Genomic DNA, 45,394 nt, shown 5'->3' on the forward strand with positions numbered 1-45,394 from the left:
AAGTCCAATGATTCTACGAATACACCTAACTTTTTCAACTAACTACAAATGTGTCGCACTTGAGATTTGAATCTGCGTTTTTTATAAAATATATGCCGAAAATTTGATTCATTTTAGGATATGACTGTCGATTCGTTGTTTTTAGTCATTTCGATTCAATTCCAATATTTCAAATTAAAACTCAAATGACCTTCTAATCTTGATCAGCATGGGCATTCAGAATACTGAAACTCTTATTCATAAATTATTTTTGAAGTTGTGCATGGAATGCAGAATACAACACAGCATAAATAACAACAGCTTTACTAAATTTCAGGCAATAAAAAAGCAAGGCACTCGCCTTGCTTTAATATGATGGTGGGGATAGAGAGCATATCGCCATTAAATTGAAACCCTTATTCTGTAAGGGTTTTTCTTTTAACTATTGATTTTTAATAAATTAATGTTGTATTAGAATGTATTGTAATGTGATTTAATACATCATCCAAACATCTAATTTGCACCAAATCTGCACCACGACATTATGAAGATACCAAAGGCTATTCAGCGCGGTGATAGTTGGCGTATTTGCGTCAATCATCAAAACAAGCGCCACACCTCTACCCATGATACAGAAAAAGAAGCATTAGAGTGGGCAGCTCGTAAAATTATTGAACTCAAGGATGCGGCCAAGGCGTCAAAAGGTGATTTGCCTAAACACACCTATCAAGAAGCTATTGAGTATTATCTTAAGAATGTCACACCTAAAAAGAAAGGTGCACGCTGGGAAACTCTACGCTTAAGAAAGTTGATTCGTGATAATGAGCAGTTAGTGTCAAAAAACCTTACAGATCTCAAGTCATTTGATTTTGTGAAATACCGTGATGCCAGAATCAAGGATGTGACTGCGACAACTGTTTCAAGAGAAATGGAATTGCTTAGTGCTGTACTGCATTGTTGTATCCGTGAATTGGGCTGGCTGCACGCCTCTCCCCTCACTACGGTATCAAGACCGAAGTTGCCGCCACCGCGAAATAGACGTGCAGCAGATCATGAGATTGAAGCTATTTTAAATGCCTGCTCTTATGTTGAAGGTGAGCCGATTAAAACTAAAGGTCAGGAAGTGGCATGGGCAATGTTGTTTGCACTTGAGACTGCAATGCGACTTGGTGAAATCACAGCAATGACCTGGAAGAATGTTCATATTGATAAAATGTATGTGCACCTACCAGACACTAAAAACGGCCTAACTAGAAATATTCCACTATCAGAACGTGCTGAAGAATTGCTGCGCCACATGCAAGGTGTAAATAGTCCTCGCGTTTTGAGTATTGATTCGGATTCCCTATCCTCTTTATTTAGGCGATATCGGGATAAGTGCGATATTCAGGATTTAAGATTCCATGACTTGCGGCATGAAGCCACTACTCGCATGGCCCAGATTATTCAAAACCCTGCCGATCTAGCCAAGATTACCGGACATACGGATATTAATATTCTGGTGAATACCTACTACAATCCAACTGCTACCGAGGTTGCACAACGATTAAGAAATGGGCTTAGAGGATAATAATGAAAACATGGACCTACTTTTACATAGAGCACACGATAAGAATGGGGAGATTTTTAGGAAGGAGTCTGGGTGGGGATTGAGGAATTATTTATTAAAGTAAAAAACAAAGCCCTCAGTTGAGGGCATTTATCTATTTTATCAAACAAGTGCTCTTAATTTTAATAAGTGCGCCTTACGATCCGCAAGACCATTGGTGCCGCCATTGATCCGGCGAGTAATAGTCAGCACATCATCCTTGTCAGCTAAAGCATTCAAGCCATTATCAGACCAAAACTTGCAGGCAACCATTAAGCCGATACTTGGAATTGCCACAACTTCAGGATTGTTTTCAAAGTCGATGCCGAGCTGCTGGCTATACTTGCGATAATTGGCACGTCCAGTCAATTGAATTGGGCCACGGCCTTTAAATCGCTTGCCATCCCCTGGCTGTGTATTGCCTAAATCCTTTCGACCTTCATAAGCTGCACCTGACGCGATTTCTTCCATGTATCGGAAGTTGCCCGACTCATGTGCAAGTTGTGCAAGGAAGTGAATAAAGCGAAGCGAGTTATCCAGGATGCCAAAGGTTCGTAGATGAACATTGGCAGCAAGACCGAGTTCTTCAGCTCGCGACTGACTGGCACCTAGTTTTTTAAATACCGCAGTCAGGGTGCCACGCCCGATGATACCATCGTCATGCACACCTACTGCCTTTTGTAGCTTCTTGATATTCATGAGCCACCCTTAATTTTAGGCTGTGCAATCTTACGGCCAATGTATGCCAATGCAGGTAATACAATTGAAAGCAATAGAGCATGGTATTCAGTAGGGATGAGCTGTGTATTAATGCCCTCTTGAATTAAAACAGGAAGCACCCCCAATAAAAAAGCTCCGATAATTGGGAGCTTTACAGATAAATATTTCCAGACATTTTCAGGGATTAATTTCATTTTTCCTCTCTCATATTTCGTTCATAAAGTTTGTTGCGGATTTCTTCAACCGTTCTTAAAAGTTGGTCGGATTGTTTTTCAAGAACTTGGATGGACTGGCTGTTGGTCATGGTTTGAGTATTTACCGTGTCTGTTTTGCTCGTCTGCGTATTCCAAGCAACAACAAATAGGCCAGCTAAAAAAATACCACCAAAGCGTACAAGACTTGTGGTGTTATCAATCTTGGTTTTACTCTCATGTAGCACCCTGATCTGCATATCCATTTCTTTGAACTTCGGATCAATCTCATTTCGGACTTGCTTGATCTCGCTTTTGAAGTTTGACTTAGCTCGATCCAGATCATCTTGCAGATTGTCACGAGTCTGAGTTAAGTCATTCCGAGTCTGCTGATGCTCTTTATTGAGCTGCTCTAACTGCATATTCATGCGGTCAAGTTTTTGGGGCATTTCAGCCAACTTATCCATACTTTTTCCAAGATCGTTAATCTTGTCTGAGATGGCAAGAAGCTGCCCTGCTGTTGCTACTGGTGGATCAGATGAATAGTCATTGGACATTGTGCCCCCTAAATTTTGGTAATAAAAAAGCACCTAAAAAAGGTGCTGTTGTTTGGTTAAGTTTAGACTTCTATTTCTGAATGTGACCCACTTGGCGCAGGTCGCAAAATAACTTGATTGGATACAAACACCCTGGCACCCAAGTTATAAGCTGTGCCGGATGTGCATAATACTGGACCGGATCCACCATCGATCTGTACCCGATACTCTGGATGCTTCACCGAAGTGATGGTACCGATGTATTCAGCATGGGTTGGATTTAAAAGCTTTCGCAGTTCAAATAGAGGATTAGTCACGGCTGATACGCTCCACAGTAATGGTTTCATTAACCTTCTCATGCGAAAAGCTACCTGATACCGAATCAATCACACCCCACCACTGGCCGTTAAAAGCAATGGACTTACCTGGTAGCATCTCACCAATTTCTTGGCTTACCGGAATATCCGAGAAAGTATGCAGTTCCTGAATATTGGCTTTGACTAACTCATTTTTGCCGTAACTGGCACCCGATACCACATTAAATAATGGGCCAGTGACCGTTTCAAGCGGCACATCACCTGATGTTCCTCGTTGCTGTACTTTTAGGCTTTCACCACTGCGGCTATTCACTACGGTGATGGCATTGAAGTCAGCAATGTATTCATCGTTCTTCTTAATGTTTTGCTGCATTACCAGGCTCTCAGATAACAGAATATCGTAATCCTCAACTGTCATCGTATCCCAGTAGCCTTTCTGGTACCGGGGTAAGATAGTCAGCGTGTTGCCCGCTTTCTGGCTATAGATAAAGCCGCCACCTGCATCAACCACCTGCTTGATTGCATCGATGGGTGCAAGTTCTGCATAACTCAGACTCTCAGTCGGTACGATCCAGCCCAATTCATCAATCAGTTTCCAGTCTAAGTTGGTGCCGCTATTTGCTCGATCCAATTCAGCTTGAACGAGTTGTACAGAGGTTCGTTCATTGTCTTGAATAAATGAACGTGAAGCTGCATATTTACCCGAGTTCAAAGCAGTAACACTTCGCCCCGGGTAAGTGTAAAGCACATTGGCAAAGCGCCGAGTTTCCTCTGGATCTTCAAGCAAGATATGATGCTCAAATCCATTGATCGTAACTTTAAGGATAACAGGCTGACCATTGATTGGTTGCAGCTTGCCTTTTTCCGTATGAGCCACGGTAATGGAATAGGTCCAGCACCATTGCGACCGACTGGTGCTATAGGTGCCATCCATGACTTTGATTTTCTCGCCGGTATCCAATCGTTCGGCTGTTAATGTATTCACGATATACCACCAGTTTCTGTTCGGCAGTGCTGGAATACAGTCATCTGCACCAAAATTTAAAACAACATTGTGTGAATCAACGTCATGGCACAGGCATACAAAGTTTAGATCGCCAGTACCTTCGTATTTAGGTATTTCGGGCTTTGGCCAAGGTAAAACCGGATGCTTGCGATAATGGATCGCTTTAGCTTGATCCCAAGGAAAATTCGACTTGGTAACAATCTCCAGGCTTTTATCCCACTCAAATGAAAAGCGATGCTCAAAGACCTGAGCCACTTCATGCGAATAAGTAAAAGTCTTGCGCCGGCGGATCATCTCCTGCCAGACTGTTTCTCGGTTATGACGCAGCTTGACGGTTTCTTCGTGCACATATCGCTGATGAATAAAGCGTTTATCACCCTCTTCCCAAATCACATATGCATCTGAACTTAAACCGGTTGCTTGCTCATGTATCGATCTAACCGCGCGATTCAATGACCCTGCTTGCTCATATTGAATATTTTTCTGATTGGAAATCACCAAACCCTGGTCATAAAAAAGAGCCTCATTTGAGACTCTTACTATAGGCTTGGCCCATGGTATTTCTGTGGTGCTCAAGGCTGCGATGGCTTTCTTATATCGCATATCAAAGCCATAAGACACGCCCACTAGATGATTGATATCGAATAGTGCTTTAACTTCGAATGAAAACCCAGTATCTAAAACCGTATCAATCGTGCACAGGTTTTCACTAAATACCGCTTCGATTTCAAAACTAAAACTGGTGTCTAAGACTGTATCAATATGCCCAATGACATCGGTGTTCTCTTTAAAGACTGCGACAACATCAAAGCTGAACTCAATATCAAGTACCGTGTCTATAACTGCAGTGTTTGCACCACTATCTGCATAGACTGCTGTGACTTCAAGTGAAAACTTAGTATCAAGTACCGTATCAATTACAGCCGAAACATCATCACCAAAATTGAGATTAGTCGCGCCATCGGCCAGATGTTCAAAATTAAGAATGATGTTGTGGCTGTCGGTATTATCGGGCTTAAAATTTAAGTTTAGGTTGTGCGCATCAACGGTGCCGAGCTTATTTTTAAAATCCACATGAGCACCCTTTTAATTTAAGGTCTTAATTTGATGGACTGGATAAACAGCGTGCCGCCCACAACTAAATTGGTATTAGCTAAGCTAATGTCAGTACCCACAGTTAGATCCGCTGCCACTTCACCTGCACCGTTATAAATACGCGCCCATGTTGCTGTGCCTGACTTGATCACGGTCGCTGTATCCGTTGGATGAAGCTCTACATAAGTGGCTGTGACTTCTTTAATACACGGCTCAGGAAATACCAATGTCACCAAAGCATTATTTGAATCTGCTGCGATAGCAGGACTGGCTGGCTGCACACCCTCATAAAAAATAACGGTAGCACTTTGGCTACCGTTATCCATAAAATTGGCAAAGGCTTGAATCATGGCAAGCCGGGCTTTGATAGATGTTTTATTCATTTTGGCACCACATTATCTTGAATGACTGCGTTATATTGACTAACTGGATCGTGTGCAACTATGAAAAACTTCGTTGCAACCAGGTGGTTAAATTTATAGCCACCATCCTGATCTGTTGAAACCTCATCAACCATTTTCCCCGATAGCTTTTCATATAGCCTGACCCGACATGGTATAGATGCTCCTATTTTTTTAACCGTTCCACGTATTAACAACCCATTACCAAAGGTTTGCGATGATGAAACATCATAATTTTTTAAACACTGTATATTTGTTGAAATCATTAAAGCTCACCAATCTTAAGAATGATCTGACCTTGCTGGTACTCTATTGCCACATATAGGGCAATATATAAATTTCCACCTTTTTCAAAAAGCTGATTTCTATTTAATGGTTTATTTTGAAATACCCAGTGTAAATTAGGAATCGCCCCTCTTAAAACCGCACCTTCTTTTATGTATACATCCGCAAAACACACATATCCAGAAGTTGCAACATTCGAAACATAATCACTGTTCCCAGAAGATACCTGCTGCATTGTTGGATTTATAGACGCAGTTCCTGCATTCGATACTGATGCTGCTCCAGCATAGTTTCTTTGTAATACTAATTTGTTTGTTGATGTTGTTGTTAGATTTGATGCTGGCCATGCGCCAGATGATGCCGGTACATACTCAAGCGATGCGCTCAAAAAGCAATTCGCATTATCGGTATTAAGGAAGGATATAAAACTACCAAACCCATAGGGAATAAGGTTTGTATCGCTAGGACTAACACCATTTAAGATGTAGAAGTAATCTGAATTACCGACAATGATCCACGGTCTGTCACCAGATGTCACTGTTGCTGATGCCGCATCCGCTCCTGTACTTAACCCGCTTTTTGCATAATACCATTTCGCCCAGCCATTATAAGCGGATGTGCCAGATCCTGAGCCAACCCAATTTTTATCTGGTGCCGCTGAATCATAGGGAGCTTGCACACCGAGCAGCGTATCAATATCAGCCATATCTTCAACAATACCGACCTTGGCATATTTAGCATACGTTGCTGTATATGCAGGATCAAGCTCATCTACAACGCGTAAAAATGGTCGGCTTGGTAAAAGTAAATTTTTGGATCGATACGCTCCTTTTCCACCTGTTGCGCTTGTACTACTAAATGGCTTTTCCCAGCCCAAGGGGGGTAATGATGCTGTGATTGTACCTGTTGCAGTAGCTGTACTTGGCGCTGCCGCAAGTTCAAACGTGATACTTTGTGCATTCGGTATAGTTAAAACGCGATGCTCACCATTAAATTCAGGTTGATTGGCACCTGTGATTTTAATCACTTGATATTGCATCAAATTATGGGCAGAGCTAAATAATGCAGTGACTGTTGTGCCTGATGCCGTAAGGGATGACACTGTGCCAATATTGATACCATTTATCAGACAAGCATCCAGCACATTAATCATCGAGCCATAAGCATTTTGTAGTTGTGGTGCATTGCTATTGGTATGCACATAAAATTTAATATCTGTACTTGCGACCATTTTTAATACTCATAAAAAAGACCGCATATAGCGGTCATATTTGATTTAGATTTTAAACAACACGGTCAATGTCACCACGGAGCATGATCTGGAACTGGTCTGAAACTACTGTAGGTTCTGATTGCTTCACGGTACGAATCACCCAGACCGGAAAGTTTGCAGCCACGGTATTGAATCGCAAGACATTACCGTTAGCCCAGCCCGCACCCCAGCCTTCTTTTTTAATCGTGAAGTACGGAACACCAGTGACCGGGTTGATCGGTGCATAGTCTGCATTGGTGGTACCGGTACCAATCTGGCCAGAGTATTCACCAATACAACGAAATGATTGTGCATCGGTAAAGATTAATGCCCAGCGTTCCTGAATCGCACCTTTGTTGGTGACCTGAAGTGGATAGAGCGAATCATTGTAGTTCGCCAAAATGCTTGAGCTTGGTTCATCTGCCCAAGCATTACTCCACGAACCTTGCACAAACTTTCGGGTGTAACGCGCCTGCATATCACCAATGACTAAAGCAGATCCGACAATAGTATCTACTGCATCATAGTTATGGGTTAAAGGCTTGGTAAAAGTCAGCTGACCATTGATCTGTACATCCCGGATCAAGCCCATGTCCTGATAGCGATATTTCACTGTCAGCGGTGCAACCAGGTTACCCAGTACAAAATCACCACCCAACGTCACACGGCCATAATCATAATCAACTGTGTATAAATCGAAAGCTACTTTCGTTCCGTTAGCATCTTCAAGTTCAGCCCATGAAATACGCTGATCGTTCAGGTCATATGTGGTACCTGCAATCGCACTTGGTAATTCTTGAGACTTACTTGAGCTAACAATGCCGATGCCACCGACGCGGAAGATCGGCACCCGACCGTCAATTGGTAATCGGGTGGCAGACAGACCTAAGATTTCAGAATCCAAAGGAATATAGGTATAAGCCACTGCGTTATAGCGCACTGATGAAGCATCTACCCAGACCGGAACATTGATATAGGTATCCACTCCTTCCTGGTATTCCAGCAGCGGGTCATACCAATCGTGTTCCTCAATCTCAGCCCGGTTGGCTTCAGTAATCTTGGTTTTGGTGTAAAAGTAAATCGTGACAAACCCATTTTCCCAATTGACCTGCCCATGCGCCCGGCTGGTTTCGATCACCCCATTTTCATCAGCGGTCAGTGTCAGTTGACCATATTCAAGCGTTCCCACCACCACAGTTAAGGATTGTGGCCGGATCGGCATGATCGGGGTTCTAAAGCTGATCTTGTTAACCGGTAACAGGTCGGTGGTGGTGGTTAAGGATTCCAGACTAATGGTGTTATCTGCATTCGGAGTCCAGGAATCAATTTCAACAATACCGGTACCATACTGAATGACACCGGATTGAATGCCTGAATTGTTTGCTGGATTCACATTGCGATACAGCAAGCCAGTGCGATCTAGAAAAGTGTCCGCACCAACTTTGAATCGGGCTGAGCCTGTCAGAATCTGCTCATCAAAACCAGAGGATAAATCCAGCTTGAGCTTGTTTGCCGTCACCGTATGTGTTGCTGAGTTCGAGCCAGAGGTATCACGGTATTTCACTTGAATATCAACAGCATTAAGGGCTTTTAATTCAACCTGCTGACCTTGAATGTCTGACGTTTGTGGAGAATAAAAAGACATATTTCCTCGCTAGGCAGCCGCATAGGTAGCCATAGGTGTAAAGGTTTGCACAAATCTGCTTGCTGTACTTTTTGGTGTGACTTCAACTGCGCCAGTCGCATAGATAATGGTGCCTTGCACTTGACCACGGCTATTCACTAAATTCCCCATGGTGGCATTCACCGGTACATCTGTCAGGGTTACAGACCCTGAAATCCCCTCACTGCTTTGAAGTGGAATTTTTAACTCAACACTATTTGGCTGAATTGCTGGTCCGGTACCAATGGTAAAGGTCAGCTTTTGATTTGCAGGGGTAATATCTAGTTTGGATTGATTAATTGACGACCCGTAGTTATAGATCACGGAGAAAGCTGTGCCTTTTTGGGGTAGCTTGCTTGGGATGATCTTTCCAACTCCGGTGGCATAGTTGATTTCACCTGTAGCATCACCAGTAAACTTACCCTGCGCATTAGAGGTTGCCGTTTTCTCTTCACCTTCAAGCATCCAGTTAATAGTTATGCCCGGCAACACACCTGGTCGTCCTAAATCAAAATCAAACGCAGCTTTTTCAACAGTTAAATTCGAGCGCACAAAAGTGACAATCGGTGTACCCCAGTTCAGCAGAATCGGTGTGTCTACATCTGGTAATGCGCCAGTGGTTAATAGCCATGAGCCAGTTTCGTAATTGATCATGCCCGAACCAAAAGATGGACTGGCAGCCTTTAACTGGCCTGATCCATCGTCCTTAAGTTCATAGAATTTGCCCTGTGACATATACGAGATCGACAAAGCACCCGGTGCAGGGATTGGAATCAATACTCCGGTCCAGTTGGTACTTTGGTTGTTTTGAGTCACTGGAATGGCATGGCTTTGATAATACTGATTCGGTGCAGCTGCAGGCTTGAACGTGATATTCAAACTTACAGTGCCGGCTGGCGCCGCTGCAGTCCATTGGATTAAGCCGCGCTGATAATCAATCGTGCCAACCTGAGTACCTTGCGTATTCTTAAGCAACCCACCTTGATCGGTAATCTGCTGGCCTTGTAATGTGAAAGCCACACTGGATGGAATCACTGCTGAACCGATATACAGGTTCTGACTCACTCCAATAGTCATGCCGGGATAATTGACGGTGATCGTACCTTCATTACCCGCGACCAGCACCACGCTTTCACCTGCAGCGTTCACATCAATGATCGGTGTTTCGGTCTGGGCAGATGGAATCAGCTGTGCAAAGATACTTTTAGCATTGACTGTGAACTCACCCACGTTTGCATCAGATGCCAGTGCTGTAGATGAGTAATACAGACCGGTATCAGCAACAATCGTATCCCGAATAATGGTTTTTGATGGATTGCCTGCATACCACTGCCGTGCAGACAAGCCTACAAAATCTATTTCCAGTGCATTATTTAATGAGTAAGTAGCAATCTTGTATTCCACGTTTTTGCCATCCACTACCATAATGGCAGTGCGAGTCTCAACTTTTGTGATGCGAACATACTGTTCACGCTCTAAAGCTTTACCTTCATCACTGATCAGGACAATCGTGTCACCTACTGACGACTCAGTTTCTTGCGGAAACATAGCCACCTGTAGTGATGACATACCTTTCCAGTGGGTATCTAGTGGTGTTCCGGCGATCTGACCGCCTTTGGCTAGATAGTTTTCCAACCGGTTCTGGGCAGACTGGCGTTCATCAGTCCAGTTCTTGGTGCTAAAAAGCAATGCCGATACGTTTGGATCTTCTGGTAGTTCAGAGACAAAGACTGTTGCACCCATTAATAAATCGGTGTCTTCAGTGGTCACTGCTGGAAACACCTTGCGCATGGATACATCACCCATGGTTCGATCCATTTCCGATACGTCATTGAACAGGTTATTGCTGATACCATCCTGAACTACAACGCCAGAATATTTACCACCGCCATCAGAGTTATCGGTCAAGCGTTCAGACTTGTAGATCACTAAATCCTTGGTTTCAATCGCCATCGTTCAACTCCGTAAAGCGCAAGGTCACATTAAAATAATCATCCAGTGATACCGCTGGAATTCCTTTCACCGGTGCGGCTTCCAAAGCCCCATCCTGGTGGTTAAATTTGACAGTGAACTCACGGCTGTCATGCGGCTGCTCAAACTGCAATTTGAAATTCTCTCCCTGCAGTTTTGACCACTCCAGAACAGTTCGCAGTTCACGCAGTTTAATCCAGCCCATTTGTGGATCTGCCGGTTGCAAGGTAATTGGTCGGCCCGACTTCTTTTTGCCTTCCTGAATGATCAAGGTGCCATCCATGGTGTAGGCCTGATTCTGTTCAATAGCCTTCCATGAAAATTCATCAGGCCATAAAAAACCGTCCTCTAATGGGACGGTTTCGGATGTTGCTAAGCGAACGAGTTTCATGTTGATTTCGCCTGTACTTTAAGTTGATTGACCAGTTGATTCATCAATGATTCCTGCTCGGCCGTACCGGAAAAGTCCAGTGTTTTTCCATCAAACTGAATCTGATAATTCACTGTTTTACCACCGCCCTGAAGATTGCTGGTTGATGGTGATGATGGGGTGGATGGTGCATAGGAACCGGTTGAAGCCACATTGATATTGCGAAGCAGGTCGTTGATCTTGTTGGTTCCGTGCTGGGTAGTAATGCCATTGGCGGCTGCCCGATCAAATTCAGCATTGATTAATGCTTTCATTGCGACACTGCTCTCTTTACCTAAACCCTGCTCTTTGGCGCTGCGATCCGCTGCCATAGCCTTAGACCAGATTTCACCAGCGAGCTTTTGAGCATCTTTGTCATCGTAACCTTTGCTTTTCAGCTCGGATAAAACATCACTTTTGCTGTATGAGCTGTAATCATAGATTCCTTTGCTCAATGCTTCGCCTTGGCGCTTCATTTCCTTGTTAAAATCACCTTTGGCCTTGTTGACTGCATCAGCCCAAGCTTCGGTAGATGACTTGGCTTCTTCACGTGCAATCTGCCCAGCATGACGATAACCGTCGCCAATCCCACGCGCTGAATCACGGACGCGGTGATTGGATTCAACCCAATCATCATTTGACTTAACCGCGACTTTCCCGGTTTCATCTACCTGAACGGATAGTCCGAGTGACGCGGCTTTGGCATTTGCGGCTGCAATACTTTGAGCATCGCCTGACGCATAGGCCAGTTGAATTGTCTTCTCATAAGCCTTTTGAAGATCCGCTTGAGTAGCCTGGCCACTCTGGCGTACTGTTTCAAAATCAGCCAATGCCATTTGAGCTGACAATCGAAGTTGCTCTTTGGTTTTAATGCCAAGACGTTCAAATGCAGCACCAACTTCATCCAAATCATCCGGTAGTTTTGCTGTTGCTCGCTGAATAGCTTGCATGCCTAATTCAACCTGTTTGGTTGAAAATACGCCTTTGTCCTCAAATTCCTGAAGTTTTGCTTTGGCCATGTCAATTTCAGCAGGAGATTTAGCTTTTTCAAGCCATTTTACCCAGCCTTCGTAAATCAGGTTTGATGCTTCTTTTCCACTAACCCCAAGACCTTTAACGTCATTACTTAGTGTGACGACCTGACCACCAGCCTCTTTAAAACTTTTTGATATCCTATTCAGTGAAACATCAAGATTAATACCAAGTGCTTCAGCAGCGCCTTTTGCGGCACTCTCCGCAGCTTTACTTACACCAACAGCACCGCTAACCGCCTCAGCATTACGCTGTTTTCGGATTTCGTTTAACTCTGCTTCTCTCGTATCAATAGCAGCCAACGAGGTCTTTGCGGAATTTAAGGCTGTTAAATCACCTGTAACTTTTGCTTGTTCAATTTGCTTCTGGAGTTGAATCCTTTCAGCAGCACTAGATTTAATAAATTCCTGATAATCAGTTTCAGCTTGCTTGGCTTTTTCTTGTGCCAATTCGGTTGCTTTAGCGTTTTCCTCTGTGGCTTGCTTGGCTGCCGCCATAGAGGTCACTACGACTTTGCCAGCACTATCTAAAGTGACCATGTAGCCTTTGGACTGTAAATCCAATTGAACTGCGCTATCTAAAACGCCATTGTTGGCCTTAACAGCTTCATCTGCATAATCCTGAACTGCTTTAACCTTATCTTCTTCACTGGATTTTTTACCATCAACTTCGGTTTTTTGATCAGCAAGCAAGCTTTCTAGTTTGGCTTTAGATGATGCGACTGATTCGGCATCTTTTTCTTTTTGAGTTTTGCTAATATCATTTACAGCTTCAATGCCTTTGGATTTAAATTCCATAGCACCGTTTGAAGCTTTTGTGTAGTACTCCTGAGCCTTAGCTGCAAGTTCTTCATATTCTTTTAATGCTTGATCTTTCGCATCACCAAATAGGAGTTTTGACTTCCAGTAAGTGAATGCTCCAGCAACATCATAAACAACACCAGCAAGAAGATTTAAACCAATACTGATTGCGGAAAATCCATCACCAGCAAATCCAATTACGACATTAATCGCCTGTAAGACTTTTGTGAGGCCATTGGTTTTATCGGATGCAGTATCTACGCCGCTGCCAAAGTCAAATACAGCACCAAGAGCTGTATTTAATACGTCTGCTGTAATTTCAAAAGCTGCGCCTACAGACGAAGCAAGTATTTTTAGCGTATCGTAAGCTGACTCAAGAGCTGTTTTAAACGCCTCAATGGTTGCGGTATCTATTTTCTTAAGTTGATCACCTACCCAAACAAAGCCTTCGCCAATATCGTCAAGCAGGACAGTTACAATATCCATGTTGTCAGCAAGAGTAACCAGCCATTGAGCTACTGTTGCCGAAGCCCCGTTCGCCTGATCCATAGTGCCAATCAGAATCTGCCATTGAGTCTGGATACGCTGTAAGGCATTGCCGATGGTGGTTGGGAACTTAGCATAATCGGCTTCAATTGCAGCGGATTGGCTTTGTAGTGCCTTGATGACCTTCTCGGCAGATAGTTCGCCATTCTCAGCCATCTTGCGCAGTTCGCCAGTGGTCACACCCAATGACTGTGCTAAAGCTTTAGAAATGCCCGGTGCTTGCTCCATGATGGAGTTGAATTCATCACCACGTAATACGCCAGATTGTAATGCCTGAGTAAACTGAGTGATTGCGGCTTCACTTGCCTGTGCGGATCCACCACCGGTCTGAATCGCCATATTGATGGTTTTGACCAGATCAAGACTTTGCTCTTGCGTCAGCCCCATCTGCTTACCGACATCATTCACTTTCGTAAATAATCCGGCTGTAGCATCTAGACTGGAATTCGTGGCAAGTGCTACCTGATGGACACCAGCCATTGCAGATGTAAAGTTGCCGCCATCTTTAGTGGCAATATTGATTCGAGCGGACAGGTTTGTGTAGCTATCTGCTGCATCTGCAAGCCCTTTTACAGACACACCAACACCAACCGCAGCCATAGCAGCAACAAGTGCATTGACAGCAAATTTAGCGCCATTCATGCCCTGCTCTAAACCACTGGTATTAGCCAACAGGTTTAATCGAAAGTCTAAATTCCCTGCCATCTGGTTTTCTCCGGGCAATAAAAAACCCGCCGAAGCGGGTTTGGGTAAAATATAAATCTAAATTGTTTTATCTTGTTTAGACTGAGTTAAGCAAAAGTCCTTGATCTTCGAAAATTGCTCACCACTATTGCTTGAATCTATTTCATATGTTTTATAATTATCAGTAGCAGTAGTTATGCGAATCAGAATTCTGGAACTATTTTCTATTTGCGCCCTATGATTTTCACTCAAAACAATAACCTTATTTAATGAAGATAGGTTTGAAGTACCGTCTGACATTGGTTGGTTATCAAATCTAATTTCATAATTGCCAGTGGCACCATCTTTGGTGAAATCTCGAATTTTGATAGGGGTATCTGCGACAAAAACTGCACTTAATCCACCGTAATATGAACAACCTATTGTTAAACCAGCGTCTGTTTGCAATCCTGTTTCAGCATTAATCGCCTTGTTAGACAAATAAAGACCTTCCTTATCTGTCATTTTGTCGATTTCACGCTCTAACTGCCATTTAGTTTCTTTTGGTTTATCATTTTTATCAGGATTGGCTATAGTCTGTACTATCTCCTTATTATCATCAACATTCTTGATTGCAAATGTGTCCCATAAAAAATACCCCAGACCACCTATAATCGCTATTATTGCCACTAGAATTAATGGATTATTTTTATAGTGTGCCCCACATGTTTTACAGTGAGTATCTGCCGGTCTCATTGGTTTTTTACAAGATTTACAGTATTTAATACCCACTATTATCGCTCCCACTCAATCTTATAGATCTGGCCGTCTACAACTGTAATTGTGTATTTCTGCCCATTCACCGTGTAGCGATATGAAGTAGCTTTATGCGGCCAACCTTTACGGTCATGAATCACGTGATGATAAGAAGATTCAGGTTCACCCAATACATCAAACATTTGCCCCAATGTAGAGCCAGGTTTCACATAGCTGGTACTACCACGTACAGAGTTCACTTCTACAGCAAAAGTGAATGAGCTGGCCATTAATGCCATGGCTAATAGTAATTTTTTCACAGTAACCCCCCTAAATTATTATTTCCACATCATAACTTTAGGGTGAATCCCGATCAATCAGAAACCATTTCTTTCTTAAATGATTCAAATCCCTTTTTATCCGTCTGGGCCACACGCGCTGCAATAGCAGCATTGAAGATTCCCTGTTTATACAGCTTATTTGATGCCTTAACGTAGCCCTGAAACGCGCCATAGGTCATCTGCATGATTTCGCTGTGTTGGTGGCCCATTGATACCAAAAACTGGAATGAATCAAACCAGGTGGATTCTGTGGCCTGTTTTACAGACCGCTTTGGCTTCTCGTATTTGAAATAGGCTTGATTGATTAACAGCACCACTTTCAGCAGGTTTTTAAAATACTGCTCATCTTCTGCCAGTTTGATCAGCGCATCACTGCCCAGATCGGTAACACATACAATCATTGAAATGACTTGCGCTGCATGGGCCTTAAATAATTCTGTTAAAATTTCATCTGAATGATTTTGGTCTTTGATGAAGCTCTTTATTGGCTCTGCATGTGCCAGCCACAAATCAAAGTCTTTTATCTGAATCTGACGAACTTCAATATCATCAAATGGAATGCTTCGATTCGTTGCTAGAAAAAAATCATTCATGATGGGTCTCAAGTTAAATTTCAGGCATTAAAAAACCCACCGAAGTGGGCTAAGTTTGACGAGGATCGAACTCGCTTTTTCAGGCGGATAGGATTTACACGTATTTCAGAAACACTATCCAGAACCTGACGTTTTTTCCAAACCAGAGCTATTGCTCCTTAAACTACAAACTCAAAATTAATGTAGCGTATGCTTGATTTTTTTTCAACCAAGAGGCTGGAATGCATTAAAAAGCCACCCGAAGGTGGCTATGTATTTTGCTTTTATCGAGGACACAAAGGGTCACCAACAATGAAAACTTTCTTATCAATCTGACTTACAACTTCATTTAAAAGCTCTTCATCATTTGATTCATATTTTATAAGAGTTTCATCACCTGTACTTTGAACACTTACGTGCACAACAGGTATTTGGTCGATGTCATCAAAATTTGGTTTATCCATCTTCTCACCAATGCTTATAATTCTGCCTAAATTATAACATTGATAAAAAATACAGGCACAAAAAAAGACGCTAATGCGCCTATGGAGTTCTTTGTGCCTGCGTAGGTTAAGGTGCTGTCGCTGCCGGAATCGTTACGATATGGCCGTATAGACCAAGCTGCGCATCCGATTGCTTTGTAATGTCTGCCAAAGCCTGACCGGAAATTGAGTAAGACCCTAATTCCTCATGAATCAACGGGAACGTGGTTTCTGGTGACTTCTTGGTACGCCATAAAGTCACAGCAACAGAATCACCGCTAGCAGTATTCACGCCTTTAAAGAACAGTTTGTATTCTGTATTAAAGTCGGATGCAAAGGTGGTGTTTGTCACAGCGCCAGTGGTGTACGTTGCCAGAATCGGCATGGTCAAACCAGAAACATCGTTGAAAATCACTGTGCCGAACTTAGCGTCCAATGTGTAATCTTCTGGGTCAACTGTTTTGGCTGTGCCGCTGGTCGAGTCTTTGAATGACACGGTTTTCAGGTTATAGCCATCAAGCTTGATTTCTTGACCTGCTACTACTGTGCCTAATGATTCACCCGCTTCTGTTCTGGTAGCAACCTCGTAGTTCATACCTGACAGAATATACTTCAAGTTTTCAGCATCGATTTCTTCAAGCTGTCCCGAGAAGTTCACCGAAGTCGCATTTACCATGGTGAAATCGGTTGTGCGCTGACCTGTCATTGATTCTTTGTGCTCAACAATATCAGCACCGATTTCCAATTCAAACTCAGGTACGTTGCCGATTGCGCGTAGTGCGCCTGCAACACCGTTTTTAATCTCTGCAAGATAGAATCGACCTTGCAACGAAATATATTTACTCGCCATTATTTAGCATCCTCTTTTCGTGGCTTGGCTTGCGCTTTGATTTCTTCAATCACACGGTCAGCCACTAATTTTTTAATCTGAGCATCATCTAGCCCGCCAATCACATCGCCTTTCTGCCAACGTCCGACAGCTTTCAGCGCTTTATATTGCTTCATTAAGTTATTACCTGTGATTCAAATAAATATGGAAAGTATGCAAAGCCTGAAGCCGACCCGACATTTACACCAGAATCCACCCGTTCAAAAGGCCGGAATCCTGCAATGCCCGGATCAAATCCCTGCATTTTTGCCAATATTTCACGAATGAACGGATCGGCAGTTTTTCGGATATTTGACGTTTCTTCTAGTTGTGAAGATGCATCATTGACAGCCAGTACAACAAGCCATTGCTGAGTAATCGATACCGCACGACCACGGCCAGCACTCTCTCCAACCCGATCCCCGACATAAATCACATTCAGGCTAGGCGAACAGTTGGTAATTTGAAGCATATCGTCCACGTTAAACGGTGTATTAATCGCTAACACGCCATTTATTGTCTTTAATCGCCCCACAATCACCGATTCAAGTGCAAAATAATCACTTTGCATCCGTTAATAACTCCAGTAAATATTCTTCAATTTCAAACAAGACCTCTTGAGAATCATCAACCGACATACCCAAGAACGGACGCGGTGGAATGGTGACGCTCTTAACCTGTGCCCAGCCACCCATAGCGGTCTTGAACTTCAAATACTTGCTGTTTTTTGGAGTAATTCGAGCGCCAAAATGTAAAACTGGCGCGTAAAAGACATTAGTTCCAACAACAACACGCTTGCCATCACTGGAAACGCTGTACTTGATTGAGTTATAAAGCCGACTGGTATCACGTAAAGTCGTGCCACCTTGCATCTTTGCCCGCCAAGACTTCTGCCATGGCTTATCGTCTGTGCCAATGCCCGTGTTAATACGCTGTTTTGTATTATGTTCGAGTATTGAGCCGATGTTGTGCATCAACTTGGAATGGTCGCCAGCTTCCTTTAAAACCCTGTTCAGCCACTCGGTTATCTTTTCTTGACCGTGAAATTGAATTTTATCGACCATGATTAAAGACTCGGCATATCGTCAAGTTTTGCATTTGAGAACACGCCACCTGTGTATGTGGTCCCAAGTGGTGCGCTTGCTCTGACTTTCTTCGGCTTGGTTACTTCCTGAGTTTCGATATTCTCAATGAGAAGCATCGCCTTTCCATCTGCTACGCGCTTTAAAAACCCGATTGCATCTTCATATCGCTGACGTACTTGATCTGACGCTTTAGATCGCCACAACAGGAAACGTGCAATATCACAGATATAGATTTTTAAATTTTTGGGCGGATGGGAAAGTGGCACATCGTAGATGACCCCGATATAACCATCGGCTATATCAGATGCATCTTCAATGTAAGAATCAACCGACTCACCGCCAGTTAATCCTCGTTCTAATTGAGAAATCTCATTCTCACCGTAACGCAAGACCAAATCACTTCGATCTGCGTACATAGGTCACCTTATTTCGTTGATACCACTTTCACCAAGGCTTTTGGTTTAGCAACAATCGGCAATTGGTTTGACTGCACATGAAGCTCAAAGCCACGGTTATGCTTCAATGGCTCTTGAGATGCGTAGTATGGCAATGCAAGCGTATTCACCGTGTCAGAGAAATCTGCAGGAGCCAATGCGTTTAAGAATACATCTTGTGTGCCAAGTGGGTATGCATGACCTTCTTTCACACCAATCAGCGGCACACCACCAATTTTTTGACGGTTCACAATGAATTTCAAGCCGCCAAATTCAAAGCCTGATTTGTTACCGGTTGCAAGAACATCAGCGCCTTTAGACCAGTTTAAGAACACTTCACGCACGTTTTTGTGAGCAACCAAGGCATCGTAAAATGCGCGATCAACTTCCACTTCAATGCCTGACGTAGTTTCTTGACCCAAACCATCTTCGATTTGATCAATAACATCTTGGCATTTCGCAGCAACATCAGTAGTTGCGGTTCCTAATTCAAAATCAACAACCTGTGGGGTAATACCGAAGCGCGTGTTGTAGTTTACAATCACTGTGCCATCAGCATCTAAAATGATGCCCTGTTTTGCTTTCGTGCGACGATAAGCAAGTGTGGTATCGATTTTATTTTTCATGATCTGAAGTTTATCGAGTACCTTGCCATTTACAGTTTCAGCAGCAGTACCGCCAAACGCGCGTACACCCATCACATCAGATGCTTTCACAACATCTTCAAGCGGCATGTGTGGAATTGCAAAAGTTTCTAAAGTTCGAGTACCGCTTGAGTTTTTAGGAGCAACACCACCCCAAGCAGTTGTTGGCACTAAAACTGTGTCTTCAGCATAGAACTCAACTTCAAAAGCACTGGTTGTGCCTGGCACATTGCGAAATAAATTCACATCGTTTGGATTACCAATGCGAGTTGGTAAGCTTGTAATAGCGGTGGATAATTCCTGTGTGCTAAATTCTAATTCGTCCATTCTTTTCCCCTTATGCCGAGCGCACAGTAGTGATGCCAAGAGTCTTAAGACCAGCAACAACAGTCGCCAAGTCACCCGCCTCAACTTTTAATTTTTCAGCCACAATACGAGCTTGATGCGCCAATATTACGCCTTTGCCTTTTTCGGTTGTGGTTTTCACTGTGCCAATTGCAATACCTGCAACAGCCCCAGTGCCATCAAATAAAACGATGTCGCCTGATGCATTAAATGATACTGGCTGACCATCTTCGATAGTTTGGTTGATTGCTACAGTTGCATTTTCACGGCTCGGACGATGGTTGCCATCTAATTCCCAAGCCAGCCAATCCGAAGTTACGCCTTTTTTAGTTACAGCCATTTTGTATTACTCCTTATTTACGCGCTTTAGCTTGGTCAGCGAGTGACATCGGCTTTGCGTTGAATTGATTTTGACCACCTTGCGCTTGATGCTTAGTCAAGTAATCTGGCAATGCTGGTTTTTGCGGTTGAGTTGCCGAGAATTGACGAAGTTGTTTGGCTGAGAATGCAAATGCACCATCATCAAGCTTTTTCATTTCTTCAATATCTTCGGCGCTAAACTCTTTGCCCAGGTCTTTACCTAGTGCAGTGATTTCAGCTTCACGTTTTGCAGCTGCAAATTGTTTGTTTTGTTCAGTCAAAGTATTAATCTGACCTTCCAATTCTATGATTTTGGCTTGCGCCTGTACTAAGTCCACGTCTGTGTCCTCTTTGGTTGGGTTTGGATTGGCTTTGCCTGAGAAGGCTTTAATAGATGTATTCCGATCAGCACCGGTCGAACAGATCGTAAATTCACGGATACGGTTTTGACGGAAGATGGTGATTGGTCCTTCAAAGGATTGACCATTCACAGTGACTGTCTTGCCTTGAGACACCTCCTCAATAGATCCCGGATCAATCATCATGGACATCTGGAATGGGAAACCATCATCAGAGTCTTGGACAATTTCCTGTGCTTTGGCGTTTGTAAGGAAATCACCTGATACATCAATCTTTCCGTTTGTATCCACGGTTTGAACGACACCAATTCGACTTGAACTGAAATGTTCCTCAAGCAAGGCAGCCGGCTTATCAATCTCGATACCATCAAGATCAAAGACCACGCCAGAGCGCCCCCAATACCAGTGACCATCTACACGACCACCGGCATAAGCAGTGCCTTTAAATTTCCGTTTCTGCCCTTCCTCGGCTTTGGGTACCTCAATCGCAGAGGCATTAAATAAATACTTCAGCCGCTCTTCATTTGGATCTGGCATTTTTCATGCTCCATAAAAAAACCGCCCTTTCGGACGGTCTTAAATTGATTTTGATTAATACAAATTAAATAACGTGTTATTTGCCACAAATAGCCGTGTAGCAAGCTCGTTTGTCTTTCTTAGCACCACTTCATCATCCGTGATGCTAACGACCTCTAAATTCAAATCAGGAGCCAATAGCGCACCGTTCAAGCCGTTAATCTTGCTTAAATCGAGTGCTACGCCTTTTGCATCCAAAATAGTGATGCTTTTCCCTGCTTGAGCCGATGTCTTAAATAGAGTTGGTGTCTGAATGCCAATCACATTACCTTTTTGCAGCTTGAGCGAATCAAAGCCCTTGATATTGTTTCCAGTAATCTTTGATTTCAGATTCTTGGCAATCAACATGAGCGAATCGAATGAACGCTTCATCCAAGCGACAATAGATTTATCGTCTTTCACTACAGCGTTTTTAAGCAGATCCGTTAATGCTTGCTCATCATCTTTCACAAGCTCGGTCAGCATTCGTATTGCACTCGGTTCAATATCCTTTTTAGAGTCAAACACACGATCAATAATAGCCTCATTGACCTGTTTTGATTCTTCGGACATTGGCTCGAAAGCCTTAACGATTGATTTATTCGCTTGCTGTGAGATTAAAGCTTCGTTTTGAATATCACTTAATTTTCGTGCAAGTGGCGTGTCTGTGAGTAATGCATCATCAATCTTCTCTTGAAGTACATCATTTAAATGTTTGCCATAACTCACAGGACTTACAGCCCAACCTTTATCGGGTTGTACACCCATCAGGCCATCATCAGGTGTAATACCTTGTTTCTTGGCCTGCGCTTCAGTCAAAGCATCTACACTGCACCGACATTGAAATCCATTGGGCGGATAATGTGTATCCCAAAACGGATCATCAATGCCACGGACAATATTGTTTAAAGCTAAATGACTCGGACGAACTCGACTATCCGTTAAGGATGAATATCGCAGATAAGGCCGATTAGCTTTATTTTTCTGCTGCTGCGTCCAGATACCATGTGCATAAGCATTCTGAATATTTGTGCGGAAAATGTTATCCAGGTGGTGCGGACTAAGCTCGATTCCCGATTCTTTAACCGCCTTTTGAAACTCTTGAAATGTCGAACCGCTTTCAATTGCTCTATTGGTCAGATTAATCACAGTCCTGATCTGGTCGAGTGATGCCAAATAGCTCACTGTAGTCGCGTATTGTCTTGCATTTAAGTCTAGTAGATAGAACTCGTCAGACAAAACAACACGCTTATCACGAGCGTAACGAAGCGCGTCAGCGTAACTTACTGCCATTACTTACTCCGTTGCACATACCCGATCACATCAAACAGATACAAAGCCCGCGCCATGGTTGCATTGAATCTCTCAACCGACTCGCCAGACATCAAGCTATAAAGCTTTTCCTGAAGCTCACTGGTATCTTTTACGGTCTCAACAACTTTCAGCAATTCAGACTCGGAAAATAGCGTTTTATCGATGTCATCAACCATGTCATCAACTTCTTGCTGATTCAGGTCAATGCCTTGCATGTCTGCTTTAAAGCTGAATGCACGTTTTGGAATAGCTGAGAATGCAGGTGTCACCTTGGTGTCACTTTGAGGTGCCACCTCAGCAACATCACCATCCTTCAAGCTGTATTCACGCTGAAAATACTGTGGTGTCAGATTAGCCCCGGCATTCTTAAGCTTTACATCGCGCTCAGCCTTATCTGTCTCAAGTGATTTTTCATCACCGATAATGATTTTATGCTTCGACCACTGGTTCAGCTCACACAAAGCATTTATGACAGCCTGAATAGTCGGTGTAATCATCCGAATATCAGACTTGAGTTTGTCTTTTCGTACATTCTCATGTATCTGACCCAATGCCCGACTACCTGAGTTATCAGTACCACTGGTCAACGTCTGCCCCAAAATGAGCTTTTGAATCTGACGCTTGATTTCGGTATTGAATGTTTCAAATGACGACCCTGCTGTGCCTTGCGCCACTCCGAGTACTTCTACATCATCTTCAGCATCGATTGAGACAACGGACTGGGCATGAGCAGACAACAAAGCATTATTCATTGCCTGAATATCTTCATCATCACCATCTTTTACTTTTCCAAGCAAAATCGGTGTGCCAAATCGCTCTAAGAACTTCGCCCAGAACTTAAATCCATTCTGTTTGAAGAAGAATAACCAGTACAGTGAAGCCAATAACGCCTTGCCATAAGGTTGTTTGTATGAAGATTTGCGACGAGTTAAGAAAAACTTAATCGTCTGATCCACTTCACCTTCATAGCCTGATTCAGATCGATAGATCAAACGTCCGTCATTCTTAGGCTCAAACCACTCCATCGGCTTTTCACCAATCCATTGCAGCCCGATATGTGTGTCCTTTTGCTCGTAAATCGCCTCTTGTACTGAGTAACCAAAGAACAAGGCATTGTGTGCACACGTTGCAAGCTCCACAAACCACTCATTCAGCTCTTGAGTGAGCAATTTAGCTTCGGGTGTGTCATTTGGCTCTAAACGATAAGGCGCACCAAGCAACGCATCTAAGCGAGTTTCAGCGGCTTGACCGATCTCATCATCATCAAGTAAGACAGACAATCGGTGACGCTGAATACCTGCTTTCATCAAAGTTTCGTCAACATCAGCAGCCTTACCAGCATTAAAAAAGCTTTTTACTGCTAAATGTGTGTCAAGTGAACCGCTCGACAAAGCCTTGTTTTTAACTTTGTCTTTTTTAGACTTTGCCATAGTTATTCCTAATTAAATGTTCTTGTGCCTGCGCCAGATGGCCGGGCTTTTGTCCTGGCTTCTAGCAACTCGTTAAACGCATCACTACCTGCATCGATTTGGTCATCATGCTTGCCGTTTGGAAAGTTACGCATTTCCTCAATCAATGGCTTATTCCAAGCACCGCGAAGCATCCGCACATTGCCGACGTTGACCTGAGCGGCAAAAGGCTGAGCACGGGTAATCTTGTCACCAGAAACAATCTCGGCTTTGACAGAAAAACCAGCCAGCATTTTGATAAAGCTTTTAGCTTGAGCCTTACCGGCTTGTCCCGGATCTTGGGGTAAGCGAATTGCTACAGACTTACCATCCATCTCAGCAGTTTGTTTAATACGTTTCTCAACACCGTCTGGTCCAAGCTGGGCATGCTGCACGTCCACAATGTAGATATACCCATCCTTGCCTTTGGCTTGACGCATACCAGCCGTGTAGTCACCCTCATTTTCAGAAGATGCCAAATCCCAAGCCCGAACCTCTTTAATGATGTCTGCAGGTAATGCATCCACAATTTCAATATTGTCAGGCTTAAAAAAACCACCGGCTGGTGGTGATGGTCTTTGTCGATATTGCCCCGAGAACACATAAGGTGCTGCTAGCTCCATTCGCTCCAGAACTTCAATGCTGTGTTTAGCTGGCCACAGTGCAGATCCATCCGGTTGAATAGCTGAAAGTTCTAAATGCTCCCACACCTCCCCATTACCACCATCAAGCAACCAACCTGCCAAATCCTCTTCATGCAATCGCTGCATGATCACAATGATGGGTGTATCCGGTGAGTTAGTACGAGACTCTAGTGTATTTTGAAACCACTCAATCACGCCTTTACGTACCGTATCGGATCGGGCTTCACTGGCTTTATGTGGGTCATCGATAATGATTGCCCCGCCAAATGAATCGCGAAATTTGCCAGCACCAAAACCTGTAATCGTACCGCCAGTACCTTGTGAATAGCAGACACCACCCTTTGCAGTACGCCAATCATCTTTGGCCTTACTGTCATCACGTAGTGCAAAATCAGGAAATACGCGCTTATAAGCCTCTTCTTGTACTAGGTTACGTGTCTGGAAAGCATTATTTGCTGCAAGCGTAGCTGAGTAACTAACATGAATAAATTCACTGTCAGGCACCTTGCCAAAGCACCAAGCCATAAAATTAATTACAGCCAGTTCTGTTTTAGAGTATCGCGGTGGAACGTTGATGATTAGACGCTTGGTTTCACCTTGAAACACCTTCATTAATGCATCACAAACAACTCGATGGTGCCAGTTGTGCAGCCACTTGTATTTACGACGTTCTTTAAACATGTACCGTGAAAAGAAATATAGGTCCTCTTGAGCTTCAAGCTGAATTGCAAGTTCACGTGCTGGATCAATACTCATCTAAAACCCGCTCCCTTGCCTTCAGGTAGCTTTCAGTCGGTACGCTTGAATTTACCGTTTCGATAGGTTTGCCATCTTTACCAGTAATTTCTTGTCGATTGGTAAACTGCCCACCAACGTCCTTTGCAGCCTGTTCAAGAATCTTGAGTGACATCACTGTATTTTTTGCATTTCGCTCTAACTGCTTTTGATACTGCTTTAAGCGGAAGTGTTTATTTGCAATTGGGATGTCAATTAAACCTGCATCGAATTTTTCACGGGTTTCATTAAAAAGCTGAACGAATTTTTGGCTGAGGTTTTTCCCTGATTGCTTGGTTGGGTCGTATGCAGCAACCTGAATGCGATCAATTGATATTTTAAATTCTTGTTTAACAAGCTCTGCCACTTCTTGAGGTGTATCACGGCATGCAAGAGCTTGAACTATAAATATTTTTACAGGCTCTTTTAAGGTTGCCATAAACACCCCTTTGTATAACTAGGTATAACAAGATAGGCAAAAAAATTAAGCCAACTTCAATAAACACGTACCACATGCATGAGCAATATTAGCCCGAGATATAGTTGGACCATCATTTGCAAGCTCTACCATTTTTTGGACATCTGGTGATGCACCGTAACGCTGGACAACACCGTGGAATTCTTCGACATCGTGACCACGTAAATAAAGTTTTGGCAGACCAGTGGAAGCACTCCACATCAATTCACCTTCTTCATTTCGCTCTTGCCCAATGTGATAAAGCTCATGCTCTACCAGCGCCATAAAATCTGTATCACTCATCACCTGGCATACACGTGCATCTAGTGTAATGATGTATTTAGGCACATCACCAAACCACTCAATCAGTTGAACTTCCTGCCGGTTCTTTTTCCATCCACCCACATTAATCATGAGTTTTTCAGTCTGGCCCAATACACGACGACCTTTAGCCTTGCATGTTGAGTAAGCCCATAAGAATGAAATATCCGGTGGATCGATACTGTTTAAATGCTCATGATCTTCGTTGTATAAATCTGAGTATTCAGCAAGAAAGGTTTCTTTTATCCATGGCCATAAATCATTATTGGCTGGTTCAAAGTGAAGTAGGCCACCACTATCAATGTCGTTTTCATCAATTTCATCTTGAATAGGGGGGTAAGGACGCTTCATCTTGATAACACCACTTCAAATCATCCGGCACAGTTAAATGCACACCCAACTTCACCACAGCAAAGTCATGCACGTAATTCAAATACTCGGTCATTTGCTTAACGCTTAATTTGGTTGTACTGCAAAGTCTTATCACCTGCTCTGCAATCACCCGGTATTCTTCACATTCATTCTGCTTGAGCATTGCAATCGCATTGCAGGTCTCAGCAAACTCCTGATCATCACGACGGTAGATATAAATCAGAAACTTCTTCTTAAATTCGTAATGAAGTGAGTCCTTGTCCTGACCAGTCTTTTTCTCTATCTGACCCAACCACATCCACATGAGTCTATTCTGTGCAGTGGACCTATCATCCTGCTTCTGATCAATCACCACCCTTAACGGCTTACCCTCATTAATCGCCTGAGTGTAATTGGTATGCATGTAGTTAATGGCTTTGGTGATGTCGGCATGACTCTGGATAGGAAACACGGCTTTTTGCATTTCCTATCTCCATCTATCTTTTTGTCATCTTGTTTAGATCGCCAGACCAGTATTCATGTTTGCACTTTTCACAAACCCAAATACTGCGCGTCCAGCCCATTGCTATAATTTGATCACCATGAACTGTTTTGATTTTCTTATAGTCGTGCTTGCATGTTAATCGCTGGTAGAGAGCTACTAACATTCCAATTGGCAGTAATGGAATAATCAAGATGTTCACTATTAATTTTCTTATATCCATCAAAACACCTCTTTATCTTCCATCACCAGCATCCGATTCACTCTCACCAACCACTGATCAAACATGGCTTCACTCTCAGCCCGATTACCCAATTCAAAACGGTCGAATGCAGCATGGCATTTAAAACAAAGGGAAACTGTGAACTGATCAGAAGCCTTAATCGATCTACCCTTACCATGCTTGGCACTATTTGAATGAGCAGCCTGGCTATGTGGATTACCGCACCGAATGCATGGCAGCTTTCTGATTGCTGCGAGTCTTTTGTGGTTGCGCTTCATAGAGATTGATTCTGATGTTTCTTGCTCGCTCTCGGTGGCGTTTAAGCTTTTCATCTACATTCACCATCTCTTTAGCGGTCATCATGCTGCGTGACAGGCTGAGTAAAATATCAATCTGGTCGCAATGTTCTTTTAATTCCCTTTGTGCAGATACTATGTCCATAAACACCACCAATAAAATCAACTCACAGGCTTTAGGATGTGCTCTGGTATTGTTGAGAATTTCACTTTTGAACCATCGCCATAAATATCGAGATCCATGTTCACGGTCATAAATTTCACCCCAAGTTTGTCTTGGGTGCGCGCTACCGCTCGAATCAACTCAGCCTGCAACTCTCGCGCAATAACTTCGTCACTATACTGAGTCATACCCACCACCAATAAGAAAAGAAAACCCCTCAACATCTAGAATGCGAGGGGCTTTGTTTGCCGTAATCCGTTCGGCGAATGTCACCGAAGTGACAAGGGTTTATTCATCCAGCCATTTACCGCACTTACGACATTCGATCTGGATAAAAATATCTGACTCGTAGTCATATTCATGAAAGCAGAATAATCGTTTTAGAAATTGGAGCATGTTGATCTCCTTGGAATTTGGCGGCGGTATTAATTTAAAAACCACTAGAAATTAATAGGGACCGCCATTGGTGCCCCGATATTGCTTACACCAACATTTCTCAGGGCATTAAAAAACCAACTAGGAAGAATTACTTCTTAGTTGGCTTAGTAGTGTGTGCTTAATGGCTCATAACTGAACGTGTTAATGGGTCGCCAATCCAAAGTAGTACTCACCTTTTGAAGCTAGATGGTTTCTGCAGAAACAAAAAAGCCCACCTTTCGATGAGCTTTTCTTGATGGTCTTTTAACTATGCAGTTTGACCACTGTACAGAAACTATATCTTAGCGACGTTTAGGTGTCAATCTCTTAATTTCTTTCTGTATTCATCAACATAGAAATCAATTTCCTCATTAAACCCATCGAGGATGCTCTCAACCATGAAAGTTAAATATTTATGCCGTTTTGCAAATCCATCAGCGTTCACCTCTGTAATGCCAAAGAAGTTTAACTGCCCTTGAAGCGTTCTTTCTTCTTTTAATTTTGGTCGCAAATTATAAAACACACCCATCTTTGCAACCTTAAAGCAAAACAACTGCAAATCAAACTTTTGACGACTCACCCTCTCCTCTGCTGTGGAATACAGAATTTTTGTGATGTACTTGCAAACCTCAGCAAATGCTTGCGTATTATCCCGATAATCACCCCAAACCAACAATTCACAATACGCTTTACACGCTGGACATTCAATCGAAGCAATAGCACCGCAGCGATCTTCCCATGATGGACCTTTCTCGCCAGTGCCTTTCGGGTCCTCGGTATATTCAATCGCTTTAAGACCAATCTGAGTAAGCCATTCAAGGTTTGTCATTTTCTCTGTTACTGCATTCATCCCTATTCCCTCTTAAATCTCTCTAATCTCTAAACCGTGTACCGACTTCATTAAGTGTTTCTTCAAACGGTAAACTGGCAGATTCCGTGTCATTGTGCTTTTGACATCTTCAACAACCATCTGCCCCTTTTCCTGATATACAAAATCTGCAACATACTTCACTGCTGGCTTGCGTCTTGGCTCATTCTCAAACTTGACCGACTCAGCCAAAATGAAAGCCTTTTGTAGTTCCAGATCTTTAATTTCCCCTGCGCGCTCTAACAGTGACAAATCCCGATAGCGTCTTGCTTCTTTCTGACTATCGAAAGTGATGCCGTTAAGCACCACCTTCTTGTTTTTGTATTTAGTCATTAGCACCTCGACTCACAACTTTAATGCCTGAAGCAACTAGCTCATCGTGTGTGTAATACAGGACTGCATTCTTGTATTTAAGTCCGTAGCTGCCATTCGGTAAGACCTCGACAATTTCAGCACTCTCAAACCGACATGTTTTAATTTGGTCTCCAACCTTAATCATGCTCAATCACCTTCGTATTTGGAGAAATGTGGTTCTTGATGTCCGTGCAATGGTCAGTTTCCTCATCCGACCACTGTTTTACATTCACATCAAAAGGTTCTGTTTTTTTGTTCTGAGCAGCAAGTGCAGATAAGTTGACGTTTGGTGTCCCCAATTTTGGAAATATTTTCCCAATCATGGTCATATTCCTTTAATTCTGTTTTCTCGATTAAGTTCATGCTGCTGCTCCTTGCGCCATATCTTTGATAAATTCTTCTGCCTGAAGTGTGAGAGAGAATCCCTTTGGATGCGCTCCATCACATTTGACCAATCCCCAAAACTCCAACCGGTTCATGTATCGCTGAACACTGCGAATTGAGATACCCATTTTCGGCTCAATGGAGTCATGAATCTGCTGGATCGAGACGCGACCTCTAGTGGTGGCCAAAGTGCGCATGATCATTAAATTAATGTATGTACGGTCTGCTTCTTTTCTCACGCTGCACCCCCGAATAAATCTTCCTGCTCACCTTGATGCACATCACCACCCCACTGCATAGCCATAGCATCAGCAATTCCCTGGAATGTTTTTGATCTAATGTTGGATCGCTCCTTTCCAGGCGAACAGAAGTGAATGCGCTCACGTTCCTTTCTTGGTAGCCGCATCATTTCTTCTTTCACGTCCATTGTTGGGTTGAGCAATGGCAGGCCCTTAAGCCATAGGCATGTAGTTTTTTGCTCCATATGCCCAAACTGCCATGGGTGAATAATCTGGTCCGGCTTGCGATATACGCTCGACATAATGCAGACAGGGTTTTCAATGGCGATGCGTGGAATATCACACTTCGCCAGCATCATGAAAAAGCTCACTGCTGCATGCTGACGACCGTCATGAATCTTCTTTTCAAAGTGGCGGCTTCCACTCACAGCAATATGCGTACACGGTGGATGAGCAATCATCATGTCAAATGGATAATCCAGGAGGTCACGTACATCACCCTGGTAATGTGGTCCAAAGTCAGAATCACTTGGCTGCATGTCACATGAGATTGCATCATGGCCAAGCTTGATAAATGCGTCGCGGACAGTTCCGGACTTCTCACATGCGATTAGAATCTTCACACCCCACCCCCTGCGCTTTCTTCAACTCGTACCGATGCAAAGCGACAAATATCTAAACGATCCATCACCCGAACTACGCCTTTTTTGCCATGACGGTTTTTAGCAATAATGATTTCTGTAATACCGCTCGGCATTTCGTCATCACTGTTCACAATTGGATGGGCTAATAAAATCTGATCCGCGTCTTGCTCGATCTGGCCAGACTCTTTCAGATCAGATGCTTTCGGACGTTTACCTTTTTCAGACTCACGGTTGAGCTGTGCCAGTGCGATTACAGGGCAATCAAACTCCTTTGCCATAGCTTTCAAATCACGACTGATTGAACTTACTTCCTGATAGCGATCTTTCTTGGTTGGATCACGTACCAGTTGCAGGTAATCGATGATGATGCAGCCCAATTTCTTGTAGTTGCGCTTGGCCTTACGTGCATAAGAGTGAATCTCTGCAATGGTCGGCTTTTGCTTATCTTCGATATGAATCGGCATCTTGCTAAAACGATCCTGAGCGCCCGCAAATTCCTGAATCATCCCGTCGTACAGGTCAGCATTGTGGATGTTGTCGTATGGAATCTGGGTGAGTGCTGAGATACAGCGATTGGTGAATGTCTCCACATCCATCTCGGCAGATACAACCAGTACCGCTTCCTTGAACTGCATAGCGGTCTGAATCGCCACCATTTGCGCTAGAGTGGACTTTCCAGAGCCAGGTCTACCACCGATCACACAAAAATGGCCGCGCTGAATGGTGCCCACTACGTTGTCCAGATGAGGTAGGTTGAACTTAACGCCTGTGTACTGCTTGTTGGCTTTAGCCTCTGCTTTCTGGATTAACTGATCACCAGCGCGTTTTAATGCTTCCTCAAACGTAAAACTGGACTTTTCCAATTTCTCATTGGTGGTCGCCTTGTTCAGGATATTTTCAGCAGCGTTATGCACATCAGGTACGGTTAAATCTCTTGCCACTTCCTGAATACTTCGGCCCATGCTTTCCACTTCACGATGTGCTTTCAGCTTGTTGAGTTCAGCAACATAAGATTCCAGGTTGTAGAAACTCGACGGTGCATCTGCCATCAGCGTCATCAGGTATTCAGCAGGCGTTACGCCAACCAGTGAATTTTTCTCATTCAGTTTTTGTTCAACGAAAACCACATCGTAAGGTTTGTTCTCGTTAGCCAGGTCAGTAATGGCTTTGTAGATCTCCTGATGACGGTTTGCGAAGAAGCAATTTTCATCCAGATCGTTCATCACAGTTTCAAGTGAGTTCTGAACGGTCATGAGTGCAGCAAGTACGCATTGCTCGATGGAGTTGTTATGAATCTCAATCATTACCAATCCCCCATGTCAGCTTGAAGGTTTTGGGTGTCGACAGGTTGATTCTGCGGATTGGCTTGTTGCATGAGTTTTTCAGTAAGACCTGAATCACGTTTAATCCACTTCACAAAATTCGAATACATCTGAGCATCACCTACTGCACCAGTGATAATTTTGTTTTTGTAGTGAGGATTAATTTCAAGCAAAATTTCTTCAGCTTGGTCTTGAGCGATTTTTGGTAATCCAGAACGCTGTAACCAAGAATTCAGAGAATGTAAATCTGGTGTCCAGAGATTCAGAATTTCATCCGGTGAATTTTTTGCGTTTGCGCTCTCTTTAATATTTTCTTTAATATTTTCTTTTATAGTGTCCCGTTCAACGGGAGTAGTCCCCTCACCTTCAACGGGAGTAGTCCCCTCACCTTCAACGGGAGTAGTCCCGTTTAACGGTAGTACCGTTTCGTGGGATGGGTTTGGTAGAATTTTGATCTGGTTAGTCGTACCTGTTGCACGAGTAACAGAGATTAATTTCAGTTGCTCGAGCTGCTGAATACAGGTGTAAACGGTGTCATTTTTTTTGATACCACAGTACTTTTTAAAAGTTTCTGTTGCTATTGAGGTTGAGCTGCGATTAAAGCCCACAGTTTGACGCAAAATAAACATATAACACTTGAACGCCTTATCACTAAGCTCGGCCATGTACATGTCGTCAATGACGAAATTAGGCGTTCTAGAGTACTGTTCTGTCACAATGGTCGCCTTTTCTACTAATTTTTCAAAATCTACGCCGATATTCATGACACCACCTGCATTGCAAATTTGCATAATTCAGTTTTCGCTTGTGCTACCGCTTGAGAATTGGCGATGGTTTTTTCAGCCATGTATCGTTCGACTGCTTTTTGGAACAAGTAAATCTTTCTATTTACTTCAATTTCGGTTAAAATTTGATTGTTCATAATTGATCTCTCCGATGAGTTTGAACACAAAGCCTGATCTAGTACATCAGGCTTTTTCTTTGCTTGAATCCCAGTGATTCCCTTCCAATCCCTCTCCAAAGCTAACGCCTGTAGACAGATCCCTTACTAAAGCTGTTAATCCCAAGCGCTCGAATGATTTTGCTTGTAAATTAAGTACATGCCACTCACCGACGATTTCCTTCTCTAGGAGATACGCCAGGTATTGAGCAAGGTCTTTACCCTTAATTTCGGCAAGTAGTTTTGCCCGCTCATGGATTTCAGGAGACAAGCGAACATGTGTGGATTTCTTTTCAAGACTCATAAATTCACCTATGCGATTTGTTGGGGTGCGCAGTGCGCCAGCCATAATTTTTCAAGATTCTTGCCTTTCTCATATCCAAGGCGTTTGCCACATAAGCCGTTTTCAAGATTGCTTACATAGTTTTGAGAGCAATTAATCTCAGTAGCGATTTGGGTTTGGGTTAATCCCTGTTCCTTCAAATCAATGATCATTTTTTGCCATTGGTTCATGGGAGACCTCCTATATTTCTTATAAATATATAGGTTTTCCGATATTTATACAATAGCCAAACCGATTGGAATTTGTATCAGAATTCCGATAGCGGTATTTAAGGAAAAGTTCATGACAACTTTGGGTGAAAATTTAAAGAAAATTCGCAAAGCGAAAAAAATGACCCAGAAAGAATTGGCTCAAAAATCTGGAGTTAAGCAATCTGTTATTTCCGATTTGGAAACAGGCAATGCGAAATCTACTGGATCGATTTTAGAGTTGGCTAATGCGCTTGGTGTGACCGCTGAAGAATTAAAGAAAGGCGTTTTTGATGAGGTTTCATTGACAAACGTTGTGCCAGTAGTTCCGCGCATGGCCCCTGTCTTGTCATGGGTTCAGGCAGGTACGATGACCAATGTCGAATCTGTTGATATGTCCCAGGTGGAAGAATGGTTGCCAATTCCAGATGGTGATTGTGAGAAGTGCTTTTACCTGAAAGTTCAAGGATTGAGTAATTACCCAGAGTTCCATGAGGGCGATTACATTCTTGTAGATCCGACCCTACCATTTAGTGACATGAACTCAGGCGATATTATTGTTGTTAGAAAGTTTGATGATGCAACTTTTAAGCGCCTGGTGATTGAACCTGATGGTACTAAATACCTACAGGCGATTAATCCTGAATTTAAACCAAATATTATCCCACTTGATGAAAATTGCGAGTTTGTTGGTGAGGTAGTGGATTGTATTCGCTACGTTTACCGAGCTAAGAAAAAAACACGTAAGAATTAAAAATAAAAAGCCGCTATATGCGGCTTAGGTATTCGGGACGCCTAATCCCGAATGGCCGCAAGGGGGGGGGCTGGAATTGGATATCACGGTTACGGCTTAAAGGTATTTCCCAAATAATAAACAAACAAAAGGCCCTAACATAACGCTAGAGCCTTTCGCCGACTGGGAATCCCCGGTCCATGTATAGATTATAAAACATTAATAAAAGTTAATCAAATGCCGCAACCCGAGCGGCTCTTGGATCGGGTGGAGAAATATATGGCTGTATACTCAATAACCTATGATCTACAGAAAATAAAGAACTATCAAAAACTGCATCAAGGCATAGATTTATTATCTAAACAGGTATGGATAAAACCCACCTTATCCCAATTTCTTATTCAAACAAACCTTAACTCATCCCAAATCATGGAATTCTTAAAGCAATACGTGGATCATGATGATGCTATCTTTGTTGCAAAAGTTGGCATTCCGGATTGGGCGGCATACAACGTTGACCCTGAGTTGATAAAATCTTTTAGGCTTTTTAGTTGACTTCTTTGGGTGTATTAGCCCCAACAACACCAATCCCCTTTTCGAAATTCTTCTGTTCTTTAAGGATATAATTAAGATTGGCTTGATTGCCATCAACTCTAACATCCTCCAGCAGAGTGTAAGAACAACCCATTATTTGGATTTTATTTCCTTTGGGGATTACAGCAACTTCTTTCTGATCACTCATAACAAACTCCAAACAACCCACCCCAGCGGTGGGTTTTCTTTTGTCTATTAAATCATAGTAAAAAATAAAAATATCGGTTTTTCTATATTTTTATCGGATTTCCTATTGACTAACAATATCGGAAATGCGATATTTACCCCACAGACAAAGAAAAGCCCCAGCGTGCTGCGAACCACCTGAGGCATGACCCACCCTAGTGAGTGAAATTATTATGAATACAAAAGTTGATGAAGGCAAGTTGATTAGCGGGAAAGAAGCGCTGATTGCTTTGGCGAATGATCAAGATGTTGAATACATGGATACCAGCAATACCTTTAAATCTCTAGGATGGAGTAATGCTTTTGGTCTGGAGACGAACTTATTCTTTTCAGATCGTTTTAAATTCCGCCTAAAACCCCGCACCATCACAATCAATGGAATTGAAGTTCCTGCTTGTGGTGTTGATTACAAGCCACACACATTTATGTTTGTTTTGAATAGCCTTGAGCCATGTGAATACTCAAAGATTATTCTTGATGAGTCTGATGAAATTCCGCCTTACTGGTGGTCAACAGAAGAAGAAATCAAACAAGTCGTTGCTGCTCTTCGCCAAGTATTCGGAGGCAGCCATGACAACTAAATCCAATATTCTCAAGTCTGCATTCATTGCAGCATCAATCAGCGCGGGGATAGCAGTAGCTTACGCTTTCCAGCCTGCCAAAGTGGTTGATGATAATCCTCAAGTGGTTATCACCGCTCAAAAATATGAAGTGCTTAAACGTACTTGCCATGAAACCTGTGTCGCTACTGTCAAAGCTGACGATTACAGCATCTATGTTGAATATGCCCTGGACGATGCATCAGTCGAGTTTCTGGAAATTCTGAATGTGGTGCATTTTGACAAGACGATTAATGCCTATGTTGATCGTTATGAGATTGAAAAGATTAATGCTGCGATTGCTGGGGTGTGAAGTGAGTATTGATGCTTATGAGTTGGCCTGCCACGTGTGCGGTCTGAGTGAAGATGCTGACTACGATGATGTAGATGCTGGTCTTTGTGACAAATATGGCTTGGATATTGACACTTTCCACAAATTAATCTCTGACTTGCTTCCACTTATCGATGTTGGTGTGTCTCCATTGACTGGCACCAAATTTAAGGGTTTTTCAAAGATTGAAGATGGTCATGGTTTTTGGTTGGTAAAAATGGAGGTGCCAGCATGAACACTTACGCTCAATTCTGTGGATGTGGTGCGGCAATGCGACCGATCAGCCACATCGGAAACCAGTCTTTATTTCTGTGCCGTGATGGTCATAGCACCAAGGTAATTGACTGCAAGGTGAATGAAGATTTCACCCGTGATTTGTACTTTTCAGACCTGCCAAGTTTCAAGGTGGATCTGGATATTTCGATTGAAAATAACGTGCTGACGTTTGGCCTATATCGCCAGATTGGTGAAAACCTGTATGCAACGGCTGATTGTTCAATGGCTGTGTTACCTCACACCATGACTGAAATGCGTAGCTCCAATGGTGATATGCGATATGCCGAGCCAGTGGATATTGATTCATGGGTGATTGTTGGAGATGCAACCTTAACCGAAGTATTTAATTTTGAAGCCCAGAAAGGTCGGACATTTATACCAAGTGATGAGCAGATTAAAGAATTACAGCGTCTTGTGAGTGAGTACGCGGAACAACTATTTGAAGAGGTGGTTTGAGATGGAAAAATTCGAATTAGAAATTGCAGACCAAAACATTGTTGTTGCTGCATTCCGTAAGCCAGGTGGCACCACTGAATTATTCGAGCGTATTGCTCAAGAAGCGCGTTCACATGTTCCAGATGTGACCACTAAAAAAGGCCGCGATCAGATTGGTTCACTAGCAATGAAGGTGAGCAAATCTAAAACCTTTATTGAGAAGTGTGGCAAGGAATTGGTTGCTGATCAAAAGGCTCAGATCAAGCTTATTGATGATGACCGCATTGCGACTGTTAAAAAATTTGATGAACTGCGTAATGAAATCTTGGCACCGCGTGATGCTTGGGAACAGGCTGAAAAGGATCGTGTAGCGAAGCATGAGCATCATATTGCAACTATTTGTATGGCTGCCTCTTTAGCTACTGCTGCTGATAGCGAGTGGACAACTTTTACCATCAAGGAAGCGATTCAAACGCTTGAAGATAAGGTAATTGATTCATCTTTTGAGGAATACGAAGAGCAAGCCAAGCTTGCCAAATTTGAAACACTGGAAGTACTACGCAAAGCATTGGTGACACGCGAAAAATACGAAGCCGAACAAGCTGAATTAGAGCGCCTACGCCTTGCTGAACAGGCTCGTTTGCAACATGAACATGAAGAACGTATTGCCCGTGAAGCTGCTGAAAAAGCCACTCGCGAAGCAGAAGAAAAAGCACGTTTTGAAGCTGAACGTGTACAGCGTGAAAAAGCAGAAGCGGAACAGCGCGAAGCTCGATTGAAGGCTGAAAAAGAAGCTGCTGAGTTACGTGCTGTGCAGGCTGCCGAGAATGAGCGTAAGCGTATTGAAGCGGAGCAATTTACACAAGCTGAAGCTGCACGCAAGGCGGAAGAAGCACGCAAAGCGGATGTTGAGCATCGTCGCCAAATTAACCGCGAAGCACTTGAGGCAATCAAAGGTGTGTGCCCCGAACTCTCTGAGCCGCAAGTGAAATCACTTGTTGGTGCGATTATCAGCGGCCTAATCCCGCACGTATCAATCAAATACTGAGGAATAAGAATATGAATGCACCAGTACAACATGCGCCAGCGCTGCCAGTAAATGCGCAAACATCGAATCTTGTTTTAGATCCAGCTGCAATGCAAAACATGGTCGCTTTTGCTGACTTTATGTGTAAGGCGGTCATCACCGTACCAAAGCACCTGCAAGGTAATTCGGGTGACTGCTTGGCGGTAACTATGCAGGCCATGCAATGGGGTATGAACCCGTTTGCTGTGGCTCAAAAGACTCACCTGGTAAATGGTAACTTGGGCTATGAAGCGCAACTTGTAAATGCGGTAATTATTGCTAAAGCCCCTATTGTTGGTCGTCCTAATTTTGACTGGTATGGCGACTGGTCGAAAGTAAATGGCAAGGAATGCAAGGCTCATGATGTTGGTGTTCGGGTTTGGGTGACCATCAAAGGTGAGTCAGAGCCACGTGTACTTGATGTTTCATTTGCTCAGGTTGGTACCGTGCGTAATTCGCCTTTATGGGTGAACGATCCAAAGCAGCAAATCGCATATTTGGCGACTAAGAAACTGGCTCGACTGCACTTCCCTGATGTGATTTTGGGTGTGTATACAGAAGATGAGTTGCAAGATTATGCGCCAGTGGTTGATGTGACTCCGCAGGAAAAACCAGCCGAGCGACTGGAGGACACTCGCCCTACTCTTACTGAAAAGCAGGCTGAAGCGGCAATCAAGAAAATTAAGGCTGGTCAGTTGGTATTGCAGCAAGTTCTCGATTACTACGTGGTTTCTGAAGAGTTGCTGAACTATATCAAAGCTCAAACAGAGGTGCTTGAACATGATCCAATTTAGAGCTTCAAGCATCGGCAAGCTTATGGCCTACCCAGACAGGGACACTTTGGCAGATGGCGCGCTGACTCATGTTTATGAGTTGGCCAGTCAAATCCTTTTGAGTTGGAAACCGGCACTTAATACTTTTGAAATTGAAAAAGGTCGCGTTGTGGAAGATCAAACCATTGCCCTCTACAACCAAGTTTCTGGCAACTTTTATGTAAAAAATACCGAGCGCAAAACCAGTGATTTATTCACTGGTGAGTGCGACATCAATGAGGAAGATGAAGATCTAATCCTTGATATTAAGTCCTCTTACTCAAAAAAGACCTTCCCTTTGATTATTCGTGAGGGCGACAAAAAGCTTTATGAATGGCAGCTCGATACCTATATGCATTTATGGGATCGGAATCATGCAGGACTTGTATTTGGCTTGGTGGACACACCAGATCACCTGATCAAAAAGCAGGAGCCGGAAGATTGGCACATTGTTGGTCATATTCCACCAGAGCTGCGCATCACCACTATTTTTAAAGAGCGTGATGCAAAGCGTGAGCAGCAACTTATTAATAAGACCCGGGTTGCTCAAGATGTGCTTTTGGAGATTCTGGATAAGCGTGGCTACAAGGGAGTGAAAGCAGCATGAAAAAACCAACTCTAGTTCATCCGCTCATGACTGAAGCATTCATTATCTGGCTGCTCAGTATTGGCTACAGAGCAACGGTCAATCAGCATGGCGTTCGCTTCTTTTGTGAAGTGGTGAATAAGAACTTTCCGCGTGATGTGGTGATTGCAGGGACTGGCCGATTGAACAAGCCAGCAACTCAATTGTTTGAAGAATTTAAGAAATATAACCCTTTTGAGGTGGTGTGATGGAAAAGAATAAATTGTGGTGCGTAGGAATCTGCCCTGAAGATGATAGTCCGCATGAGCAGTCACCTGCCGTATCAAAAGAAATTGCTGAACGTGCTTTGGCTCGTTACAGAGCAATGACTAAAGCTGAAGGCAATCAGTTCATGATCGAATCATTTGATGAATACTTTCAGGTTCAAGAGTGGGAAGGCACAGCCGAAGACCACCAAGAACAAATGTTTTACACAGAAGATTGGTTTAAAGAGCCGATGTATCAATGCAAAAACATGCAGCAGGCTGAACAAGCTTTTAAATATGGTGAAATCGTGCACTGCTACAAAGATGGTGCTGAGTTAATTACTTCTGATTTTGATGAAGCCAAGCGCTTCTATGAGGTGGCGTGATGGATATTCAGAAGATTGATTTAAGACGTGGTGATTTTGAAGGGATGCACCCAAAAGCAAAACTGTTTGGCTTTGATGAAGATAAAAAGCTATACACCGGAGATGGTGTTGAGAGCATTAACTTCCAGTGGACGACTTGGTGCGCGTGTATTGGTATGTTGTGCTTGGAGATGGAGCCAGCCAATGACTGAAATTCAATTAACCAAACTTCAACTGGCTAACTATGTTTGTGATGAGCTGCATAAAGAAATGCCATTTGATCTGATTTTTAACCAGGACGAATTCTTACCATTTATGGAAATCATTGATGCTTCAAATCTTGATGTTGGATTTTCAGTTAAGAACATCGGGGACAAGATTCATGTCGGTGTAACAAAGGGAAATTCAAACGGTATATATGAGGCATTGAGCAGCTACATCGCTCAGCATCAGAAGCCGAAAAACTGCATCGATCAGTTCATCCAAAGCGGTGAATTTGATAAGGCTTTTAAAGATGTGTTTGGGTTGCCGAGTGGTGTGGTGAAGAGTTTAGGAGAGGTGTCGTGAACAAATACGATTGGTCGAATGTGCCTGAAAGAATAAAATGGATGGCCTTTGATGAATTTGGCGATGTTAGAGGTTTTGTTGAAAAACCTAGACTGAATGGTAATTTTTGGATTGATGAGATTTGCCCTTATTATTTTGAGTCAAATCTTGTTGCTCCAGATTGTAACTGGCGTGAGAGCTTAGAGAAAAGACCGGAAGGTAAAAGATTGGAGGTGTCCTAATGGAAGTTGGCTCAAGCCGATGGATGCCTGAGATTTTTGCAATGTTTGAAGAGCTTAAATCTCAGAATCAATATCTGGTTGAGAAAGTCGAGCGCCTGGAAGAAATTGTAGACAAGAAGTCTTTGACATTAAATACTGCTGAAGCAGCAAAAGTTTTGGGATATTCAGCGGAATATGTGAGAAAGCTTGATCGTGATGGTAAAATGCCAAAACGTGTGTCAAAAGATGGACAGCGCTCTCGATGGAATCGATCAGATATTGAAAAAATGGCTAAATCTAAGAAAACCGGAAGACCGAGAAGCAACTCTTAAAAGTAAGGGTTGCACCAAATCTGTACCAAAGAGTTATAAGTTATTGATTTTATAGTGTGTATGGTGGGGATAGAGAGACTCGAACTCTCACGCCCAGAGGGCGCTGCGACCTGAACACAGTGCGTCTACCAATTCCGCCATATCCCCATGACTGTGTATATTATAGCGATCAGACCTGATTCACAAGTAGTTCTATAGAAAGCTAAATACTTTTATATCAAAAATTAATCATTTAATTCATTATTGATCAAATACCAATCTATTTAGGCCAATATATAAGATTGATAGACACCATGGGACTGATCCATATAACATTTAAATTATTGAATATACAGATCGCATGAATTATTGCAGCAATACAATGAAATTTACTAAAGCCCTGCCCTTGCAATCATTCGCTAGATAATTTAAGCCCAGAACGCATTGATGTTCATCAACCATGACAGCAAAAATCTGGTACTAAAAAAACCGCCCTCAAATTTCAGGTAATAAAAAAGCAAGGCATTAGCCTTGCTTTAATATGATGGTGGGGACGGAGAGACTCGAACTCTCACACCTCGCGGCGCTGGAACCTAAATCCAGTGCGTCTACCAATTTCGCCACGTCCCCATCAGGGTACCAACTTAGCGTTGGATTTCTTTCAAACTTTGGCAGAGGATCAAGGATTCGAACCTTGACGAACGGTTTTGGAGACCGTCATGCTACCATTACACCAATCCTCTACTTCCACCCAATATCCAGTTACTCAAATATTGATTGGTGGGGACGGAGAGACTCGAACTCTCACACCTCGCGGCGCTGGAACCTAAATCCAGTGCGTCTACCAATTTCGCCACGTCCCCAATGGCTGTGTATATTATAGAGATCATTTCCAGCTGACAAGCCGTTTATCATAAAAAAACACTCGTTTGATTAAATAAGAAACAATTCAAGTTTTATTGTATTTTTCTCATTCAATTTCAGTCATTAAGTAGTCTTTCACAGCTTGAAAATCGGCCAATCTATGCTGCTTCTGCTTACTTAACATTTCTTCTAATAAGCCTTGAAAAGCCTGTAAGTGCTGCGGTAACTCAACTTTCAGACGCTGACAATGCAAAAAGGCCCAATCCAGATAATCTGTCGCCTGTAAACGCTGACCACTCAACCACTCATAAAAAATAACACCCAAAGCATAAACTTCACTTTGTAGGCTCTTGGCTTGGCCTTGGAACAGTTCCGGCGCCATATAACGCGGTGTCGCATTCAGTTCATGCAGGTCATTCTGATGGAGTATTTGGACATGCTCAAAATCAAGCAGGCAGACCCTGCCCTGATTATTTACAAAATGTTCCTGCTTTAAATCGGCATGCAAATAACCCAATTCTTGCAGGCAGATTAAAGGCTCCACAGCTTGTAGCAAATGTTGCCGAATTTGCGTGATGGATTGCTGATGCGGCATGATCTGAAAATGCGCCGGCGCATCGACCAGAATTAAGGCCTGCTCAAATTGTTCATGATTGATCTTGAAAGGCTGTTGAATAATTTGATGTGGAAGGAAAAAATTTAGATCACCTGAGCTGGCATGAGCCTGATAAAAATCCAGCTCATGTTGCCAGCCTAGTTCAGCATGTGGAGATGATATTAAACTATCAGATCTATGCGATATCTGGGTTTTTAGCCAGAGCGCATTTCCCTTGGCATAATAAAGACGCCGACCAAAACCCAGACTACGGGCTTTGGTTCGTAGTTCAAAATCAGAAATATCGAGATGATCTAAATTAAGTCGTGGCAATGTATTCAGGTATTGGATTAAGTGTATGCTGATAATTTAGCAGCTCCAGACAATGCTGAATAGTTTTCCCGACCCGTTCCTGAGTCTCAATGAGGGAAATTTTCGGCCATGTGGCACGCTCGCCTTCACGCTGTAAAATTTTAAACAGATACGGCCGTGGATTCTGCAACATATAGCTATAGTGGCGCAGGCTATATTTACCGACAATATTCACATCACCATAATAACGCTGGTCAACTACACCATAGCCATGATCCAGCAGACGGCGTACAGGAGGTAATCTTCCGGCATGCTCTCTGGCAAAATCCATCATGCCTTTGGTAATCACCGCGCCCTGACGGCGAACAATCCGTTGCGGCCAGCTCAAGGTACCTTTACGGAAACGTGAAATATCATCCTGCATGAATGGCACGATATGCGGGTTGGTCTGACTGGCAATGGTATAATTGATATTATACAGGCGTGCCATTTTTTCCTGTGGGAAATCACTCCGTACACTGCCATCTACCCAGCGGGTTGAACCCATATAAGGCGTATATTGATCATCATAGCGCTTACTGGTCAAACGAACCGGTGGAAACAGAATCGGCACCGCACAAGAAGCCAGTACTGCACTCCAGACCAGTAAATCCGGAGAAGTATAGGCATTTAAAATGCGTGCATCCTGTCCAGCATCATAAGGCGCAACCGCAATATTGATATGCAGACCTGAGGTTTTAAGCGCTTCTTCGAAGGTCAGATCACCCAGATTTTCGACTAGAAATTTTTTCAGATATTTTACATCCGCCAGACCACCATTGCCTTTCATCAATTCACTCATGGTGCGAAAATGAAAAGCCTCATGAAAGAAATTATGGCCTTTCAAAATATCAATATATTGCGAAGGTTTGGATACACCTAACATGGCGGTCATGATGGCGCCCGCACTAGAACCCGACATGACTTTTGGCAATAAATCCTGCTCCATTAAGGCCTTGCATACGCCCGTATGAAACAGACCTAAAGTTGAACCACCAGAAAACATCAAGGCCGGTTGTCCATAAGCACGCTGACAATGCTGAAAATACTCTAATTTTTCTTCAATACTTAGGCAAGTACAGTCTATTGAAGCAATATAGGCTAAGCTCTGGCTGACTTCTTCGACATAATCTTCAATAATTCTTTTAGTGCCCACATAGGCTTCGGTAAACAGTAGAGGATGGGCAATGTTGGCAATATCGTAGCTCAGGCCTTCGCGCAAAATATACATCAGGTCACGGGTGCGCTTTTGTTGTCGATAGCGTCGTAATTTACCCAGACGATGTGCGATCACTTCTGCATCAAAGTAGGGTGAACTGTTATCAAATTTCCATTCCTGTGCACCTGATTCTTCATCTATTTTCAGGGCAATATATTTCCATTCCTCATAGGACTCAGCCTGTTGCAGCTGCTGCTTGAGCTTTTTAATACGATAGGCCTGATGTGGATTAATATCCTGAGTAAAATCTTTAAACAGCATCTGCCTTTTCCCTATATTTATTCTTGATACAGCTCGTACCCAGAGCCAGAAAATGTGTACAAATTTTCTATCCTCTACAATAACGAAAATTCTCTACTTTAAGCAAATTATCATACTTTTCTGGCTTTGACTGTGAATTTTGCAATGGTACTATCTTAGCCATAATTTTAAATCTGTAATGTTAAATCATGGCGAAAATTGAGTTACCTGACCATATTTTAAATGCCCTTTCGACTGTTCTGCAGCAACTTCAGCAAAGTCTGCCCGAACTGAAACAAATTCCTGATTTTTCTGCTCATGCCTATAAATGGCAACATGGTGAACTCAAACCTATTCATCAGCTTAGACAGATGGAACTGGCCGATTTAAAAGGGATTGAGCGACAAAAAGAAAAAGTCATCCAGAACACGTTGCAGTTTTTAAACGGCTTACCTGCCAATGATGTCTTACTGACCGGTTCACGCGGTACGGGTAAATCCTCCATTGTTCGTGCCCTACTCACCGAGTATGCAGATCAAGGGTTACGATTAATTGAAATCGAACGGGATGATTTATCCGATCTGCCTCAAATTCAGCAACTCATTGCAGAGCGTCCAGAGAAGTTCATTGTCTACTGTGATGATCTGGCCTTTAATGCCGAAGATGAAAATTATCGCAGTTTAAAGAGTGTTCTGGATGGTTCTTTACAGTCCGGTTCCAGCAATTTTGTGATTTATGCGACCAGTAACCGTCGTCATTTATTACCCGAATTCATGCATGAAAATACGCCCGTTACCCGAGTTGATGTGCCGCAATATACTGAATTACATCCTCAGGAAGCGATTGAAGAAAAAATTTCACTGTCTGACCGCTTTGGTTTATGGCTGTCTTTCTATCCAATGGATCAGAACCTGTATTTGGAAATTGTCGAACATTACCTCAAAAAGGCAGGCATGGAACTCACGCCAGAAACCCGTGCTGAAGCCCTACGCTGGTGTCAGGCACGCGGTCAACGTTCAGGACGTGCTGCCTATCAGTTTTCCAAGCACTGGATTGGTTCAACCCAACTAAATGCCTCTTAACAACTTAAAAGCGACCGGTTCAGGTCGCTTTTTTCATATAAATCATTTATATTAGGACTTACGCACTATCATTTATAGATTCTCTGTGGTAGCAGATGATTTTTATCGAGAATAAAGTCATCAATGAAGTCTTTGATGATTGGTCTAAATAATTTCTTCTGCCAACGATATACATTTTCAAAGATCCCCTCAAACTGGTTCTTTTGTATCTCGACGTAGGCCATCAAGGCTGAAAAAATATGATTCAAAATCAGTTTAGATCGTCTTACTTGAAACTTTTCAATATGACA

64 protein-coding genes, 4 tRNA genes and 1 pseudogene are annotated in these 45,394 nt (G+C 43.0%); 17 read left to right on the plus strand and 52 right to left on the minus strand.

Annotated elements, in window-relative coordinates; genetic code table 11:
* The first annotated feature begins 523 nt into the window (after positions 1 to 523).
* Complete coding sequence (locus tag PV763_RS12005; RefSeq protein WP_420937902.1) at positions 524 to 1,549, plus strand: site-specific integrase; 1,026 nt, start codon at positions 524 to 526, stop codon at positions 1,547 to 1,549.
* 141 nt (positions 1,550 to 1,690) lie between these two features.
* Here the strand turns inward: PV763_RS12005 and PV763_RS12010 are convergent, their stop codons facing one another.
* The 44 genes from PV763_RS12010 to PV763_RS12225 form a co-directional block, all read right to left on the minus strand.
* Positions 1,691 to 2,266: a glycoside hydrolase family 19 protein gene (locus PV763_RS12010; protein WP_420937903.1), complete on the minus strand. Its 576-nt coding sequence runs from the start codon at positions 2,264 to 2,266 to the stop codon at positions 1,691 to 1,693.
* A complete protein-coding gene (locus tag PV763_RS12015; protein ID WP_420937904.1) occupies positions 2,263 to 2,481 on the minus strand; it encodes a hypothetical protein in 219 nt (72 codons plus the stop codon). The genes PV763_RS12010 and PV763_RS12015 overlap by 4 nt, the downstream gene beginning before the upstream one ends.
* Positions 2,478 to 3,035 carry a hypothetical protein gene (locus PV763_RS12020; RefSeq protein WP_420937905.1) on the minus strand — a complete coding sequence of 186 codons (558 nt, stop codon included), beginning with the start codon at positions 3,033 to 3,035 and terminating at the stop codon, positions 2,478 to 2,480. The genes PV763_RS12015 and PV763_RS12020 overlap by 4 nt, the downstream gene beginning before the upstream one ends.
* Positions 3,036 to 3,097: 62 nt before the next feature.
* Positions 3,098 to 3,331 (minus strand): hypothetical protein, encoded by a 234-nt coding sequence (locus tag PV763_RS12025; protein ID WP_373686000.1) that lies wholly within the window; start codon positions 3,329 to 3,331, stop codon positions 3,098 to 3,100.
* Positions 3,324 to 5,411, minus strand: a complete 2,088-nt coding sequence (locus PV763_RS12030; RefSeq protein WP_420937906.1) for a hypothetical protein — start codon at positions 5,409 to 5,411, stop codon at positions 3,324 to 3,326. The genes PV763_RS12025 and PV763_RS12030 overlap by 8 nt, the downstream gene beginning before the upstream one ends.
* A gap of 17 nt (positions 5,412 to 5,428) precedes the next feature.
* On the minus strand, positions 5,429 to 5,815 hold the full coding sequence (locus tag PV763_RS12035; protein ID WP_420937907.1) for a hypothetical protein: 387 nt from the start codon (positions 5,813 to 5,815) through the stop codon (positions 5,429 to 5,431).
* Positions 5,812 to 6,099 (minus strand): carboxypeptidase regulatory-like domain-containing protein, encoded by a 288-nt coding sequence (locus PV763_RS12040; RefSeq protein WP_174894539.1) that lies wholly within the window; start codon positions 6,097 to 6,099, stop codon positions 5,812 to 5,814. The genes PV763_RS12035 and PV763_RS12040 overlap by 4 nt, the downstream gene beginning before the upstream one ends.
* Positions 6,099 to 7,349 carry a hypothetical protein gene (locus tag PV763_RS12045; RefSeq protein WP_420937908.1) on the minus strand — a complete coding sequence of 417 codons (1,251 nt, stop codon included), beginning with the start codon at positions 7,347 to 7,349 and terminating at the stop codon, positions 6,099 to 6,101. Before PV763_RS12045 ends, PV763_RS12040 begins: the two co-directional genes overlap by 1 nt.
* Before the next feature lie 52 nt (positions 7,350 to 7,401).
* Positions 7,402 to 9,015, minus strand: a complete 1,614-nt coding sequence (locus PV763_RS12050) for a hypothetical protein (protein ID WP_420937909.1) — start codon at positions 9,013 to 9,015, stop codon at positions 7,402 to 7,404.
* A gap of 9 nt (positions 9,016 to 9,024) precedes the next feature.
* On the minus strand, positions 9,025 to 10,986 hold the full coding sequence (locus PV763_RS12055; protein ID WP_420937910.1) for a hypothetical protein: 1,962 nt from the start codon (positions 10,984 to 10,986) through the stop codon (positions 9,025 to 9,027).
* Positions 10,976 to 11,395: a hypothetical protein gene (locus tag PV763_RS12060; RefSeq protein WP_420937911.1), complete on the minus strand. Its 420-nt coding sequence runs from the start codon at positions 11,393 to 11,395 to the stop codon at positions 10,976 to 10,978. The genes PV763_RS12055 and PV763_RS12060 overlap by 11 nt, the downstream gene beginning before the upstream one ends.
* Entirely contained in the window at positions 11,392 to 14,514 is a 3,123-nt protein-coding gene (locus PV763_RS12065; protein ID WP_420937912.1) for a tape measure protein, read from the minus strand. The genes PV763_RS12060 and PV763_RS12065 overlap by 4 nt, the downstream gene beginning before the upstream one ends.
* A gap of 39 nt (positions 14,515 to 14,553) precedes the next feature.
* The gene (locus PV763_RS12070; RefSeq protein ID WP_420937913.1) at positions 14,554 to 15,246 is read right to left on the minus strand and encodes a hypothetical protein; all 693 of its coding nucleotides are present in this window, start codon (positions 15,244 to 15,246) and stop codon (positions 14,554 to 14,556) included.
* A 2-nt stretch (positions 15,247 to 15,248) separates the two neighbouring features.
* Positions 15,249 to 15,530, minus strand: a complete 282-nt coding sequence (locus PV763_RS12075) for a hypothetical protein (RefSeq protein WP_420937914.1) — start codon at positions 15,528 to 15,530, stop codon at positions 15,249 to 15,251.
* Between the two features lie 53 nt (positions 15,531 to 15,583).
* Entirely contained in the window at positions 15,584 to 16,144 is a 561-nt protein-coding gene (locus PV763_RS12080) for a hypothetical protein (RefSeq protein ID WP_420937915.1), read from the minus strand.
* A gap of 263 nt (positions 16,145 to 16,407) precedes the next feature.
* Positions 16,408 to 16,587 (minus strand): hypothetical protein, encoded by a 180-nt coding sequence (locus tag PV763_RS12085; RefSeq protein ID WP_420937916.1) that lies wholly within the window; start codon positions 16,585 to 16,587, stop codon positions 16,408 to 16,410.
* A 106-nt stretch (positions 16,588 to 16,693) separates the two neighbouring features.
* Positions 16,694 to 17,455, minus strand: coding sequence for a hypothetical protein (locus PV763_RS12090; protein ID WP_420937917.1), 762 nt, complete (start codon positions 17,453 to 17,455; stop codon positions 16,694 to 16,696).
* Positions 17,455 to 17,610 (minus strand): hypothetical protein, encoded by a 156-nt coding sequence (locus tag PV763_RS12095; RefSeq protein WP_420937918.1) that lies wholly within the window; start codon positions 17,608 to 17,610, stop codon positions 17,455 to 17,457. The genes PV763_RS12090 and PV763_RS12095 overlap by 1 nt, the downstream gene beginning before the upstream one ends.
* The gene (locus PV763_RS12100; RefSeq protein ID WP_420937919.1) at positions 17,610 to 18,044 is read right to left on the minus strand and encodes a phage tail terminator protein; all 435 of its coding nucleotides are present in this window, start codon (positions 18,042 to 18,044) and stop codon (positions 17,610 to 17,612) included. Before PV763_RS12100 ends, PV763_RS12095 begins: the two co-directional genes overlap by 1 nt.
* On the minus strand, positions 18,034 to 18,537 hold the full coding sequence (locus tag PV763_RS12105; protein ID WP_420937920.1) for a phage virion morphogenesis protein: 504 nt from the start codon (positions 18,535 to 18,537) through the stop codon (positions 18,034 to 18,036). The genes PV763_RS12100 and PV763_RS12105 overlap by 11 nt, the downstream gene beginning before the upstream one ends.
* A gap of 2 nt (positions 18,538 to 18,539) precedes the next feature.
* Positions 18,540 to 18,974 (minus strand): gp436 family protein, encoded by a 435-nt coding sequence (locus tag PV763_RS12110; protein ID WP_420937921.1) that lies wholly within the window; start codon positions 18,972 to 18,974, stop codon positions 18,540 to 18,542.
* A gap of 8 nt (positions 18,975 to 18,982) precedes the next feature.
* A complete protein-coding gene (locus PV763_RS12115) occupies positions 18,983 to 19,963 on the minus strand; it encodes a major capsid protein (protein ID WP_420937922.1) in 981 nt (326 codons plus the stop codon).
* A 10-nt stretch (positions 19,964 to 19,973) separates the two neighbouring features.
* Positions 19,974 to 20,321, minus strand: a complete 348-nt coding sequence (locus PV763_RS12120; protein ID WP_420937923.1) for a head decoration protein — start codon at positions 20,319 to 20,321, stop codon at positions 19,974 to 19,976.
* Between the two features lie 13 nt (positions 20,322 to 20,334).
* Complete coding sequence (locus tag PV763_RS12125; protein ID WP_420937924.1) at positions 20,335 to 21,237, minus strand: hypothetical protein; 903 nt, start codon at positions 21,235 to 21,237, stop codon at positions 20,335 to 20,337.
* Positions 21,238 to 21,291: 54 nt separating this feature from the next.
* Positions 21,292 to 22,548 (minus strand): phage minor head protein, encoded by a 1,257-nt coding sequence (locus tag PV763_RS12130; protein ID WP_420937925.1) that lies wholly within the window; start codon positions 22,546 to 22,548, stop codon positions 21,292 to 21,294.
* Positions 22,548 to 23,999, minus strand: a complete 1,452-nt coding sequence (locus PV763_RS12135) for a phage portal protein family protein (protein WP_420937926.1) — start codon at positions 23,997 to 23,999, stop codon at positions 22,548 to 22,550. The genes PV763_RS12130 and PV763_RS12135 overlap by 1 nt, the downstream gene beginning before the upstream one ends.
* Positions 24,000 to 24,007: 8 nt before the next feature.
* Positions 24,008 to 25,417, minus strand: a complete 1,410-nt coding sequence (terL, locus tag PV763_RS12140; protein ID WP_420937927.1) for a phage terminase large subunit — start codon at positions 25,415 to 25,417, stop codon at positions 24,008 to 24,010.
* The gene (locus tag PV763_RS12145; protein WP_420937928.1) at positions 25,407 to 25,874 is read right to left on the minus strand and encodes a DUF2280 domain-containing protein; all 468 of its coding nucleotides are present in this window, start codon (positions 25,872 to 25,874) and stop codon (positions 25,407 to 25,409) included. The genes terL and PV763_RS12145 overlap by 11 nt, the downstream gene beginning before the upstream one ends.
* A 45-nt stretch (positions 25,875 to 25,919) precedes the next feature.
* On the minus strand, positions 25,920 to 26,564 hold the full coding sequence (locus PV763_RS12150) for a putative metallopeptidase (RefSeq protein ID WP_420937929.1): 645 nt from the start codon (positions 26,562 to 26,564) through the stop codon (positions 25,920 to 25,922).
* The gene (locus PV763_RS12155; protein ID WP_420937930.1) at positions 26,533 to 27,048 is read right to left on the minus strand and encodes a recombination protein NinB; all 516 of its coding nucleotides are present in this window, start codon (positions 27,046 to 27,048) and stop codon (positions 26,533 to 26,535) included. The genes PV763_RS12150 and PV763_RS12155 overlap by 32 nt, the downstream gene beginning before the upstream one ends.
* 240 nt (positions 27,049 to 27,288) lie before the next feature.
* Complete coding sequence (locus PV763_RS12160; RefSeq protein WP_420937931.1) at positions 27,289 to 27,567, minus strand: hypothetical protein; 279 nt, start codon at positions 27,565 to 27,567, stop codon at positions 27,289 to 27,291.
* On the minus strand, positions 27,506 to 27,730 hold the full coding sequence (locus tag PV763_RS12165; protein ID WP_420937932.1) for a hypothetical protein: 225 nt from the start codon (positions 27,728 to 27,730) through the stop codon (positions 27,506 to 27,508). Before PV763_RS12165 ends, PV763_RS12160 begins: the two co-directional genes overlap by 62 nt.
* A 17-nt stretch (positions 27,731 to 27,747) precedes the next feature.
* Positions 27,748 to 27,936: a hypothetical protein gene (locus tag PV763_RS12170; protein ID WP_218209095.1), complete on the minus strand. Its 189-nt coding sequence runs from the start codon at positions 27,934 to 27,936 to the stop codon at positions 27,748 to 27,750.
* 548 nt (positions 27,937 to 28,484) lie between these two features.
* The gene (locus tag PV763_RS12175; RefSeq protein WP_420937933.1) at positions 28,485 to 29,015 is read right to left on the minus strand and encodes a hypothetical protein; all 531 of its coding nucleotides are present in this window, start codon (positions 29,013 to 29,015) and stop codon (positions 28,485 to 28,487) included.
* Positions 29,016 to 29,027: 12 nt separating this feature from the next.
* Positions 29,028 to 29,366, minus strand: a complete 339-nt coding sequence (locus PV763_RS12180; protein WP_420937934.1) for a DUF1064 domain-containing protein — start codon at positions 29,364 to 29,366, stop codon at positions 29,028 to 29,030.
* On the minus strand, positions 29,359 to 29,532 hold the full coding sequence (locus PV763_RS12185; RefSeq protein WP_420937935.1) for a hypothetical protein: 174 nt from the start codon (positions 29,530 to 29,532) through the stop codon (positions 29,359 to 29,361). Before PV763_RS12185 ends, PV763_RS12180 begins: the two co-directional genes overlap by 8 nt.
* Positions 29,525 to 29,710, minus strand: a complete 186-nt coding sequence (locus PV763_RS12190; protein ID WP_420937936.1) for a hypothetical protein — start codon at positions 29,708 to 29,710, stop codon at positions 29,525 to 29,527. The genes PV763_RS12185 and PV763_RS12190 overlap by 8 nt, the downstream gene beginning before the upstream one ends.
* A gap of 36 nt (positions 29,711 to 29,746) precedes the next feature.
* A complete protein-coding gene (locus PV763_RS12195; RefSeq protein ID WP_420937937.1) occupies positions 29,747 to 29,968 on the minus strand; it encodes a hypothetical protein in 222 nt (73 codons plus the stop codon).
* Positions 29,969 to 30,006: 38 nt separating this feature from the next.
* Positions 30,007 to 30,633 carry a hypothetical protein gene (locus PV763_RS12200; RefSeq protein ID WP_420937938.1) on the minus strand — a complete coding sequence of 209 codons (627 nt, stop codon included), beginning with the start codon at positions 30,631 to 30,633 and terminating at the stop codon, positions 30,007 to 30,009.
* The gene (locus PV763_RS12205; RefSeq protein ID WP_420937939.1) at positions 30,630 to 31,958 is read right to left on the minus strand and encodes a replicative DNA helicase; all 1,329 of its coding nucleotides are present in this window, start codon (positions 31,956 to 31,958) and stop codon (positions 30,630 to 30,632) included. The genes PV763_RS12200 and PV763_RS12205 overlap by 4 nt, the downstream gene beginning before the upstream one ends.
* A complete protein-coding gene (locus PV763_RS12210) occupies positions 31,958 to 32,740 on the minus strand; it encodes a replication protein (RefSeq protein ID WP_420937940.1) in 783 nt (260 codons plus the stop codon). The genes PV763_RS12205 and PV763_RS12210 overlap by 1 nt, the downstream gene beginning before the upstream one ends.
* On the minus strand, positions 32,737 to 32,898 hold the full coding sequence (locus PV763_RS12215) for a hypothetical protein (RefSeq protein WP_420937941.1): 162 nt from the start codon (positions 32,896 to 32,898) through the stop codon (positions 32,737 to 32,739). Before PV763_RS12215 ends, PV763_RS12210 begins: the two co-directional genes overlap by 4 nt.
* 46 nt (positions 32,899 to 32,944) lie before the next feature.
* Complete coding sequence (locus PV763_RS12220; protein ID WP_420937942.1) at positions 32,945 to 33,220, minus strand: hypothetical protein; 276 nt, start codon at positions 33,218 to 33,220, stop codon at positions 32,945 to 32,947.
* Between the two features lie 8 nt (positions 33,221 to 33,228).
* Positions 33,229 to 33,429, minus strand: coding sequence for a helix-turn-helix domain-containing protein (locus PV763_RS12225; RefSeq protein ID WP_035266242.1), 201 nt, complete (start codon positions 33,427 to 33,429; stop codon positions 33,229 to 33,231).
* Between the two features lie 112 nt (positions 33,430 to 33,541).
* On the opposite strand from PV763_RS12225, the gene PV763_RS12230 reads away from it, so the two are divergent.
* Both PV763_RS12230 and PV763_RS12235 read left to right on the plus strand, forming a co-directional pair.
* Positions 33,542 to 34,201: a LexA family protein gene (locus PV763_RS12230; RefSeq protein WP_420937943.1), complete on the plus strand. Its 660-nt coding sequence runs from the start codon at positions 33,542 to 33,544 to the stop codon at positions 34,199 to 34,201.
* 258 nt (positions 34,202 to 34,459) lie between these two features.
* A complete protein-coding gene (locus PV763_RS12235; RefSeq protein WP_420937944.1) occupies positions 34,460 to 34,735 on the plus strand; it encodes a hypothetical protein in 276 nt (91 codons plus the stop codon).
* Here the strand turns inward: PV763_RS12235 and PV763_RS12240 are convergent.
* The gene (locus PV763_RS12240; protein WP_420937945.1) at positions 34,728 to 34,922 is read right to left on the minus strand and encodes a hypothetical protein; all 195 of its coding nucleotides are present in this window, start codon (positions 34,920 to 34,922) and stop codon (positions 34,728 to 34,730) included. The two genes, PV763_RS12235 and PV763_RS12240, sit on opposite strands and share 8 nt — an antisense overlap.
* 211 nt (positions 34,923 to 35,133) lie before the next feature.
* Here PV763_RS12240 and PV763_RS12245 point away from each other — a divergent pair, with 211 nt between their 5' ends.
* From PV763_RS12245 to PV763_RS12305, 13 genes are read left to right on the plus strand one after another with little or no spacing between them, the layout of a single operon-like run.
* A complete protein-coding gene (locus PV763_RS12245; RefSeq protein WP_420937946.1) occupies positions 35,134 to 35,541 on the plus strand; it encodes a hypothetical protein in 408 nt (135 codons plus the stop codon).
* On the plus strand, positions 35,531 to 35,872 hold the full coding sequence (locus PV763_RS12250; protein WP_420937947.1) for a hypothetical protein: 342 nt from the start codon (positions 35,531 to 35,533) through the stop codon (positions 35,870 to 35,872). The genes PV763_RS12245 and PV763_RS12250 overlap by 11 nt, the downstream gene beginning before the upstream one ends.
* 1 nt (position 35,873) lies before the next feature.
* Positions 35,874 to 36,125, plus strand: coding sequence for a hypothetical protein (locus PV763_RS12255; protein WP_420937948.1), 252 nt, complete (start codon positions 35,874 to 35,876; stop codon positions 36,123 to 36,125).
* Positions 36,122 to 36,622, plus strand: a complete 501-nt coding sequence (locus tag PV763_RS12260) for a hypothetical protein (RefSeq protein WP_420937949.1) — start codon at positions 36,122 to 36,124, stop codon at positions 36,620 to 36,622. Before PV763_RS12255 ends, PV763_RS12260 begins: the two co-directional genes overlap by 4 nt.
* Position 36,623: 1 nt before the next feature.
* Complete coding sequence (locus PV763_RS12265) at positions 36,624 to 37,649, plus strand: hypothetical protein (protein ID WP_420937950.1); 1,026 nt, start codon at positions 36,624 to 36,626, stop codon at positions 37,647 to 37,649.
* 11 nt (positions 37,650 to 37,660) lie between these two features.
* The gene (locus tag PV763_RS12270; RefSeq protein ID WP_420937951.1) at positions 37,661 to 38,461 is read left to right on the plus strand and encodes a RecT family recombinase; all 801 of its coding nucleotides are present in this window, start codon (positions 37,661 to 37,663) and stop codon (positions 38,459 to 38,461) included.
* Complete coding sequence (locus PV763_RS12275) at positions 38,448 to 39,086, plus strand: hypothetical protein (RefSeq protein ID WP_420937952.1); 639 nt, start codon at positions 38,448 to 38,450, stop codon at positions 39,084 to 39,086. The genes PV763_RS12270 and PV763_RS12275 overlap by 14 nt, the downstream gene beginning before the upstream one ends.
* The gene (locus PV763_RS12280) at positions 39,083 to 39,313 is read left to right on the plus strand and encodes a hypothetical protein (RefSeq protein WP_420937953.1); all 231 of its coding nucleotides are present in this window, start codon (positions 39,083 to 39,085) and stop codon (positions 39,311 to 39,313) included. Before PV763_RS12275 ends, PV763_RS12280 begins: the two co-directional genes overlap by 4 nt.
* A complete protein-coding gene (locus tag PV763_RS12285) occupies positions 39,313 to 39,696 on the plus strand; it encodes a hypothetical protein (protein WP_420937954.1) in 384 nt (127 codons plus the stop codon). The genes PV763_RS12280 and PV763_RS12285 overlap by 1 nt, the downstream gene beginning before the upstream one ends.
* The gene (locus PV763_RS12290) at positions 39,696 to 39,887 is read left to right on the plus strand and encodes a hypothetical protein (protein WP_420937955.1); all 192 of its coding nucleotides are present in this window, start codon (positions 39,696 to 39,698) and stop codon (positions 39,885 to 39,887) included. Before PV763_RS12285 ends, PV763_RS12290 begins: the two co-directional genes overlap by 1 nt.
* Positions 39,880 to 40,242, plus strand: coding sequence for a hypothetical protein (locus PV763_RS12295; protein ID WP_420937956.1), 363 nt, complete (start codon positions 39,880 to 39,882; stop codon positions 40,240 to 40,242). The genes PV763_RS12290 and PV763_RS12295 overlap by 8 nt, the downstream gene beginning before the upstream one ends.
* A complete protein-coding gene (locus PV763_RS12300; RefSeq protein ID WP_420937957.1) occupies positions 40,239 to 40,463 on the plus strand; it encodes a hypothetical protein in 225 nt (74 codons plus the stop codon). Before PV763_RS12295 ends, PV763_RS12300 begins: the two co-directional genes overlap by 4 nt.
* Positions 40,463 to 40,774, plus strand: coding sequence for a helix-turn-helix transcriptional regulator (locus PV763_RS12305; RefSeq protein ID WP_420937958.1), 312 nt, complete (start codon positions 40,463 to 40,465; stop codon positions 40,772 to 40,774). The genes PV763_RS12300 and PV763_RS12305 overlap by 1 nt, the downstream gene beginning before the upstream one ends.
* Before the next feature lie 61 nt (positions 40,775 to 40,835).
* Here the strand turns inward: PV763_RS12305 and PV763_RS12310 are convergent.
* The 6 genes from PV763_RS12310 to PV763_RS12335 form a co-directional block, all read right to left on the minus strand.
* Positions 40,836 to 40,921, minus strand: a tRNA-Leu gene (locus PV763_RS12310).
* A 377-nt stretch (positions 40,922 to 41,298) separates the two neighbouring features.
* Positions 41,299 to 41,383, minus strand: a tRNA-Leu gene (locus tag PV763_RS12315).
* A gap of 39 nt (positions 41,384 to 41,422) precedes the next feature.
* Positions 41,423 to 41,496: transfer RNA gene (locus PV763_RS12320), tRNA-Trp, on the minus strand.
* Between the two features lie 35 nt (positions 41,497 to 41,531).
* A tRNA-Leu gene (locus PV763_RS12325) sits at positions 41,532 to 41,616 on the minus strand.
* Between the two features lie 107 nt (positions 41,617 to 41,723).
* On the minus strand, positions 41,724 to 42,545 hold the full coding sequence (locus tag PV763_RS12330; RefSeq protein ID WP_213687139.1) for a protein kinase domain-containing protein: 822 nt from the start codon (positions 42,543 to 42,545) through the stop codon (positions 41,724 to 41,726).
* Positions 42,532 to 44,043 carry a DUF3336 domain-containing protein gene (locus tag PV763_RS12335; protein WP_420937959.1) on the minus strand — a complete coding sequence of 504 codons (1,512 nt, stop codon included), beginning with the start codon at positions 44,041 to 44,043 and terminating at the stop codon, positions 42,532 to 42,534. Before PV763_RS12335 ends, PV763_RS12330 begins: the two co-directional genes overlap by 14 nt.
* A 188-nt stretch (positions 44,044 to 44,231) precedes the next feature.
* Here PV763_RS12335 and PV763_RS12340 point away from each other — a divergent pair, with 188 nt between their 5' ends.
* Entirely contained in the window at positions 44,232 to 45,104 is an 873-nt protein-coding gene (locus PV763_RS12340; protein WP_004280026.1) for an ATP-binding protein, read from the plus strand.
* A gap of 68 nt (positions 45,105 to 45,172) precedes the next feature.
* Here PV763_RS12340 and PV763_RS12345 read toward each other — a convergent pair.
* Positions 45,173 to 45,394 (minus strand): annotated as a pseudogene (locus PV763_RS12345) (IS701 family transposase); the annotation flags it as partial.

Origin of the sequence: Acinetobacter sp. AS5, from assembly GCF_048957595.1 — a bacterium.
GTDB lineage: Bacteria > Pseudomonadota > Gammaproteobacteria > Pseudomonadales > Moraxellaceae > Acinetobacter.

Coding starts and splice junctions, on each gene's coding strand:
- PV763_RS12005 (WP_420937902.1), top strand. CDS start 524: ATGAAGATACCAAAGGCTATTCAGCGCGGTGATAGTTGGCGTATTTGC.
- PV763_RS12010 (WP_420937903.1), bottom strand. CDS start 2,266: ATGAATATCAAGAAGCTACAAAAGGCAGTAGGTGTGCATGACGATGGT.
- PV763_RS12015 (WP_420937904.1), bottom strand. CDS start 2,481: ATGAAATTAATCCCTGAAAATGTCTGGAAATATTTATCTGTAAAGCTC.
- PV763_RS12020 (WP_420937905.1), bottom strand. CDS start 3,035: ATGTCCAATGACTATTCATCTGATCCACCAGTAGCAACAGCAGGGCAG.
- PV763_RS12035 (WP_420937907.1), bottom strand. CDS start 5,815: ATGAATAAAACATCTATCAAAGCCCGGCTTGCCATGATTCAAGCCTTT.
- PV763_RS12040 (WP_174894539.1), bottom strand. CDS start 6,099: ATGATTTCAACAAATATACAGTGTTTAAAAAATTATGATGTTTCATCA.
- PV763_RS12045 (WP_420937908.1), bottom strand. CDS start 7,349: ATGGTCGCAAGTACAGATATTAAATTTTATGTGCATACCAATAGCAAT.
- PV763_RS12050 (WP_420937909.1), bottom strand. CDS start 9,015: ATGTCTTTTTATTCTCCACAAACGTCAGACATTCAAGGTCAGCAGGTT.
- PV763_RS12055 (WP_420937910.1), bottom strand. CDS start 10,986: ATGGCGATTGAAACCAAGGATTTAGTGATCTACAAGTCTGAACGCTTG.
- PV763_RS12060 (WP_420937911.1), bottom strand. CDS start 11,395: ATGAAACTCGTTCGCTTAGCAACATCCGAAACCGTCCCATTAGAGGAC.
- PV763_RS12080 (WP_420937915.1), bottom strand. CDS start 16,144: ATGAATGATTTTTTTCTAGCAACGAATCGAAGCATTCCATTTGATGAT.
- PV763_RS12085 (WP_420937916.1), bottom strand. CDS start 16,587: ATGGATAAACCAAATTTTGATGACATCGACCAAATACCTGTTGTGCAC.
- PV763_RS12090 (WP_420937917.1), bottom strand. CDS start 17,455: ATGGCGAGTAAATATATTTCGTTGCAAGGTCGATTCTATCTTGCAGAG.
- PV763_RS12095 (WP_420937918.1), bottom strand. CDS start 17,610: ATGAAGCAATATAAAGCGCTGAAAGCTGTCGGACGTTGGCAGAAAGGC.
- PV763_RS12100 (WP_420937919.1), bottom strand. CDS start 18,044: ATGCAAAGTGATTATTTTGCACTTGAATCGGTGATTGTGGGGCGATTA.
- PV763_RS12105 (WP_420937920.1), bottom strand. CDS start 18,537: ATGGTCGATAAAATTCAATTTCACGGTCAAGAAAAGATAACCGAGTGG.
- PV763_RS12110 (WP_420937921.1), bottom strand. CDS start 18,974: ATGTACGCAGATCGAAGTGATTTGGTCTTGCGTTACGGTGAGAATGAG.
- PV763_RS12115 (WP_420937922.1), bottom strand. CDS start 19,963: ATGGACGAATTAGAATTTAGCACACAGGAATTATCCACCGCTATTACA.
- PV763_RS12120 (WP_420937923.1), bottom strand. CDS start 20,321: ATGGCTGTAACTAAAAAAGGCGTAACTTCGGATTGGCTGGCTTGGGAA.
- PV763_RS12125 (WP_420937924.1), bottom strand. CDS start 21,237: ATGCCAGATCCAAATGAAGAGCGGCTGAAGTATTTATTTAATGCCTCT.
- PV763_RS12130 (WP_420937925.1), bottom strand. CDS start 22,548: ATGGCAGTAAGTTACGCTGACGCGCTTCGTTACGCTCGTGATAAGCGT.
- PV763_RS12135 (WP_420937926.1), bottom strand. CDS start 23,999: ATGGCAAAGTCTAAAAAAGACAAAGTTAAAAACAAGGCTTTGTCGAGC.
- terL (WP_420937927.1), bottom strand. CDS start 25,417: ATGAGTATTGATCCAGCACGTGAACTTGCAATTCAGCTTGAAGCTCAA.
- PV763_RS12145 (WP_420937928.1), bottom strand. CDS start 25,874: ATGGCAACCTTAAAAGAGCCTGTAAAAATATTTATAGTTCAAGCTCTT.
- PV763_RS12150 (WP_420937929.1), bottom strand. CDS start 26,564: ATGAAGCGTCCTTACCCCCCTATTCAAGATGAAATTGATGAAAACGAC.
- PV763_RS12155 (WP_420937930.1), bottom strand. CDS start 27,048: ATGCAAAAAGCCGTGTTTCCTATCCAGAGTCATGCCGACATCACCAAA.
- PV763_RS12160 (WP_420937931.1), bottom strand. CDS start 27,567: ATGAAGCGCAACCACAAAAGACTCGCAGCAATCAGAAAGCTGCCATGC.
- PV763_RS12165 (WP_420937932.1), bottom strand. CDS start 27,730: ATGGACATAGTATCTGCACAAAGGGAATTAAAAGAACATTGCGACCAG.
- PV763_RS12170 (WP_218209095.1), bottom strand. CDS start 27,936: ATGACTCAGTATAGTGACGAAGTTATTGCGCGAGAGTTGCAGGCTGAG.
- PV763_RS12175 (WP_420937933.1), bottom strand. CDS start 29,015: ATGAATGCAGTAACAGAGAAAATGACAAACCTTGAATGGCTTACTCAG.
- PV763_RS12180 (WP_420937934.1), bottom strand. CDS start 29,366: ATGACTAAATACAAAAACAAGAAGGTGGTGCTTAACGGCATCACTTTC.
- PV763_RS12185 (WP_420937935.1), bottom strand. CDS start 29,532: ATGATTAAGGTTGGAGACCAAATTAAAACATGTCGGTTTGAGAGTGCT.
- PV763_RS12190 (WP_420937936.1), bottom strand. CDS start 29,710: ATGATTGGGAAAATATTTCCAAAATTGGGGACACCAAACGTCAACTTA.
- PV763_RS12195 (WP_420937937.1), bottom strand. CDS start 29,968: ATGCGCACTTTGGCCACCACTAGAGGTCGCGTCTCGATCCAGCAGATT.
- PV763_RS12205 (WP_420937939.1), bottom strand. CDS start 31,958: ATGATTGAGATTCATAACAACTCCATCGAGCAATGCGTACTTGCTGCA.
- PV763_RS12210 (WP_420937940.1), bottom strand. CDS start 32,740: ATGAATATCGGCGTAGATTTTGAAAAATTAGTAGAAAAGGCGACCATT.
- PV763_RS12215 (WP_420937941.1), bottom strand. CDS start 32,898: ATGAACAATCAAATTTTAACCGAAATTGAAGTAAATAGAAAGATTTAC.
- PV763_RS12220 (WP_420937942.1), bottom strand. CDS start 33,220: ATGAGTCTTGAAAAGAAATCCACACATGTTCGCTTGTCTCCTGAAATC.
- PV763_RS12225 (WP_035266242.1), bottom strand. CDS start 33,429: ATGAACCAATGGCAAAAAATGATCATTGATTTGAAGGAACAGGGATTA.
- PV763_RS12230 (WP_420937943.1), top strand. CDS start 33,542: ATGACAACTTTGGGTGAAAATTTAAAGAAAATTCGCAAAGCGAAAAAA.
- PV763_RS12235 (WP_420937944.1), top strand. CDS start 34,460: ATGGCTGTATACTCAATAACCTATGATCTACAGAAAATAAAGAACTAT.
- PV763_RS12240 (WP_420937945.1), bottom strand. CDS start 34,922: ATGAGTGATCAGAAAGAAGTTGCTGTAATCCCCAAAGGAAATAAAATC.
- PV763_RS12245 (WP_420937946.1), top strand. CDS start 35,134: ATGAATACAAAAGTTGATGAAGGCAAGTTGATTAGCGGGAAAGAAGCG.
- PV763_RS12250 (WP_420937947.1), top strand. CDS start 35,531: ATGACAACTAAATCCAATATTCTCAAGTCTGCATTCATTGCAGCATCA.
- PV763_RS12260 (WP_420937949.1), top strand. CDS start 36,122: ATGAACACTTACGCTCAATTCTGTGGATGTGGTGCGGCAATGCGACCG.
- PV763_RS12265 (WP_420937950.1), top strand. CDS start 36,624: ATGGAAAAATTCGAATTAGAAATTGCAGACCAAAACATTGTTGTTGCT.
- PV763_RS12270 (WP_420937951.1), top strand. CDS start 37,661: ATGAATGCACCAGTACAACATGCGCCAGCGCTGCCAGTAAATGCGCAA.
- PV763_RS12275 (WP_420937952.1), top strand. CDS start 38,448: ATGATCCAATTTAGAGCTTCAAGCATCGGCAAGCTTATGGCCTACCCA.
- PV763_RS12280 (WP_420937953.1), top strand. CDS start 39,083: ATGAAAAAACCAACTCTAGTTCATCCGCTCATGACTGAAGCATTCATT.
- PV763_RS12285 (WP_420937954.1), top strand. CDS start 39,313: ATGGAAAAGAATAAATTGTGGTGCGTAGGAATCTGCCCTGAAGATGAT.
- PV763_RS12290 (WP_420937955.1), top strand. CDS start 39,696: ATGGATATTCAGAAGATTGATTTAAGACGTGGTGATTTTGAAGGGATG.
- PV763_RS12295 (WP_420937956.1), top strand. CDS start 39,880: ATGACTGAAATTCAATTAACCAAACTTCAACTGGCTAACTATGTTTGT.
- PV763_RS12305 (WP_420937958.1), top strand. CDS start 40,463: ATGGAAGTTGGCTCAAGCCGATGGATGCCTGAGATTTTTGCAATGTTT.
- PV763_RS12335 (WP_420937959.1), bottom strand. CDS start 44,043: ATGCTGTTTAAAGATTTTACTCAGGATATTAATCCACATCAGGCCTAT.
- PV763_RS12340 (WP_004280026.1), top strand. CDS start 44,232: ATGGCGAAAATTGAGTTACCTGACCATATTTTAAATGCCCTTTCGACT.